Origin of the sequence: Pseudomonas sp. FP215, from assembly GCF_030687795.1 — a bacterium.
Classification (GTDB): Bacteria; Pseudomonadota; Gammaproteobacteria; order Pseudomonadales; family Pseudomonadaceae; genus Aquipseudomonas; species Aquipseudomonas salmasensis.
In genome coordinates this window covers 749,730-807,400 of sequence record NZ_CP117447.1, presented here as the reverse complement: position 1 = coordinate 807,400, position 57,671 = coordinate 749,730, and the positions used below count along the sequence as shown (strand labels likewise).

Sequence of the window (57,671 nt, the reverse complement as noted above, 5' to 3'; positions counted from 1 at the left end):
CGCTTCGGGCGGCTGGGGCAGGGCGACAAAACTCTTTTGCGGGCCGGCGTTTTTTGCGGCCGGCTGCACTTCGATGTATTGGCCGGTGACCAGGGTCTCCAGGTTAGCTGTCTTCATCAGCCCCAGTTCCGGCTTGACCACCCAGAACTGACTGCCGGTGCGCGCAATGCGGTCCGCGACCTGAGTGATACGCGCCTTGAGCAGCACCGACTGCATGTCGGCACTGAGGTCGACACTCTCGATCTTGCCCACATCCAGCCCCTTGAAACGCACCGGTGTGCCGGCGCTCAGGCCGTCGGCGCGCTCGACTTTGATGGTCACCAGAGTGCCGTGCTGGTTGGCGGCATCACGGTCGGCATACAGGCGGAAACGCGGGATACGATGTTTCAATGGCACGTTCGGTTCCGGCGTTTCGAAGGCGATACCGCCCGCCATCAGGCTGGCCAGGGATTCGCTTTTGACCTGGATACCGCCCGTGAGGCCGCCCGTAAGGGTGACGCCGCTGGCATTCCAGAAGCGCGTCGAGCCGTTGACCAGGCTTTCGTATTCCTTCTCGATATGAACGCCGATCACCAGTTGTTTTTTCTTGCGCGAAAACTGGTAGCTCTGCACCGAACCGACTTTGACCTGCTTGTACAGAATCGGGCTGCCGACATCCAGCGAGCCCAGGCTGTCGGTGAGCAACACCATGTGCAGGCCCGGGGAACGCAGGTCCAACGGCGGCGCCTTGGCACGGGCTACATATTCGCGTTGTGGCGGGGTGCCTTTATCGCCTGGGCGAATCGCGATGTAGTTGCCCTTGACCAAGGCCTCCAGGCCAGTGATGCCTGCCAGGGAGATGGACGGTTTGACCACCCAGAACTGCGTATCCTCGACCAGGTAGTCCTCGGCCAATGGGTCGAGGGTCAGCTCGGCGCTGGCGCTGGACAGGTCCGGGTCGATCTTCAGGGTTTTCAGGCTGCCGACCTGGATGCCTTTGTACATGACCGGGGTACGCCCGGCCTGCAGGCCTTCAAAGTCGGTGAGTTTGACCTTGACCTTGATCCCCGCTGCGGCGGCATCGAAATCTTCGTATAGGCGGAAAGGCAGGCTCGGGTCGGTGGGTGGGCTGTCTTTGCGGTTTTCCGGCGTGGCGAAGGCGATACCACCGGCGACAATGCTGGAGAGGGATTCGCTGCGCACTTTCAAACCGGAAAGGTTGGCGTCGATACTAATGCCGCTGGCGTTCCAGAAACGTGTGTGTTTGCGCACCAGGTTGGCGTAGGTCGGTTCGATATAGACCTTGATCTCGACGGTGCTCTGGTCTTCAGACAGCAGGTAGCTTTTGACCTGGCCGACCTGAATCTGCTTGTAGAACACCGGACTGCCACGGTTCAACGAGCCCAGGCGATCGGCCTTGAGGGTCAGGTGCAAGCCGGGCTTGGCGTCGGATAACGGCGGCTCTTCGGAGAGCGCCTTGAACTTGCGCGTGGGCTCGCCATCACCCGGGCTGGCGGCAATGTAATTACCTGAGACCAGGGTTTCCAGGCCGGTGATACCGGCAAGGCTGACGCTGGGCTTGACCAACCAGAAGCGGGTGTTGGTCTTGAGGTACTGCTCAACGTCCTTGTTCATCTCGATGGTGGCGATCACCCCGCGATTGCTGCCCTCGTCATCCAGGGCCAGGGTTTTGACCTTGCCCACGGTCATGCCTTTGTAGACCACTTCGGTCTTGTTGACCTGAATGCCTTCGCCGCTTTCAAAGCGAACTTGGATCTCGATACCTTGCTGGGAATAGGCACGCCACCCCAGCCAGCCACCAATGATCAGGGCAATCAGGGGCAACACCCAAATGGCCGACCAGTTAGAAGCTGGGCGGGTTTTAGCTTTAGGCAAATCACTCATGGTCGTCGTCCGACTCCGTGTTATCCCAAATCAGTCGGGGATCGAAAGTTACTGCGGCAAGCATCGTCAAGATCACCACACTGGCGAACGCCGCAGCGCCGAGGTTGGCCTCGACGCTGGCGAGTCGCCCAAAGTTAACGACCGCCACCAGAATGGCGATCACGAAGATATCCAGCATGGACCAACGCCCAATGAACTCGATAAAGCGGTACATCACGATGCGTTGTTGCGCGGACAGCGGTTGGTGACGCTGCACCGAGAACAGCAGCAGGCCAATGCCGACCAACTTGAAGGTCGGTACCAGGATACTGGCGATGAACACCACGGCGGCGATCGGGAACATCCCGTGCTGCACCAGCTGGATGACACCCGACATGATGGTGCTGGGGTCACCTTGGCCGAGGGAGTTGACCGTCATGATGGGTAACAGGTTAGCGGGGATATACAGGATCGCCGCGGTGATCAACAGCGCCCAGGTGCGCGTGAGGCTATTGGGACGACGGGCATGGATCAATGCACCGCAACGGGTGCAGAGCTGCTCATCGGTATCCGCGTCCTGCTTGTTCAACTCATGGCATTCGGTACAAATCAGAATGCCTGCATCAATCGCCCGCATGGTCATCCTCTCCTGACAGCGCTTGCCAGATCTGATGGGGCGACATCACCACCTCAAGCAGAACTTGGACCATTAATAAACTGACGAAGCAGACCAGACCCAGGCCAATGGTGATGGAGGCCATGTCGGCGAGCTTTACGATCGCCACCAGCACACCCATCAAGTAGACCTCCAACATCCCCCAGTCCTTCATGTGGTGGTAGATGCGGTATAGCAGCAGCCCGTAGTTGCGACCGATGCTCCAGCGAATACTGAGCAGCACGGCCAATTGGCAGAGCAACTTGAGCAAGGGGATGCCCATACTGCACAGGAACACCACGGCGGCAACGCCTTGCATGCCGGTATCGAACAGGCCGACGACGCCGCTCCACACGGTGTCCTCCGAGGACTGCCCGAGTAGATTGAGCTGCATGATGGGCAAAAAGTTCGCGGGGATGTAAAGCAGCAGGGCTGCCAGTACCAAGGCGAGGCTGCGCTCGACCACATTGTGCCGGTGAGCGTATAGCTCGTAGCCACAACGCGGGCATTGGGCTTTTTCGCCGAGGGCGAGCGTTGGTTTGCGCATCAGCAAGTCGCACTCATGGCATGCCACCAGATCGTCCAGCGGTAAATCCGACACCTCGCGGGCGTCAACCGGATCGGGCATAGATAGGGCTCTGACTCTAAAAATGGTTAGGTGGCTATTCTAGTGGTGTCGCTCAGAAATAACTGTGCAAATTTGTCGGGGCAGTCAGGTTGGGGTTGGGGGGAACAAGTGTACGGGGACAAGGTGGACACTTTTCGAACGTCCAAAACAAAACCCCAACTGCTTTCGCAATTGGGGTTTCGGAATTTAATCTTGACGATGACCTACTCTCACATGGGGAAACCCCACACTACCATCGGCGATGCATCGTTTCACTGCTGAGTTCGGGATGGGATCAGGTGGTTCCAATGCTCTATGGTCGTCAAGAAATTCGGGTACTGAGTCGCGGCCAGTTGGCCTCGCTTCAGCAAATTGGGTAGGTGATAGATATCGGTGTTTTGTGAGCGTCGAACTTTCGGTTCATTTTCGTCTTCACACACCGCAATCTGATGCTCGTTAGAGTAGTCAAATTGCTTGGGTGTTATATGGTCAAGCCTCACGGGCAATTAGTATTGGTTAGCTCAACGCCTCACAGCGCTTACACACCCAACCTATCAACGTCGTAGTCTTCGACGGCCCTTCAGGGAACTCAAGGTTCCAGTGAGATCTCATCTTGAGGCTAGTTTCCCGCTTAGATGCTTTCAGCGGTTATCTATTCCGAACATAGCTACCCGGCAATGCCACTGGCGTGACAACCGGAACACCAGAGGTTCGTCCACTCCGGTCCTCTCGTACTAGGAGCAGCCCCTCTCAAATCTCAAACGTCCACGGCAGATAGGGACCGAACTGTCTCACGACGTTCTAAACCCAGCTCGCGTACCACTTTAAATGGCGAACAGCCATACCCTTGGGACCGGCTTCAGCCCCAGGATGTGATGAGCCGACCGAGGTGCCAAACACCGCCGTCGATATGAACTCTTGGGCGGTATCAGCCTGTTATCCCCGGAGTACCTTTTATCCGTTGAGCGATGGCCCTTCCATACAGAACCACCGGATCACTAAGACCTACTTTCGTACCTGCTCGACGTGTCTGTCTCGCAGTCAAGCGCGCTTTTGCCTTTATACTCTACGACCGATTTCCGACCGGTCTGAGCGCACCTTCGTACTCCTCCGTTACTCTTTAGGAGGAGACCGCCCCAGTCAAACTACCCACCATACACTGTCCTCGATCCGGATAACGGACCTGAGTTAGAACCTCAAAGTTGCCAGGGTGGTATTTCAAGGATGGCTCCACGCAGACTGGCGTCCACGCTTCAAAGCCTCCCACCTATCCTACACAAGCAAATTCAAAGTCCAGTGCAAAGCTATAGTAAAGGTTCACGGGGTCTTTCCGTCTAGCCGCGGATACACTGCATCTTCACAGCGATTTCAATTTCACTGAGTCTCGGGTGGAGACAGCGCCGCCATCGTTACGCCATTCGTGCAGGTCGGAACTTACCCGACAAGGAATTTCGCTACCTTAGGACCGTTATAGTTACGGCCGCCGTTTACCGGGGCTTCGATCAAGAGCTTCGCGTTAGCTAACCCCATCAATTAACCTTCCGGCACCGGGCAGGCGTCACACCCTATACGTCCACTTTCGTGTTTGCAGAGTGCTGTGTTTTTAATAAACAGTCGCAGCGGCCTGGTATCTTCGACCGGCATGAGCTTACGGAGCAAGTCCTTCACCCTCACCGGCGCACCTTCTCCCGAAGTTACGGTGCCATTTTGCCTAGTTCCTTCACCCGAGTTCTCTCAAGCGCCTTGGTATTCTCTACCCAACCACCTGTGTCGGTTTGGGGTACGGTTCCTGGTTACCTGAAGCTTAGAAGCTTTTCTTGGAAGCATGGCATCAACCACTTCGTTACTAAAAGTAACTCGTCATCAGCTCTCGGCCTTAGAATCCCGGATTTACCTAAGATTCCAGCCTACCACCTTAAACTTGGACAACCAACGCCAAGCTGGCCTAGCCTTCTCCGTCCCTCCATCGCAATAACCAGAAGTACAGGAATATTAACCTGTTTTCCATCGACTACGCTTTTCAGCCTCGCCTTAGGGACCGACTAACCCTGCGTCGATTAACGTTGCGCAGGAAACCTTGGTCTTTCGGCGTGGGTGTTTTTCACACCCATTATCGTTACTCATGTCAGCATTCGCACTTCTGATACCTCCAGCAAGCTTCTCAACTCACCTTCACAGGCTTACAGAACGCTCCTCTACCGCATCACTTACGTGATACCCGTAGCTTCGGTGTATGGTTTGAGCCCCGTTACATCTTCCGCGCAGGCCGACTCGACTAGTGAGCTATTACGCTTTCTTTAAAGGGTGGCTGCTTCTAAGCCAACCTCCTAGCTGTCTAAGCCTTCCCACATCGTTTCCCACTTAACCATAACTTTGGGACCTTAGCTGACGGTCTGGGTTGTTTCCCTTTTCACGACGGACGTTAGCACCCGCCGTGTGTCTCCCATGCTCGGCACTTGTAGGTATTCGGAGTTTGCATCGGTTTGGTAAGTCGGGATGACCCCCTAGCCGAAACAGTGCTCTACCCCCTACAGTGATACATGAGGCGCTACCTAAATAGCTTTCGAGGAGAACCAGCTATCTCCGAGCTTGATTAGCCTTTCACTCCGATCCACAGGTCATCCGCTAACTTTTCAACGGTAGTCGGTTCGGTCCTCCAGTTAGTGTTACCCAACCTTCAACCTGCCCATGGATAGATCGCCCGGTTTCGGGTCTATTCCCAGCGACTAGACGCCCTATTAAGACTCGCTTTCGCTACGCCTCCCCTATTCGGTTAAGCTCGCCACTGAAAATAAGTCGCTGACCCATTATACAAAAGGTACGCAGTCACCCAACAAAGTGGGCTCCCACTGCTTGTACGCATACGGTTTCAGGATCTATTTCACTCCCCTCTCCGGGGTTCTTTTCGCCTTTCCCTCACGGTACTAGTTCACTATCGGTCAGTCAGTAGTATTTAGCCTTGGAGGATGGTCCCCCCATATTCAGACAAAGTTTCTCGTGCTCCGTCCTACTCGATTTCATGACTAAGAGATTTTCGCGTACAGGGCTATCACCCACTATGGCCGCACTTTCCAGAGCGTTCCGCTAATCTCAAAGCCACTTAAGGGCTAGTCCCCGTTCGCTCGCCACTACTAAGGGAATCTCGGTTGATTTCTTTTCCTCAGGGTACTTAGATGTTTCAGTTCCCCTGGTTCGCTTCTTGCACCTATGTATTCAGTACAAGATAACCATCTTATGATGGCTGGGTTCCCCCATTCAGACATCTCCGGATCAAAGTCTGTTTGCCGACTCCCCGAAGCTTTTCGCAGGCTACCACGTCTTTCATCGCCTCTGACTGCCAAGGCATCCACCGTATGCGCTTCTTCACTTGACCATATAACCCCAAGCAATCTGGTTATACTGTGAAGACGACATTCGCCGAAAATTCGAATTTCTCAATTAAGAGAACTCACAAATTTTACCTTAGCCTGATCCGTTACCAGTGAAAGTAACGTTCAGTCTATCTTTCTATCACATACCCAAATTTTTAAAGAACGAACTAGTCAAAGACTAGAAATCAACATTCACCATCACAACGATGGAATGCTCATTTCTAAGCTTTATACAAACAGAAGCAGTAGTGGTGGAGCCAAACGGGATCGAACCGTTGACCTCCTGCGTGCAAGGCAGGCGCTCTCCCAGCTGAGCTATGGCCCCGTATTTCTACAGGCGTTTCCCACACAAAATTGGTGGGTCTGGGCAGATTCGAACTGCCGACCTCACCCTTATCAGGGGTGCGCTCTAACCAACTGAGCTACAGACCCAATTTCGGGCTGCTTCTTTTCGTCTTCTTCAATGAATCAAGCAATTCGTGTGGGAACTTATGGAGCAGCTGATGTCGTCGATTAAGGAGGTGATCCAGCCGCAGGTTCCCCTACGGCTACCTTGTTACGACTTCACCCCAGTCATGAATCACACCGTGGTAACCGTCCTCCCGAAGGTTAGACTAGCTACTTCTGGTGCAACCCACTCCCATGGTGTGACGGGCGGTGTGTACAAGGCCCGGGAACGTATTCACCGCGACATTCTGATTCGCGATTACTAGCGATTCCGACTTCACGCAGTCGAGTTGCAGACTGCGATCCGGACTACGATCGGTTTTATGGGATTAGCTCCACCTCGCGGCTTGGCAACCCTCTGTACCGACCATTGTAGCACGTGTGTAGCCCAGGCCGTAAGGGCCATGATGACTTGACGTCATCCCCACCTTCCTCCGGTTTGTCACCGGCAGTCTCCTTAGAGTGCCCACCATAACGTGCTGGTAACTAAGGACAAGGGTTGCGCTCGTTACGGGACTTAACCCAACATCTCACGACACGAGCTGACGACAGCCATGCAGCACCTGTCTCAATGCTCCCGAAGGCACCAATCTATCTCTAGAAAGTTCATTGGATGTCAAGGCCTGGTAAGGTTCTTCGCGTTGCTTCGAATTAAACCACATGCTCCACCGCTTGTGCGGGCCCCCGTCAATTCATTTGAGTTTTAACCTTGCGGCCGTACTCCCCAGGCGGTCAACTTAATGCGTTAGCTGCGCCACTAAAAGCTCAAGGCTTCCAACGGCTAGTTGACATCGTTTACGGCGTGGACTACCAGGGTATCTAATCCTGTTTGCTCCCCACGCTTTCGCACCTCAGTGTCAGTATTAGTCCAGGTGGTCGCCTTCGCCACTGGTGTTCCTTCCTATATCTACGCATTTCACCGCTACACAGGAAATTCCACCACCCTCTACCATACTCTAGTCAGTCAGTTTTGAATGCAGTTCCCAGGTTGAGCCCGGGGATTTCACATCCAACTTAACAAACCACCTACGCGCGCTTTACGCCCAGTAATTCCGATTAACGCTTGCACCCTCTGTATTACCGCGGCTGCTGGCACAGAGTTAGCCGGTGCTTATTCTGTCGGTAACGTCAAAATTGCAGAGTATTAATCTACAACCCTTCCTCCCAACTTAAAGTGCTTTACAATCCGAAGACCTTCTTCACACACGCGGCATGGCTGGATCAGGCTTTCGCCCATTGTCCAATATTCCCCACTGCTGCCTCCCGTAGGAGTCTGGACCGTGTCTCAGTTCCAGTGTGACTGATCATCCTCTCAGACCAGTTACGGATCGTCGCCTTGGTGAGCCATTACCTCACCAACTAGCTAATCCGACCTAGGCTCATCTGATAGCGCAAGGCCCGAAGGTCCCCTGCTTTCTCCCGTAGGACGTATGCGGTATTAGCGTCCGTTTCCGAACGTTATCCCCCACTACCAGGCAGATTCCTAGGCATTACTCACCCGTCCGCCGCTCTCAAGAGAAGCAAGCTTCTCTCTACCGCTCGACTTGCATGTGTTAGGCCTGCCGCCAGCGTTCAATCTGAGCCATGATCAAACTCTTCAGTTCAAACATCTTTGGGTTTTTAAGAAACCCTAAACTTGGCTCAGCAATCGTTGGTTACATCTTTGATTTCTCGCGGAGTAACTTGTGATGCTGATAATCTTGTTGACTATCAGTCTGACCCCACAAGCACCCACACGAATTGCTTGATTCAGTTGTTAAAGAGCGGCTGGTTAAGATCTTTCGTCTCAACCGAGGCGCACATTCTACAGCAGCCTCATTTACTGTCAAGTGGTTATTTTCAGAAGTTTTCGAAGAATTCTTCAACAACTTCAACCACTTGCGCTTGCGCTTGCGATCTCTCGTAAGCGGGAGGCGAATTCTACAGCGTTACACGCTGCTGTCAACACCTCTTTTTCAACTTCCTTTTGGCTTCGATGAACTGAAGCAACTTGCTGTCGAGAACCTCGTAACTCTTTGTTTACCAAGGAGTTTCCGTTTCGACTGCGCCGGAAGTGGGGCGAATTATAGGCTTCCAGAATCTGCCGTCAACCTTCTTTTTCACATTTCTGTCATATAAGTCAAAAACGCCCCAATAACGCAAAGGCCGGCCCCAAGGGGCCGGCCTTATACCTACGCAGCCTTACAGGCTAGGGAAGGCGAATTGCGACGCTTCATGGCTGGCTCGTTGCGGCCAACGCTGGGTGATTGCCTTGCGACGGGTATAGAACCGCACCCCGTCCGGCCCATAGGCATGCAAGTCGCCAAACAGCGAACGTTTCCAGCCGCCAAAGCTGTGATACGCAACCGGCACTGGCAGCGGCACGTTAACCCCCACCATGCCGACTTCAATCTCATCACAGAACAGGCGCGCCGCTTCACCGTCACGGGTGAAGATGCACGTACCGTTGCCGTATTCATGATCGTTGATCAACTGCATCGCCGCTTCCAGGCTATCCACCCGCACTACGCACAGTACCGGCCCAAAGATCTCTTCTTTATAGATACGCATCTCAGGCGTGACGCGGTCAAACAGGCTACCGCCGAGGAAAAAACCTTGCTCATGCCCGGCAACACTCAAGCCACGGCCATCAACGACCAGTTCTGCACCCGCCGACACACCGTCTTCTATATAGCCACTGACTTTATCCCGCGCCTGTCCCGTCACCAGCGGGCCCATGTCCAGGCCGCAAGAAGTGCCCGCACCAATCTTCAACGCCTTGACCTGCGGCACCAGCTTGGCGATCAACGCATCCGCTACCTGGTCGCCCACGCACACCGCCACCGAGATCGCCATGCAACGCTCACCGCAGGAACCATAAGCTGCGCCCATCAGGGCACTCACCGCGTTATCCAGATCGGCATCCGGCATCAGCACCGCGTGGTTCTTCGCCCCGCCCAGTGCCTGCACACGCTTGCCGCGTTTGGTCGCTTCGGAGTAGATGTACTCGGCAATCGGCGTCGAGCCTACAAAACTCAAGGCTTTGACTTCCGGCGCTTCGATCAGCGCATCCACCGCGCCCTTGTCGCCATGCACCACACTGAGCACGCCTTTAGGCAGCCCGGCTTCCTGCAACAACTGCGCGATCAACAGCGTCGAGCTCGGGTCACGCTCTGACGGTTTAAGGATGAAACAGTTACCGCAGACAATCGCTAGCGGGTACATCCACAGCGGCACCATCGCCGGGAAGTTGAACGGGGTGATACCCGCCACCACGCCCAACGGCTGGAAGTCCGACCACGCATCGATGTTCGGCCCTACGTTGCGGCTGTATTCACCCTTGAGAATCTCCGGCGCCGAGCACGCGTACTCCACGTTCTCGATCCCACGCTTGAGCTCACCCGCTGCGTCTTCCAAGGTCTTGCCATGTTCTTCGCTGATCAACTGCGAGATCCGTGCTTCGTTCTGCTCCAGCAGTTGCTTGAAACGGAACATCACCTGGGCACGCTTGGCTGGCGGCGTATTGCGCCAGGCTGGAAACGCCGCCTTGGCCGAATCAATCGCCTGTTGAATGGTTTCACGGCTGGCCAACGGCACCTGGTGAATCACCTGGCCGGTAGACGGGTTATAGACGTCGGCACTACGACCGCTGTCGTTGACCAGCTCACCGTTGATCAAATGCTGGATAAGGCTCATGCAGGGCTCCTGAAAAATTGTTCTATATAGAAGGAGAAATCAGTCGATCTTGTTCAGCACTTCGCCGACCGCGTCAAACAGACGGTCCAGGTCCTGCGGCTTGCTGTTGAAGGTTGGCCCGAACTGCAGGGTGTCGCCGCCAAAACGCACATAGAAACCGGCCTTCCACAGCGCCATGCCGGCTTCGAATGGGCGCACGATGGCATCCCCATCACGTGGGGCAATCTGGATCGCACCGGCCAGGCCGTAGTTGCGAATGTCGATCACATTCTTGCTGCCCTTCAAACCGTGCAGCGCATTCTCAAAGTGCGGCGCGACTTCGGCTACGCTCTGCACCAGGTTTTCTTTCTGCAACAGGTCCAATGCCGCCAGGCCCGCCGCGCAAGCCACCGGGTGCGCCGAGTAGGTGTAGCCGTGGGGGAATTCCACGGCGTATTCCGGCGTCGCCTGGTTCATGAAGGTCTGGTAGATCTCGCTGCTGGCAATCACCGCGCCCATCGGGATAGCGCCGTTGGTGACTTGCTTGGCGATGCACATCAGGTCCGGGGTCACGCCGAAGCTGTCAGCACCGAACATCGAGCCGGTGCGGCCAAAGCCTGTGATCACTTCGTCGAACACCAACAGGATATTGTGCTGGTCGCAAATTTCGCGCAGGCGCTTGAGATAACCCTGCGGTGGCACCAATACGCCAGCGGAACCGGCCATCGGCTCGACAAACACGGCGGCAATGTTCGACGCGTCATGCAGCTCGATCAGCTTGAGCAACTCATCGGCCAAGGCAATACCGCCCTGCTCCGGCATGCCCCGAGAGAAGGCGTTGCTGGCCAGCAAGGTGTGAGGCAGGTGGTCAACATCCATCATCGCCTGGCCAAACAGCTTACGGTTACCGTTCACACCGCCCAGGCTGGTACCGGCGATGTTTACGCCGTGGTAACCCCGGGCGCGACCAATCATCTTGGTCTTGGTGGCCTGGCCTTTCAGGCGCCAGTAGGCCCGTACCATTTTCACCGCTGTATCGGCGCATTCAGAGCCCGAGTCGGTAAAGAACACATGATTGAGGTTGCCTGGGGTCAGGTCGGTGATCTTTTCCGCCAACTGGAAGGACAACGGATGACCGTACTGAAAGCCTGGGGAGTAGTCCAAGGTGCCCAATTGCTTGGCGACCGCTTCCTGGATTTCCTTGCGCGTATGCCCGGCGCCGCAGGTCCACAGGCCCGACAACGAATCATAGACCTTGCGCCCCTTGTCATCGGTCAACCAGCTACCTTCGGCGGCCACGATCAGGCGTGGATCGCGCTGGAAGTTACGGTTGGCGGTGTAAGGCATCCAGTGCGCATCCAGCTTTAATTGGCTGGCCAGGGACGATTGGGCGTTTTCGGGCATGTTCATCAGCAAAACCTCGCAGGGCAAAAGGCAGCGTCGGGATTGAAAAAGCGTTGTTGCAGCTAAATTGCCACGGGGATAAAGTCGGTGAAATCCAACTCTTCTAACCTTCAGTCAGGACTTCACTAAACTATGAGCAGCCGTCGTCCCGACCCTTTGGCGCAAGTCAGTGACTTCGATATTCGCCTGCTGCGCATCTTTCGCAGCGTGGTGGAGTGCGGCGGCTTCTCGGCGGCAGAGACCGTGCTCGGCATCGGCCGCTCGGCAATAAGCCAGCAGATGAGCGACTTGGAGCAGCGACTCGGCCTCAGACTTTGCCAACGCGGCCGCGCCGGTTTTTCCCTGACGGAAGAAGGCCGCGAGGTTTATCAGTCTGCCCTGCAACTGTTGAGCGCTTTGGAAAGCTTTCGCACCGAGGTCAACGGCCTGCACCAGCATTTGCGCGGCGAATTGATCATCGGCCTCACCGACAACCTCGTCACCCTGCCGCACATGCGGATCACCCACGCCCTGGCGCAATTGAAGGAGCGGGGCCCGGACGTGCAGATCCAGATCCGCATGATCGCCCCCAATGAAGTGGAGCAAGGCGTACTCGACGGTCGCCTGCACGTCGGTGTGGTGCCCCAGGCCAGCGCACTGTCGGGCCTGGAATACCAGCCGCTGTACAGCGAACGCTCCTTGCTCTATTGCGCTGTAGGCCACCCGTTGTTTTATGCCGATAACAAGCAACTCGACGACGAACGCATCGACAGCCAGGACGCCATCGCCCCCACCTTCCGCTTGCCCGCGGAGATCCAGGCCCATTACCAGGCGCTCAACTGCACCGCCAGCGCCTCAGACCGTGAAGGCATGGCGTTCCTGATTCTCACCGGCCGCTATATCGGCTACTTGCCCGACCACTACGCCAGTCTATGGGTGCAACAAGGCCGGCTGCGCGCGCTGAAACCGGCTACACGTTTTTACGATTTGAGCCTGGCATCGGTCACGCGCAAAGGCCGGCGCCCTCATTTGGTGCTGGAAAGCTTCCTGGAAAGCCTGGCCGCGACGCGCTAACTCGGGCCTCACGCAAAAAGCTGAGCACATGGACAGCTTTTTGCAAGGCACAAGGACCTTGAACCGTCCGCCTCGAGTTTACCCGCCATGCCACCAGAATCTGCCAGCTCCAGCGACCTGATCTACGGCCTCAACGACCGCCCCAAACCACTGCCCGCTCTATTGGCAGCACTGCAACATGTGCTGGCGGCGTTCGTCGGCATCATTACGCCGCCGCTGATCATCGGCTCCACGCTCGGCCTTACGGCCCATCTGCCCTACCTGATCAGCATGGCGCTGATGGTGTCCGGCGCAGGCACGTTCATCCAGGCACGCAGACCGTATGGTATCGGCGCCGGCATGATCTGCCTGCAAGGCACCAGCTTTGCGTTTCTCGGCGCCGTGTTGGCGGCAGGCTTTCTCGTGAAGCAACGCGGCGGCAGCCCGGAAGATATTTTGGCGATGATCTTCGGCGTGTGCTTCTTCGGTGCGGCGGTGCAGATTGTATTGAGCCGCTTTATCGGCCAACTGCGCCGCGTGATCACACCACTGGTGACCGGCATTGTGATTACGCTGATCGGCATCAGCCTGATCAAAGTGGGCATCACCGACCTCGGCGGCGGTTTCAATGCACCGGACTTCGGCGCCCCCGCCAACCTGGCGCTGGGCCTGTTCGTGGTTTTGACGATCATCCTGCTCAACCGCTCGAATACGCCCTGGGTACGTTTGTCGGCCATCATCATCGGCCTGGCCCTGGGCAGCCTGGCGGCATGGTTCAGCGGCAAACTTGTTCCCCAGGCTTTGCCTGACCTGCCACTGGTCAGCCTGCCTACGCCCTTCCGCTTTGGTTTCAACTTCGACTGGAGCGCCTTCCTGCCGATTGCGCTGATTTATCTGATCAGCAGCATCGAAACCGTCGGCGACCTCACCGCCAATTGCATGATTGCCCGCCAGCCCATCAGCGGCCCTTCTTATATAAGCCGGCTCAAGGGCGGCGTGCTCGGCGATGGGGTGAGCTGCATGATCGCCGCCACCTTCAGCGCCTTCCCCAACACCACGTTTGCCCAGAACAATGGCGTGATCCAACTCACCGGCGTGGCCAGCCGTTACGTCGGTTTATACATCGGCGTGTTGCTGTTCTGTCTGGGCCTGTTTCCGCTGATCGGCGCTGTGCTGCAGCAAATCCCCAAGCCGGTATTGGGCGGTGCCACCCTAGTGATGTTCGGCAGCGTGGCTGCGGCCGGCGTGCGCATCCTTGCCCAGGCACCGCTGGACCGACGCAGCATGCTGATCATCGCCACCTCGTTCGGCGTTGGCCTGGGTATCGCCGCGCAACCCAACCTGCTGCACCTGATGCCGACTCTGGTGCAGAACCTGTTCGACTCCGCCATCACCAGCGGCGGCATCACCGCCATTGTGTTGTGCCTGTTACTGCCGGAGGCCAAGGCAAGTACCGCCGCCGCAAACCACAACCCGGAACGCGACAGCCTGGAACCGCTTTGACGGTTTTATTGCATCAGGACTTGTCTGAGGCTTGAGGGTGGGTTATCTGTGCACACGTCGTCTCTCTCGATCAGCACGGAAACCTCCATGAGCCTCGAAGTTCCTGCCCACAGCAACCACGCCGGTAAACCCGCCAGCCGCATTCGGCAAAAGAACGAACAAGCGATTCTCCAGGCTGCTGAAGATGAATTCGCGCGCCATGGCTACAAAGGCACCAGCATGAACACCATCGCTGCCAGTGCCGGGCTGCCCAAAGCCAACTTGCACTACTATTTCACCAACAAGCTGGGCCTGTATGTCGCAGTGCTGAGCAATATCCTCGAACTGTGGGACAGCACCTTCAACGCGCTGACCGCCGAAGATGACCCGGCCGTGGCGCTCGCTCGCTACATCCGCACCAAGATGGAATTCTCGCGCCGCCAGCCCCAAGCCTCGCGGATCTTCGCCATGGAGATCATCAGCGGTGGCGAATGCCTCACTGAATATTTCGGCCAGGACTATCGAGCCTGGTTCAGTGGCCGAGCCGCGGTGTTCCAGGCCTGGATCGACGCCGGAAAAATGGACCCCGTCGACCCCGTGCACCTGATTTTCCTGCTGTGGGGCAGCACTCAGCACTACGCCGACTTCGCCACCCAGATCTGCCGTGTTACCGGGCGCACCAAGCTGACCAAGCAGGACATGGAAGATGCTGGCACCAACCTGATCCATATCATTCTCAAAGGCTGCGGCATCAAGCCAGCCCTATAAACGAAGCGATTTATGTCTTTTACGCTCACCGGCTTTTGCGAGTTTCGTGAAGAAATACGCAAAAGCCGCTTTATCACCTTGGCGGCGCCGATTACCAGCCCGCAGGACGCCCAGGCGTTTTTCGAGCAGCACAGCGACCTCAACGCCACGCACAACTGCTGGGCCTGGAAGCTGGGCGATCAATACCGCAGCAGCGATGACGGCGAACCCGGCGGCACCGCCGGGCGCCCGATTCTTGCGGCCATCGAGGCCCAGGGCTTTGATCAGGTGGCCGTCTTGGTAATCCGCTGGTACGGCGGCATTCAACTGGGCACGGGTGGATTGGCCCGCGCCTATGGCGGCGGGGCCAATAAATGCCTGCAGAATGCCGAGCGCATCGAGCTGATCAGCCGCGTCCCCCTGAGTTGCGCCTGTGGCTTCTCCGAACTGAACCTGGTAAAGCTGCGTGTCGCTGAACTCGGCGGGCTTGTGGTGGAAGAAACCTTCACCGCCAACGGCGTTGAGCTGCAGCTCGCACTGGGAGAGGCACACATCGACACCCTGCAAACCCAGCTCGCCGACCTGAGCCGTGGGCGCATCCTGCTCGAACGCTGAAACTGCTACTGTTATGCGCTGAACTCCCTGAACCGCGATTTCAAAGGAAGCCTTTCATGTCTACGCCAAAAACCGCACTGATCATCGGCGCCTCGCGCGGGCTGGGCCTTGGCCTGGTCAAGCAACTGCTCCAGGACGGCTGGGACGTGACCGCCACCGTGCGCGATCCGAACAAGGCCGATGCCCTGAAAGCCGTGGGGCCGGTGCAGATCGAGAAGTTGGATATGGACGATCAGCAAGCCGTGATCGCCCTGGCCCAACGCCTGAAAGATCGCACCTTTGACCTGCTGTTCGTCAACGCCGGCGTCAAGGGCCCGGCCAACCAGGAGCCCGGCCACGCGACCCTGGCGGAAGTCGGCCAACTGTTTTTCACCAACGCCGTGGCGCCGATCAACCTGGCCCAGCGTTTTGTCGGGCAGATCCGCAAAGACACCGGCGTGCTGGCCTTCATGAGTTCGGTACTGGGCAGCGTGACCATTCCCGACGGCTCGGACCTGGCGCTGTACAAAGCCAGCAAGGCCGCCCTCAATTCGATGACCAACAGCTTTATCACGCAACTGGGCGAGCCCAAACCGACGGTGCTGTCGCTGCATCCAGGTTGGGTGAAGACCGACATGGGCGGCGAAAACGCCCACATCGACGTCGAGACCAGCGTGCGCGGCCTGGTGGACCAGGTAAATGCCTACACCGGCAAAGGCGGCCATCACTTCGTCGACTACAAGGGCGACACCATCACCTGGTAACCCCCAAACTGTAGGAGCGAGCTTGCTCGCGAAAAACGCCCAGGCACCGCGTCAAACCAGACTGCCCGCGTCATCCCTGACGATTTTTCGCGAGCAAGCTCGCTCCCACAGAGGTAGACTGCCCACCTCGCCCTCCCCGGCGACCCTGGATCAGCAGACAGGGCAACACTGAGCTGGCAAACCTGAACCCATCATTCAGAGGAGCCGGCCAATGCCTGCGACCCGTATCTGGTTAAAAACCCCCCTCGCGATTTTCACTGCCAATGGCCTCGATGCCCGTGGCGGCCTTGTGCTGCAAGACGGTGTCATCACCGAAGTGCTGGCCCAAGGGCAAGCGCCTGCACAACCCTGCGCCCAGGTGTTCGATGCCCGCGAGCATGTGGTGCTGCCTGGGCTGATCAATACCCACCACCACTTCTATCAAACCCTGACCCGCGCCTGGGGCCCGGTGGTCAACCAGCCGCTGTTTCCCTGGCTGAAAACCCTGTACCCGGTATGGGCGCGGCTCACCCCGGAAAAACTCGCCCTGGCCAGCAAAGTCGCCCTGGCCGAGTTGCTGCTCTCGGGCTGCACCACGGCGGCCGATCACCACTACCTGTTCCCCGATGGCCTGGAAAACGCCATTGATGTGCAGGTCGAGACCGTGCGCGAACTGGGGATGCGCGCCATGCTCACCCGCGGTTCCATGAGCCTGGGCGAAGCCGATGGCGGCCTGCCGCCGCAGCAAACCGTGCAGCAAGGCCAGGTGATCCTCGACGACAGCCAGCGCCTGATCCGCGAATATCACCAGCGCGGTGACGGCGCGGAGATCCAGATCGCCCTGGCACCGTGCTCGCCGTTTTCGGTCACCCCCGAAATCATGCAAGCCAGCGCCGAACTGGCCAACCAGTTGGACGTGCGCCTGCACACCCACCTGGCGGAAACCCTCGATGAGGAAGATTTCTGCCTGCAACGCTTCGGGCTGCGTACCGTGGATTACCTCGACAGCGTCGGCTGGCTCGGCCCACGCACCTGGCTGGCCCATGGCATTCACTTCAACCCGGACGAAATCGAGCGCCTGGGCGCCGCCGGCACCGGCATTTGCCATTGCCCAAGCTCGAATATGCGCCTGGCCTCCGGCATCTGCCCCACCTTGGATCTGCTTGCCGCCGGCGCCCCCATCGGCTTGGGCGTGGACGGCTCGGCATCCAACGATGCCTCGAACATGATCCTTGAAGCGCGTCAGGCCCTGTACATCCAGCGCCTGCGTTATGGCGCGGAAAAGATCACCCCCGAAGGCGTATTGGGTTGGGCCACCAAGGGCTCGGCGCAGTTGCTGGGGCGCACGGACATTGGCGAGTTGGCCGTCGGCAAACAGGCGGACCTGGCACTGTTCAAGCTCGATGAACTGCGCTTCTCCGGTAGCCACGACCCCATTTCCGCACTGCTGCTGTGCGGTGCGGACCGGGCAGACCGGGTGATGATCGCGGGTCAATGGCGGGTGATCGACGGCCAAGTCGAAGGCCTTGACCTCAAGGGCTTGATCGCCGATCACAGCCAGGCAGCGCGCCAGTTGATCGCCGGCACCTAAGCCAGGCGCCAATCAAAAATGTGGGAGCGGGCTTGCTCGCGAATGCGCTGTGTCAGTCAGTACATCTGTGACTTAACCACCGCATTCGCGAGCAAGCCCGCTCCCACATTGGGTCTGCGACACCTTTCAAATCGGGTTACAACCCCAACAGCGACAACATGATAAAAGTCGCAAACAACACAAAATGCGTCATCCCTTCTATCGCATTGGTTTCACCATCGTTGAGGTTGATCGCGCTGACGATCAGCGTGATAAACACCATCACCGTTTGCACCGGCGTCATCGCCATCTGGAACGGCTGCCCGGTATACAGCGCCATGGCTTCCATCACCGGCACCGTCAGAATCACCGTAGACAACGAAGCCCCCAGCGCGATGTTGACCACCGACTGCATGCGGTTGGCCAACGCGGCGCGCAGTGCCGTGAGGATTTCCGGCGCGGCCGAGATAGCCGCCACCACAATCGCGGTAATCACCGGCGGTGCGCCTGTGCCTTCCAGGCCCAGATCGAGGGTCTTGGACATCACCTCGGCCAACGCGCCAATCACGATCACCCCAAATACCAGGGTCGCAATGGAAAACGTCAGGCTGACAGACGGCGCGTGCTCGTCTTCGGGCTGTTTCTTGCGGCGTTTTTCCGGGTAGCTGTAGCTGAAGAAATAACTGTGCGGCCCCACCTGCATGCGCAGGAACAAGGTGTAAAGCACCACCATCGCGCCAATGGTGAAGGCCGAGTAAATTTTCCAGTCGGCTTCGGGGATAAATTCCGGCACCACCATCGACACACCCATGGCGGTAAGGATCATCACACTGTAGGTGCGCGCCGAGTCATCGTTGTAGGACTGTTCGCCATGCTTAATACCGCCCATCAGCGCAGCCAGGCCGAGGATGCCGTTGATATCCAGCATCACCGCCGAGTAAATGGTGTCGCGCACCAGGGTCGGTGATGGCTCGTTGCTCATCATGATCGCCAGGATCACCACTTCCACCAATACTGCGGCGAGGGTCAGGATCATGGTGCCGTAGGGGTCGCCGACTTTTTCCGCCAACTGCTCGGCATGATGAGCCACGCGCATCGATGCCATCACGATAAACGCGATTAGCGCGAAGCCGGCCAGCAGCGCAACCAGTTGGCCGCTGTGGAGCATCCAGTGTTCCAGCGGGTAGGCGACGATGGCGGCAATCAGCGCCAGCAGCATGAATTTTTCTTGCTTGAGGGATGTGAGCATTCCGGGCCTTTTCGTACAGCGAATCAGTCATTGATGGGGTACAGACTGCGCCGAGCCGCTAACGTTTCGTTACACCTTAGTTCAGGTCACCCTTGCATGAGTGACAGAAATACTCTCCTGCTGGTCAGGTTTTGCCGATTATTTCAGCCATGGCCTGTAGAATGCCGCCATTGCACCTGATGAGATTTTAAAAATGTACGATTGGCTCAACGCCCTGCCCAAGGCTGAATTGCACCTGCACCTGGAAGGCTCGCTGGAGCCTGAGCTGCTGTTCGCCCTGGCCGAGCGCAACAAGATTGCGCTGCCATGGAACGACGTCGAAACCCTGCGCAAGGCCTACGCCTTCAACAACCTGCAAGAGTTTCTCGACCTGTATTACAAGGGTGCCGATGTGCTGCGCACGTCCCAGGATTTCTACGACCTGACCTGGGCCTACCTGCTGCGCTGCAAAGCCCAGAACGTGATTCACACCGAACCCTTCTTCGACCCGCAAACCCACACCGACCGTGGCGTGCCGTTCGAAGTGGTGCTCAACGGCATCGCCGCCGCACTCAAAGACGGCGAGCAGCAACTGGGCATCACCAGCGGTTTGATCCTCAGCTTCCTGCGCCACCTGAGCGAAGACGAAGCGCAGAAAACCCTCGACCAAGCGCTGCCGTTCCGTGACGCGTTCGTGGCCGTGGGCCTGGACAGCTCGGAAATGGGCCACCCACCGAGCAAGTTCCAGCGCGTGTTCGACCGTGCCCGTCACGAAGGCTTTTTGACCGTGGCCCACGCCGGTGAAGAAGGCCCGCCCGAGTACATCTGGGAAGCCATCGACCTGCTGAAGATCCAGCGCATCGACCATGGCGTGCGCGCCATCGAAGACGAGCGCTTGATGCAGCGCATCATCGACGAGCAGATCCCGTTGACTGTGTGCCCGCTGTCCAACACCAAGCTCTGCGTGTTCGACGACATGGCCCAGCACAACATCCTCGACATGCTCGAGCGTGGCGTGAAGGTCACGGTGAACTCGGATGACCCGGCGTACTTCGGCGGCTATGTCACCGAGAACTTCCATGCGCTGTACACCAGCCTGGGCATGACCCAGGACCAGGCCAAACGCCTGGCGCAGAACAGCCTGGATGCGCGGCTCGTGAAGCCGTAACTGAATAGACCTGGACTCAACCTGTGGGAGCTGGCTTGCCTGCGATAGCGGTGCATCAGCCAGCCTCTTACTGCCTGACCTACCGCTATCGCGGGCAAGCCCGGCTCCCACATTGACCCCATCAGCTTCAAGCCTGGGTGAGTTCTTCCAGGGTCTTGCCCTTGGTCTCCATCCCAAACAACCACACCACCAGTGCCGCCACCGCAAAGCACAGCGCGCCCAAGGCAAATACCCCGCCCTGCCCGGTTATCGGGAACACCAGCCCGGTCACCAACGGCCCGAGCAACGAGCCAACCCGCCCAATCGCCGACGCAAACCCCGAGCCGGTCGCACGTGCCGAGGTGGGATACAACTCCGGCGTGTAGGTGTACAGCACCGCCCACATGCCAAACAGGAAGAACTGCATCAACAACCCCGAGGTGATCAGCAGGCCCACGTTGCCGCCAAACACTGCGCTCTGCCCATACAGGAATGCCATCACCCCGCCGCCCAATAAGGTCACCACGCACACGGGCTTGCGCCCCCAGCGCTCGACCAACCACGCGGCCATCAAAAAGCCTGGGATCCCGCCCAGGGAAATGATCACCGTGTAATACACCGACTGGGTCACGGCAAAACCCGATTGCTGCAACAACGCACTCAACCACGACGTCAACCCGTAGAACCCGAGCAGGGCAAAGAACCACACACTCCAGATCATCATCGTGCGTTGGCGGTACTGCGCCGACCACAACTGCTGGAACGCGGAGAAAAACGTCCCCGGTGCACTCTCGATGCGTGGCAGGGCAATCGGCTCCGGCAAGTCGGCGCGGCCCAGGGAATCGCGCACTTTCTGCTCGATGCCCAGCAACACCTTGTCCGCCGCCTCATGGCGCCCCGCCTGTTCCAGCCAACGCGGTGACTCTGGGATAAAGAAACGGATAGCCAACACAAACACCGCCGGTATCGCCAACACCAGAAAGATGTCGCGCCAGCCAATTACCGGCAACAAGAAGTAAGACAACACACCCGCGGCCACAAAACCCAACGGCCAGAAACCATCCATCAAGGCGATGTAACGCCCGCGCCGTTTGGCCGGAATCAGCTCCGACAGCATCGACTGGGCAATGGGAAACTCCATGCCCATGCCAATGCCCAGCAAGATCCGGAACAACGTCAGCGTCTCCACCGTCTGCGCCGTGGAACACAGGTAGCTCGCCAGGCCCCAAAGTACGATGCTCCACTGGAACACCGGCTTGCGCCCGAAGCGATCAGCAAGCATCCCGGACAGCGAGGCGCCCACCACCATGCCGAAAAAACTCGAACTGGCCAGCAACCCGGCCTGGGCCGTGCTCAGGCCAAACTCGGTTTTGATAGAGCCCAACAGGAAGGTCATCATCGCCAGGTCCATGGAGTCGAAAAAAAACGCCAGGGCGATGATGATGAAAATGACTCGGTGGTAACCGCTGATGGGCAACCGTTCCAGGCGTTCCGCCGCGCTATAACCCTGCCTACCCATGCCGCACCCCTCGTATGAAAAATCCCCCTTACGAGTGTGCGGCATCATTTATGCCGGCTATTGCTGGATGCGACCTGACAACACCTGAGAACGACGCCAGCACCTGTAGGAGCGAGCTCGCTCGCGAAGATCGTCAACGTTAACGCGGGGCTTCTGGATAAAACGCGGCGCACTCACGTTTTTCGCGAGCAAGCTCGCTCCTACAGTTTGGCGATGCGGGCTATGTGCTCAAGCCCCACATCAGTGACAGACAAGGCCCGAGATTCATTGATCACGCCGATCCAGTTCGCCTGCAGAAACAGCTGCATCAAGCCCGCCCCCAACGCACCGCCCAGGTGGGGTTGTTGCTGGCTCCAGTCGAAACAGTCGCAGGCCAGCGGCGTTGCCAGTGCCTGGGTGAAAATGCCCAGTTCCGCCAACGCCTGCACACCCTTGGGCGTCACTTCGGTACGCGGTTCATGGCGCTCGATCCATCCGGCCTCCAGCATCCGTTGATACAACTGCGCCGCCAGCTCGCCGCCGAGGTGGCCGTGGCACCAGCGGGCGCGGCGCAGCAACGGCGGTGCCCGCAGCGCCGGCGGCAACACATCCGGGGTGCTGCGGGCCGCGCTGGCCATGGTGGTGCTGGCCAACGCATCGATGGCGGCACTGACATCGGCGGCTGCTACCCGAAACAGGCGCTGGCCCCGCCGCGCCTCGATCCGCAACAGGCCGCTGCCGGTCAGCCGCGCCAAATGGGCATTGGCTGACGCCGGCGACAACTCGGCCAGAGCCGCCAGTTCTTCTGAAGACTTCGCCGAACCGTCCATCAAGGCCCAGAGCATGGCCGTGCGTTTAGGCTCGGCGAGCAAGCTGGCGATCTGACTGATGCAAGGTGCTGCTCCCATGTATTCACTCCCTGTTAAACCATTTTTTCTGCTGCGGTTGACGCCCAAGTATAGGTGCGCAGGCCATAGGTTCCGCGGCGTCTGACAGTGCAGATCAGGACAGGATATGAGTGAAACTTCCGAGCGTGGCGCAGGCTATTGCCGAGAACCCATTCACCCCGGTCGCTGCGCGGTCAATGTCGCACAACGGGACACGAGCATGTCCCGCAGCAGATTGATGGGTTTACTCAATTGCGCACGGTGGGCGCACAGCAAGTTGAGCGGTGTGCGCTCGCCCTGCAGTTCCGGCAAGATCAAACGCAAGCGCCCGGCCAGTACATCGGTGCTCACATCCAGCCACGACTTGTAGGCAATGCCCATGCCCGCTACCGCCCAGCGGCGCACCACATCAGCGTCATCGCTGAAGCGATCACCGCTGACCGTCAGGCTTACATGACGCTTGCCATCGTAAAAACCCCAATGGTCGTGGACGCGGCTGCCGAGCATGTACAGCAGGCAATTGTGCTGGGCCAGTTGCTCCAGATGGCGCGGCTCGCCATGCCGGGAGAGGTAACTGGGCGCGGCGCAGAGTACGCGAATATTGTCCGGGGCGATGGGCAGTGCAATCAGGCTGGAGTCTTCGGGTTCGCCGTAGCGCAGGGCAATGTCCACGGGCTGGCGGAACAGGTCGGCGATGCGATCACCGAGCAACAGGCGCACGTTCAGTTGCGGGTGCTCCTGCTGGAAGGCGTCCAGCCACGGCAGCAGCTGGTTGCGGCCGAAATCCGAAGGTGCCGACAATTGCAACACACCGCTGACGTGATCCTGGCCACTGGCCAATAGGCGCCGCCCTTCATCCAGCGCACTCAATGACGCCCGCGCGTACTCCAGGAAGCCCTCGCCTTCGGCCGTCAGGCGCAGGCTGCGGGTTGAGCGCGCCAGCAAGCGCGTGCCCAGTTGCTGTTCGATACGCTTGAGCGCGGCGCTGGCCACCGCCGGCGACAAATCCATAACCCGCGCCGCAGCCGACAGGCTACCCAAGTCTGCGGCGCGCACAAACAACTGCAAATCATCAAAACGCAGCATGCATTCCCGCTCATTATCAATATTTGGTTGAAACAGCCTGCTGTTTTAGCCGCTTTTATCGGCGTGGGAAATAGCCAATCATCTGCCCATCCCGTTAGCCCGTGCCAGGAGTCGACTATGTCCACCGCTTTTAATGTCATCGCCACGCTGATCGCCAAACCCGGCCAGCACGCCATCCTGGAAACGTTACTGCGCGGCCTGCTGGAACCGACCCGCCTGGAAGCCGGTTGCGAGCAGTACGACCTGCACCAGGACCTGCAACACCCCGAGACCTTCTACATGCTTGAGCGCTGGAGCGATGACGCGGCGCTGGCCGACCACGACCAGAGCGCGCATATCCAGAGCTTTCGCGCCCAGGCCGCCGATGTGATCGAGCACTTCGAACTCAAGCGCCTGAAATTCCTCGCCTGATCCCGCCTTTTTTCTGTAGGAGCGAGCTTGCTCGCGAAACCCCCAAAGACGACGCGTTAAACCAGAAACACCGCGTCATCGTTAACGCTTTTCGCGAGCAAGCTCGCTCCTCCCTTGACCGTATTCACTTGGAGCCATCATGAAAGCCATCGCCTACTACACCTCACTGCCGATCAACGATCCAGAATCCCTGCAAGACATCGAACTACCAGCCCCCGTGGCCGGCCCCCGTGACCTGTTGGTTGAAGTCAAAGCCATCTCGGTCAACCCGGTGGATACCAAGGTGCGCCACAACGTCGCCCCGGAAAATGACGCCGCCAAGGTGCTGGGTTGGGACGTGGCCGGGGTGGTCAAGGCGGTCGGCAGTGACGTGACGTTGTTCAAGGCCGGCGACAAGGTGTACTACGCCGGTTCCCTGGTACGCCCAGGCGGCAACAGCGAACTGCACACCGTGGATGAACGCATCGTCGGCCATATGCCCAAGAGCCTGGGGTTTGCCGAAGCAGCCGCACTGCCACTGACCGCCATCACCGCGTGGGAGCTGTTGTTCGAACGTTTGCAGGTGCCTGAAGGCAAAGACGATCAAGGCCAGAGCCTGCTGATCGTCGGCGCGGCCGGTGGCGTGGGGTCGATCCTCACTCAACTGGCCAACCAGCTCACGGCGCTGAAGGTCATCGGCACCGCCTCGCGCCCCGAAACCCAGGCATGGGCCAAGGCCCTGGGCGCACACGTGGTGATCGACCACAGCCAGCCACTGAGCGAAGCGTTAAAGCAGGTCGGTCACGGGCAAGTCACCCACGTTGCCAGCCTGACCCAGACCGAGCATCACCTGGACCAACTGGTCGAAGCGCTGCAACCCCAAGGCAAGCTGGCGTTGATCGACGATCCCAAGGCCCTGGATGTGAGCAAGCTCAAGCGCAAGAGCCTGTCGCTGCATTGGGAGTTCATGTACACCCGTTCGATGTTCGAGACCCCAGACATGATCGAGCAGCACAACCTGCTCAACCGCGTGGCCGAGCTGATCGACGCCGGCACCCTGAAAACCACGGTAGGCGAGCACTTCGGTGTGATCAATGCGGCGAACCTGCGCCGCGCCCACGCCCTGCTGGAAAGCGGCAAGGCCAAGGGCAAGATCGTGCTGGAAGGGTTCTGAAAAAACGGCTGTCAGTGTCGTCCGTTATCTACGTAGGTAATGGACGACACCATTAGTCCGAGAGTTGATCCTTGTCATATCTATGCGCCCGTTCAGGTTTATATTGGCCGCCTTTGCCACGATTCTTTTACGTGAGGAAGTCAGCAATGAAAATCCTGATAAAAGCGTTAGCAAAATCTCCCGGCAGCCAATGGCAAGTTCGTCTCGACGGCGAGGCCATCAACTTTCGCAGTGAGGCCGAGGCCCGCGCTTTTGCCGACACGCTACAAGCCCGGATCCAGGCGCCCCATCGCTTCCCTCTCAACCAGCAACGTTCCGCTGGCTGAGCCCAACTTCAGACCTGCGCTTGTACGGCCCTTGCCCGTTGCAGGCGCTGGGTCGCCATGGCAATGGTCACCGCCAGCACACCGCAGAGGCTGATGACCATGGCCATCGGCATCGCCGTGCCGTCGTGCAACACGCCAACCAACGACGCCGCGCCTGCCGCCACACCGAACTGGATGCAACCGAGCAACGCCGACGCGCTGCCGGCCCGAGCGCCCTGCCCGCTCATGGCACAGGCCGAGGTATTCGGCAAAATGCAGCCCAGGCTGGCGATACAGATAAACAGCGGCACCAACAACGGCCATAGCGCCTCGGTACGCAACGCGGCAATTGCCAACAGCGTCAACGCCGCCGCCACGTACACCCACACGGTGCGCGACAGCAAAAACGCCGGGCCGCGCTTGGCCAGCAAGCGTGCGTTCAGTTGCGCCACCAGGATAAAGCCCGCGGCGTTGGAGCCGAACAACCAGCCGTAATGCTCGGCCGGCACGCCAAAGAGCTTGATAAACACGAAGGGGGAGCCGGCGATGTAGGCAAACATCCCGGCAATCGAGATACCGCCGGTCAAGGCATAGCCCAGATACACCCGGTCTGACAGTAGCGAGCCGTAGCGGCGCAACGAGCCCGACAACGGCTGGCGCGGCTGATCGGCCGGGAAGGTTTCCGGTAACCCGACCGCCACGGCGATGGCTGCCATCACGCTGAACAACGACAACGCCAGGAAAATCGACTGCCAGCCCCACACGCCGACCATCAGGCCACCGGCCAATGGCGCCAGGATCGGGGCCAGGCCGGTCACCAGCATCAGTTGCGAATACACCTTGGCCGACCCCACGGCATCGCATTTGTCGCTGACCACCGCCCGGGAAATCACCATGCCCGCACACCCGCCAAGGGCCTGCACGAAGCGTGCACCAATCAGCCATTCCAGGGACGGCGCATACGCACAAGCGAAAGAGGCGAGGGTAAACAGGGTGACACCGCTGAGCAGCGGCACACGCCGGCCAAAACGGTCGGCCAGCGGCCCGTAGATGAGTTGACCAATGGCCAGGCCAGCGAAATACACAGCCAGGGTCAGTTGGATATGTTTTTCGTCAGTGGCAAAAGCTGTAGCCATTGCCGGAAAGCCCGGCAGGTAAAAATCGATCGCCAACGGCGCGAAGGCGCTCAAGGCGCCCAGAATCAGGATTATGCGAAGGTTCATCAGACACCCAAGTGAGTCGGCAGCTCAACAGTCTAGCCGCGCTTGGGTGCCATGAACATTACGTTAGGTGGCTAACGATCAGAAAAATCACGCCAGCTTGGCGCTGTAGCCTTCCTCGGTGATCAGACCGATCACTTGGTCCGAGGACAGACCGCTTGCCACCCGCACTTCTTTGGCCTTCAAATCGACTTCCACACTCGCCGCCGGATCCTGGCTCTGTACCGCCTGGGTCACCGCTTTAACGCAATGGCCACAGGTCATTCCTTCAACGCTGAATATTTGCATGACATGACTCCTTTGATGAGGTTGAGCCCAGTGTCGAGCTTGCCATGATGGCAAGGTCAAGTTCTCAATATTTCTGCCGGGCTGGTATTCGGCGGCGACGTCGGCCAAGCTTCAACCTTCCTAGCTGTGAACCACGGAGCATTCGCCATGCGCTGGTTGTTTTTTGCCCTTGCCGGCCTGATGAGCTTGCCTGCCGCTGCGCCCCAGGCCCTCGCTGCTGAAGATTATGCGGTGCTGATTATTTCCCGCGAACGCCTGGAAGTGCCGACCTACTGCGAGATCGGCCTGTATATCCAGGACCAACTCGCCGGGCGTCTGTTCCAGGAACAGGCCACTTCATTCAATCTTCCCTCCGGCGATATGTCGCTGCGCCTGAAACTGTTGCCGGGCCAAGCGCCAGGCTGTCAGCCGGGCATGCTCGCACCTGCCGCGCAGAACATCACTTTGAAAGCCGGTGATGTACGCAAATTACGCATTGCCCTTGGCCCGGACGGCATGTACCTCAAAGCTGCGGCATTGGAATACTGAGTAACCCCCACGATCGTTCCCACGCTCTGCGTGGGAACGCCTCATCGGACGCTCCGCGTCCCGGGTACAAGGCACTACTTCAACGCCAGGGTGACGCGGAGCGTCACGGGCTGCATTCCCACGCAGAGCGTGGGGACGATCGCAGAGCGTGGGAACGATCGGGCTTGACCTTCCCCACAGGTTAAGGTTGATCCTAGTGGCAACTTCTCCTGGAGGACTGCCCCAATGAATGGATCCACCACCTTTGACCTGCCCATCGGCGGCATGACCTGTGCCAGCTGTGCCGGGCGGGTCGAACGCGCGCTGGGCAAGGTGCCGGGCGTGCAACGTGTCAGCGTCAACCTGGCCAATGAACGCGCGCACATCGAAGTACAGGGCCAGATGGACCCCAGCGTACTGATCGCCGCCGTCGACAAGGCCGGCTACACCGCCACCCTGCCCCAAAGCGAAACCGCCACCGACGCCGATCAAGCCCGGCGCCTGCGCCGCGAGCGCTGGTCGCTGATGGCGGGCATTCTGCTGGCGTTACCTTTGGTGCTACCAATGCTGGTAGAACCTTTTGGCCTGCACTGGATGCTCCCCGCCTGGATACAGTTTGCCCTGGCCACGCCGGTGCAATTCATCTTGGGTGCGCGCTTCTATGTCGCCGCCTGGAAAGCCGTGCGCGCAGGTGCCGGCAATATGGACCTGCTGGTGGCGATCGGCACCAGTGCCGGCTACGGCCTGAGTATCTATGAATGGCTCACCGCCGCCCCAGGCGTGACGCCGCACCTGTACTTCGAAGCCTCTGCGGTGGTGATCGCCCTGGTGCTGCTGGGCAAATACCTGGAAAGCCGCGCCAAGCGCCAGACCGCCAGCGCCATCCGCGCCCTTGAAGCCTTGCGTCCGGAACGGGCGATCCGCGTGCAGGACGGCCGCGAAGAAGACGTCGCCATCAGCGCGTTGAAGCACGGTGACCTGGTGCTGGTCAAACCCGGCGAACGCTTCCCGGTGGACGGTGAGGTGGTGGAAAGCCAGAGCCATGCCGATGAAGCGCTGATCAGCGGCGAAAGCCTGCCGGTGCCCAAACAACCCGGCGACGCGGTCACCGGTGGCGCCATCAACGGTGAAGGCCGTTTGCTGGTGCGCACCCTGGCCCTGGGCGCGGAAAGCGTGCTGGCGCGCATCATCCGCCTGGTCGAAGACGCCCAGGCCGCCAAGGCGCCGATTCAGAAACTGGTGGATAAAGTCAGCCAGGTGTTCGTGCCGGCCGTGCTGGTATTGGCGCTGATCACCGTAGTGGGCTGGTGGCTGTACGGCGCCTCCCTGGAAACCGCCATCATCAATGCGGTGGCCGTGCTGGTGATTGCCTGCCCTTGTGCCTTGGGCCTGGCCACGCCGACCGCGATCATGGCCGGCACCGGCGTCGCCGCACGCCACGGCATTCTGATCAAGGACGCCGAAGCCTTGGAGCGCGCTCACGCCGTGAGCGCCGTGGTGTTCGACAAGACCGGCACCCTCACCTCCGGCGCACCCAACATCGCGCATTTGGCGGCCGTGGATGGCAACGAAACCCTGCTGTTGCAACAGGCCGGCGCCTTGCAGCGCGGCAGTGAGCACCCACTGGCCAAGGCCGTGCTGGATGCTTGCCGCGAAAGAGGTTTGGACGTGGCCGATGTGAGCTCCAGCCAATCTCTCACCGGGCGCGGCATTGCCGGTACGCTCGACGGTCGGCCGCTGGCACTGGGCAATCGCCGCTTGCTGGAAGAAACCGGCCTGGACGCAGGCGATTTAGGCCCGCGTGCCAAGGAATGGGAGGCCGAAGGCCGCACCTTGTCCTGGCTGATCGAACAAGGCGCGCAACCCCGCGTGCTGGGGCTGTTTGCCTTTGGCGATACGCTCAAGCCCGGCGCGTTGCAGGCCGTGCAACAACTCAAGGCGCAGCACATCAGCAGCCACCTGATCACTGGCGACAACCACGGCAGTGCGCGGGTGGTGGCCGAGGCCTTGGGCATCGACGATGTGCATGCCGAAGTACTGCCCGCCTATAAAGCCGCTGCCGTGGCCGAGCTGAAAAAAACCGGCGTGGTGGCCATGGTCGGCGACGGTATCAACGATGCACCCGCCCTGGCCGCTGCCGATATCGGCATCGCCATGGGCGGCGGCACCGACGTGGCCATGCACGCCGCCGGTATCACCTTGATGCGTGGCGACCCGCGCCTGGTGCCGGCCGCCCTGGAGATCAGCCGCAAGACCTACGCGAAAATTCGACAGAATCTGTTCTGGGCCTTTGTGTATAACTTGATCGGCATTCCCCTGGCCGCCTTCGGCCTGCTCAACCCGGTACTGGCTGGCGCCGCCATGGCCTTGTCCAGTGTCAGCGTGGTGAGTAATGCGCTGTTGTTGAAAACCTGGAAACCCAAGGACTTGGAGGATCAACGCCCATGAACATCGGCCAAGCCGCCCGCACCAGCGGGCTAAGCGCGAAGATGATTCGCTACTACGAATCCATTGGCCTACTGAAAACCGCCCACCGCACCGACAGCGGCTACCGGGTGTACGGCCATGATGACCTGCACACCCTGACGTTCATCAAGCGCTCGCGGGACCTGGGGTTTTCACTGGAAGAAGTCGGCAAGTTGCTGACGCTGTGGGAGGACCGGCAGCGCGCTAGCGCCGATGTAAAAGCCCTGGCGCGTCAGCACATCGACGAGCTCAATCACAAGATTCGCGAGTTGGGGCAACTGCGCGATACCTTGCAGGACCTGATGGAGCACTGCCAGGGCGATCATCGGCCCGATTGCCCGATACTCAAGGAGTTGGCGGCGGGCAACTGCTGCGCCTGACAGACAGCACGCATGATCGTTCCCACGCTCCGCGTGGGAATGCATCCCTGGACGCTCTGCGTCCCAAAGCGTGACGCGGAGCGTCGAAAACGGCATTCCCACGCAAAGCGTGGGAACGATCAGATCACTGCATCCAAGGCGGCGGCGGTGGCTCGTCCGGTACTTTGCTCGGTGGCGCATCATCCGCTGCGCGAATCGCCTGGCGACGCTCTTCATCCAGCCGCGCCGCTTCGATTTCACGGATCACACCGCCCACATCCGCCAGTTCTTCCGGTTCGTCGAACTCACCGGTCAACACACTGGCCGGGTGCAAGGTGCCGGCTTCGTACAGCGCCCACATTTCCTTGGCGTACTTGGTCTTCTTCAACTCCGGGGCAAAACGCCCGAAGTAGGAAGCCATGTTGCCGACGTCGCGCTCCAGCATGTTGAAGGCGTGGTTGTTGCCCGCGGCATCCACCGCCTGGGGCAGGTCGATGATCACCGGGCCCGTAGGCGTGAGCAGCACGTTGAACTCGGACAGGTCACCGTGCACCAGGCCGGTGCACAGCATCAGCACGATCTGGGAGATCAGGAAGGCGTGGTATTCGCGCGCCTGGTCCGGGTCCAGCACTACGTCGTTCAGACGCGGGGCCGCATCGCCGTACTCGTCGGCCACCAGTTCCATCAACAGCACGCCTTCAAGAAAGTCGTACGGCTTGGGCACGCGAACGCCCGCACCGGCCAGGCGGAACAGCGCCGCCACTTCAGCGTTCTGCCAGGCATCTTCAGTTTCTTTCTTGCCGAACTTGGAGCCCTTGGCCATGGCTCGCGCCTGGCGGCTGTTACGGACCTTACGGCCTTCCTGGTATTCGGACGCCTGACGAAAACTTCGTTTATTCGCCTCCTTGTAAACCTTGGCGCAACGCAATTCATTGCCGCAGCGCACCACATAAACAGCTGCTTCTTTACCACTCATCAGAGGGCGCAGCACTTCGTCGACCAGACCGTCTTCGATCAGGGGTTCAATGCGTTTAGGAGTCTTCATCAGCTTTTATTGTGGGTCCTGTATTACCAAACACGCGTGTGGCACTCGTTATACGGCAATCGGCTCGCCGGGGGGAGAGGCTACTGACCTCTGACCCCTTCAGAATGCATTCAATGGGCCAATTTTATCGGCAGTCAGCGTTCGATTATCGCCGTCACGCCTTGACCACCGGCGGCACAAATGGAAATCAGCCCACGGCCCTTGCCCGCCGCATCCAACAATTTAGCCAAGTTGGCGACGATCCGCCCACCGGTGGCGGCAAACGGATGGCCCGCCGCCAGAGAACTGCCCTTGACGTTGAGCCGGCTGCGGTCGATCGACCCCAGCGGTGCGTCCAGGCCCAGGCGGGTCTTGCAATAGTCGGCGTCTTCCCAGGCCTTGAGCGTGCACAGCACTTGGGCGGCGAAGGCTTCGTGGATTTCGTAGTAATCAAAGTCCTGCAAGGTGAGGCCGTTGCGCGCCAGCAAGCGCGGTACCGCATACACCGGCGCCATGAGCAGGCCCTCGGCGCCGTGGACGAAATCCACCGCCGCCGCTTCGCCATCACGCAGGTAAGCCAGGATCGGCAAGCCGCGCTCCTTGGCCCACGCCTCACTGCCCAACAGCACCAGAGAGGCGCCATCGGTCAGCGGTGTGGAGTTGCCGGCGGTGAGCGTGCCCTTTTCGCTGCGCTCGAAGGCCGGCTTGAGGCTGGCGAGTTTTTCCAGGGTCAGGTCGGGGCGCAAGTTGTTGTCGCGGGTGAGGCCGAGGAAGGGCGTGAGCAAATCGTTGTGCCAGCCTTCGGCGTAGGCCGCCGCCATCTTCTGGTGGCTCTCCAGCGCCAGCTGGTCCTGCTCGGCGCGGGGGATCTGCCAGGCCTGGGCCATCAGCTCGCAGTGCTGACCCATGGACAAACCCGTGCGCGGTTCGCCGTTGCGCGGCAGTTCCGGCTTGAGGTGCTGGGGACGAAGTTGTAACAGAACTTTTAATTTGTCCGCCATGGATTTACTGCGGTTGGCTTTGAGCAGCAACTTGCGTAGCCCTTCATTCACACCAATCGGCGCATCCGAGGTGGTGTCCACCCCGCCGGCAATGCCGCATTCGATCTGGCCCAGGGCAATTTTATTGGCCACCAGCAGCGCCGCCTCAAGCCCCGTGCCGCAGGCTTGCTGGATGTCGTACGCAGGGGTTTGCGGTGACAGGCGCGAGCCGAGCACGCATTCACGCGTCAGGTTGAAATCACGGGAATGCTTGAGCACCGCACCGGCGGCCACCTCGCCCATGCGCAGGCCGTGCAGGTTGTAGCGCTCGATCAGGCCTTCCAATGCGGCGGTCAGCATCGCCTGGTTACTCGCCGTGGCGTAAGGGCCATTGGAACGGGCGAAAGGAATGCGGTTACCGCCAATGATCGCTACACGGCGCAATTGAGTCATGGAAAGCTCCCTTGTGGTGGTGGGTGGAATCATCAAGCCTAGCCTAGGCTCAATCGAACGACTGCCACCCCAGGGTGGTCAACCTTTGAACCCCAGCCTTCGGAGAGCGTTCCATGTCTGACCGTTATATCGACTTCGCCAACTCAAGCCTCGGCCATCGCCTGGTCGCCGCCATTGGCCTGCCGTCACCGGTACGCCTGGAACGCTGGCAAGCCGGACGCCTGCGCCCGGTCGAAGGTGCGTTGCTGCTGGGCGGTGGCGCATTGGCAACCCAGGTGCTGGCGTTTGCCAACCGACTCACCGACGCCGTCTACAGTTACGGCGCCGAAGCCTCGACAGCGCCCGCGTGGATTCCAGGGCACGGCCCCAAGCTCAAGGCGGTGGTGTTCGACGCCAGCGGTTTGCAGCACACCGACCAGCTCAAGCAACTGCGTGAATTCTTCCAGCCGCTGCTGAAAAACCTCGACCACAGTGCCCACCTGGTGATCCTTGGCCGTGCGCCGGAAAGCCTTAGCGACCCCTTCGCCGCCAGCGCCCAGCGCGCCCTGGAAGGTTTCAGCCGCTCCCTGGCCAAGGAGTTGCGCAGCGGTGGCGTGCTGCAGTTGCTGTACGTGGGCGACGGTGCCGAAGACCAGTTGGAAGGCGCGTTGCGGTTTTTCCTCTCGCCCAAAAGCGCGTACATCTCCGGGCAGGTGATTCGTTTGACGGCTTGCGATACCCCGGTGCAAGACTGGACGCGCCCGCTGGCCGGGCGCAAGGCGTTGGTGACCGGCGCCGCCCGAGGTATCGGTGCCTCCATCGCCGAAACCCTGGCCCGCGACGGCGCCGACGTCATTCTGCTCGATGTGCCCCAGGCCAAGGCCGACCTCGAAGCCCTGGCCGCACGCCTGAATGCGCGCACGGTGGTGCTGGATATCTGCGCCGAAGATGCCGCCCGCCAACTGGCTGAACACCTGCCAGACGGGCTCGACATCCTGGTGCACAACGCCGGTATCACCCGCGACAAAACCCTGGCCAACATGACCCCGGAATACTGGGACGCGGTGCTGGCGGTCAACCTCAACGCGCCGCAGGTGCTGACCAAGGCCCTGCTCGACAGCGGTACTCTGCAAGACAATGCACGGGTGGTATTGCTGGCCTCCATCAGTGGCATCGCCGGCAACCGTGGGCAAACCAACTATGCAGCGAGCAAGGCCGGATTGATCGGCCTGGCTCAAGCCTGGGCGCCGCTGTTAAAGGAGCGTGGGATCAGCATCAACGCCGTCGCGCCCGGGTTTATCGAAACCCAGATGACCGCGCATATTCCCTTCGCCCTGCGCGAGGCCGGGCGCCGCATGAGCTCCCTGGGCCAAGGTGGCTTGCCCCAGGATGTGGCCGAAGCCGTCGCCTGGCTGAGCCAGCCGGGTTCCGGTGCGGTCAGCGGCCAGGCGCTGCGGGTGTGTGGGCAAAGCCTGCTGGGAGCGTGAGCATGCAATGGCAAACGTTGGACAGCACCCCGTCTCTACTGCCGCTGTACTGGCGTGCGGCGCTCAAGCGCAAGATCACCGGCAGCACATTGCCCGAACGCGGGTTGCGCTGCCGGATGAGTATCAATCCCAGCGCCGTTGCGGCGTACCGCAAGGTGTGCGGTTTTGCTGACAGCCCGATGCTGCCGGCGACTTATCCGCATATCCTCGCGTTCGGCCTGCAACTGCAATTGCTGACGGACAAGACGTTTCCGTTTCCGCTGCTGGGGTTGATCCACCTGCGCAATCGCATCCGTATTCATCGGCCGTTGGGCGCAGTGGGTGACGTGAGTGTCGGCGTTTACGCACGCAATCTCAGCCCCCATCCCAAGGGGGCCACCTTTGACATCGTAACGGTTGTAGAGGATGCCCTTGGACTCTTGTGGGAAGCCGAAAGCCAGATGTTATGTCGGGGCGTGAAGCTTGAAGGCAAAGCCGTGGAGAGCGGATTGCAAACCCCAGACACGCTCACCGAACTGACGCGCTGGAACGCGCCCACTGACATAGGCCGCCGCTACGCCCGCGTGTCCGGCGACTACAACCCTATCCACCTCAGTGCGCCTACCGCCAAGCTGTTCGGTTTCCCCCAGGCCATCGCTCACGGATTGTGGAACAAGGCGCACACCCTCGCAGCACTGGTAGAACACTTGCCGGCCGCCAATATTGAAATCGACGTCGAGTTCATGAAGCCGGTGCGCCTGCCCAGCGAAGTGATATTGATGAGCAGCACGGCCGGTTCCAGCGGAGCGTTGGAACTCAAAGGCGCTGGGGATATTCAACATATGCGGGGGAAGTGGCAGCCGATTGCCTGAAACCCCCTGATTAATTGTATATATACACCCTAAGTTATAGCGGACCTTACGAGGTCCGCCTTTATTTACAACGCTTTGATTTTGCTCATATAAACATCCTGAAACATCCCTCCATTACACCTTTGGTATTAGTCATTAAGCCGACGATGGCCGGATGTATATAAATCGTTAATACCAAGTTGAGCGTTGCGTGAAAGAGTGCCCTGGCCTGAGATAGCCACACGGACAAACCTATCGTTATCCAAAGAAATAACGAGGGTTTGAAACAACCAAGGTTGTACCAGGTGCAAGGAACTCAATCATGAAAACTCAAGTAGTGTTTTGGAAAGCAAGTACCGCGCTGGCCCTCGTTCTGGCAATGAGCCTGGGCGGCTGCAGCAGCGGTGGTGGCGGGCATAAATCCAGCGTGGCGGCGTCCTCGCCGGATGCGGGTGCAGGTGCAGGTGCAGGTGCTGGTGGCGGTACTGGTGGCGGTACTGGTGGCGGTGACGGCGGCACTGGCGGTGGTACCGGTGGTGGCACGGGCGGTGGTGACGGCGGCACGGGCGGTGGTACCGGTGGTGGCACGGGCGGCGGTGACGGCGGCACTGGCGGTGGTACCGGTGGCGGCACGGGCGGTGGCACTGGTGGCGGCACTGGCGGCGGCACTGGCGGTGGCACTGGCGGTGGCACTGGTGGCGGCACTGGCGGCGGCACTGGTGGCGGCACTGGTGGCGGCACTGGCGGCGGCACCGGTGGTGGCACTGGCGGTGGCACTGGCGGCGGCACTGGTGGCGGCACTGGCGGCGGCACCGGTGGTGGCACTGGTGGCGGCACTGGTTCAACAACCACCCCACTGGTCACCGGCCAGATCGCCGGCACCCTTGGCACCACTGTGGGCAATGTCGGTACCGCTGTCGGTAACCTGGGTTCGACGTTGAACGGCGTACCTATCGTCGGCGCAACCGCAGGCGGCCTGGTCTCCTCGGCAGGCACCGCTGTTAACAGCATAGGCACTGGTGTGACCACCGGCTTGGGCTCACTGGGCACCAACAGCAACTCCCTGGGCACGACAGTGGCAGGCGTAGGTAATGGCGTGGCGGACCTGGGCGGCGGCCTCTCGACCACAGGCCAATCACTGTCAACCACTCTGGGCGGCATACCTGTGGTCGGCGGCGTGACAGGCGGCGTGGGCACAGCGGTAGGTGGCGTCGTGGATAAAGTCGGCACCACCGTTACGATGCTCGGCGATACCCTGAGCACGGCCAGCACCACCGGCCCGCTGGGTTCGTTGACCAACACCTTGGGCAGCAAAGTCGTGGTGCCTGTGGTGTCGCTGGTGGAAAACACCACCGGCAACCTGGGCAACGCAACCGGCCTGGGCGCTCCCCTCAATGGCGTACTGGATAAAGTCGGTTCGGCTGTCACTGGCCTGGGTACTCAAGTCGCCAGCACGGGCGGCACGGGCAACCCGGTCACCAGCGTTGTCGGCACCGTGCTCACTGGCGTCGGTGGCACACTGGATAAATCGGGTGGTTATGTGGCCCCAACCGGTGGCACCTCGGCTCCCGGCATTCTAGAGCAGGTAGGTGGCCTGGTCGCTAACGTAGGCACCGGCCTGAACGTGGGCAACACCAACGGCACCGTCAGTGCAGCGGGTGTGACCGGTGGTGCAGTCGGCGGCACCGTTGCCTCGCTGGGCACTGTGCTAGGTGGCACAGGTGTAGCAAACACCGCAGCTACCGCACCGGTCGCCACCGTGGCCGCCAATGTCGGCGCAGCGCTCAACCCTGTGACCAGCGGCGTCACCAACCTGACGCAAACCATCGGCACGACTACCGGTGTGGGTGCCCCGGTGAATGGCCTGGTGACTCAAGTCGGCGGCGCAGTCAGCAGCGTGGGCACCAACCTGACAGCAGCCAATGCCAACCCGATCACCAATGCCGTAGGCACCACCGTCACAGCAGTCGGCGGCACCGTCGCCTCGGTGGGTGGCCTGGTAACCGGCGGCACCACTGGCGGCACCAGCGGTGGTTTGCTCGGTGGCTTGAACATCGGCACCACCACCACAGCAACCGGCACGGCCACAACCACAGGCGGCACTACCGCAACAGGCGGTCTGGGCGGTTTGTTGAACGGCCTGACCGGCAAATAGAAATGCACCTGGCCGATTAGACGGCCTCCCCTACAGCGCCTACGCTTGGTTGAGACGAGAGACCTTTAATAAGTCTCTCGTCTTTTTTATGGGCGGCGACACGTTTTATCAATCGCCGCCCTCCCGAACCGAGTCCCAGAACCCGGCGGGCCCGAAGCGCTGCTGCAGTTGACCATGGAGTGTCCTATGCGCGTGTTGACGCCGTTGTTATTGCTCACCCTCAGTGCCTACGCTCAGGCCGAGACCCTTCCCAGCTTTCTTAACAGCAACGACACTGTCCGCACCCTGCCGGTGCCCAACCTGCCCGCCGACGCCTATCGACCACCCACGTCGAAAACTCAGGTACCTGAAGCGCCGCCGACTGCCGGCCAGCCGCTGTTGATGGACACCAAGGTCACTATTCGCAAGTTGCAGATCGAAGGCGGAACGGTCTACCCGCTCGCCGAGACGGCACAGGTGTATGCGCCGTTGATTGGACGGGAAACCAACCTTGCGCAACTGATCGAAGCGACCCGTGGCGTCACCCGCCGTTATCAGGAGGATGGCTACCTGCTGTCCTACGCGTTCCTGCCGCAACAGAACTTCGAAAACGGCCTGGTTCGCGTGGTACTGGTGGAGGGCTATATCAAGGACTATCAACAAACCGGCGACATCGGTTCGGTGTCGGCCTATGTCGATAAGCTCGCGCAGAAGCTCCTGGCTGAGCGCCCACTGACCCGCAAGACCTTCGAGCGCTACACCACGCTGATGAGCCGCATCCCTGGCCTCAGCGTACAGGCGCAAGTGCCGCCACCGGGCACCACCGATGGCGCCACGCACATGCAGATCCAGGCCAGCCGCAAACCTTTCACCACCAGCATGAGCCTGGTGCAAAAAAGCCGTGGCGGCACGCAAGCGTTGCTGAGCGCTACCAGCAATTCCCAGACGTCCATGGGTGAACAACTCAGCGTCAGCGGCCTGTTCCCGCCCGGCGAGGACAAAGAGCATTACTACCGCGTGGACTACAACCAGTTCATCAACGCCGAGGGCACCCAACTGGCGCTCGCCGCCGAACGCTATCGCGCCGACCCCAACAGCAGCGTGCAACTGGACGGCGGTTTCGAACTCAAGCCGCACCAGTCCATCGACCGCTACTCCATTGGCCTGAGCCACCCGTTCATTGCCTCCCCCACCGAGTCACTCACCTTGGGTACGCGCCTGTACGCGGTCGACCAGACCACGCGCTACAAACTGGTGGGTTTCCCGCTGAGTTTCGACATCGAATCCAACCTGCGTGCCCTGGCCTTCGAAGGCGATTGGCGCAAGGCCGACGCGCAACGCCTGCGCATCATCAGTGGTGGCCTGTACCAGGGCATAGACGGCTTGGGCGCCAAGGCCCGCAGTGACCTGGGCGTGGCCAAACCCGACCTCGACTTCTTCCGCCTGCGCCTTTCCGGCGTGCAAAGCGACAAGTTCTTCGACAACTGGCAAGGCGTGTTGTCCGGTGCGCTGTACTGGAGCGACAACACCCTGCCCGACAGCGAACGCGTGACCTTCGGCGGGCAGAGTTTCGGCCGTGGCTACCCGGACGACCAAGGCTCGGGCGACAAGGGCTGGGGGGTGGCGTACGAGGTCAACTACAGCTTCAACCGCACCGGCAACTGGGTGAAGATCCTGCAACCCTACGTAGTGGTCGACCGCGCCAAATCCTGGTTCAACGACCTGCCGGTCAAGGCCAACGACCTGTCCTCGGCGGCGGTGGGTCTGCGCTTTGGCGACAAGAAGTACTACAACATCGCGCTGGAGGCGGCCAAGCCAATGTCGGATATCGCGCTGGACAGCTTTAACCGCAGGCCGCGGTATACGCTGAGTTTCAGTTATCAGCTGTGATGAGTCTTTAACTGAACCACCGCTATCGCAGGCAAGCCAGCTCCCACAAGGGTCTGTGTTGCTCACAGAATCAGTGCCCGACACAGACCCCTGCGGCCTGACAGCCGAAACCTTTCTACCTGAGCCCCCGCAATCAAACTGTGGGAGCTGGCTTGCCTGCGATGACGGCCGGACAGTCGACGACTAAGTGCCTGGCACCCCACGAGCCAAATGTGGGAGCGGGCTTGCTCGCGAAGGCGGTGTGTCAGTCAATGAACTTTAACTGAACCACTGCTATCGCAGGCAAGCCAGCTCCCACATTTAATAAGCGGTGCCGGTCCGTTACCGACCAGGTGTAGAGAGGGGAAACAGGTTGTTGAGAGTATCGAGCAAGCGCACCAGGTAGATAGGCTTGCGAAACAGGTCCAGCACCTGCAAGCGCAGCATATCGCTGACATCATCCATTTCTGCATGACCCGACATCACGATCACAGGCAACTGCGAGCGTGAGGTGTGTTCGCGCAGGCGCTTGATCAAGGAGATACCGCTTTCCTCGGGCATGCGCAGATCGGTGATGACCAGGGCGATATCAGGGTGAAGTGTCAATTCTTGCAAGGCAAAGGTGACGGAGTTCGCGGTGAAACAGACGAATCCCTCGTTTTCGAGGGATTCGGCCAACTCGACCAGCGCATCCTCCTCGTCATCCACCAATAGGATTTTTTGGCGGGATGACGAAGGGTAGGTCATGGGCGGTACCTGACAAAGAAGATCACTAGCAGAGCAAACAAAAACGTTAGCAGCTAAGTTGTCAGCGCCTCGGAAACCTTTTCAAAGACACCTTCGATTTTCTCGCCAAGCCCAGTGCCAACACCCACTATCACCAACGCAACTATCGCCACAATAATCACATATTCAATGGCCGACGCCCCGTCTCTACGGCGCAGGAATAACTGAGCGTGAATGTAAAATTTCAAGAACAGGTCAAGGATCATATTGAGGTCTCCTTCATGCGCCAAAAAGCGCCGATACAGCTGGCCCGCACAATGATTGCCGTGTGCCACTAGAGCATTGTCAACAAATTTAACACTCACAACTGTAAGAACGAATTAATCACAAAGTATTAGTCGCCGCGCCAGCCCCACAAATCCGTCATTTACAGCCCCCGCTTTAACCGCGCAGATAAATTTTTCATTCAGTAATGGCAATTTGTCCTAGCTGGGCTACCTTCAAATAGCCAAATCGTTAGTTGTTCATCACAGCCCAGTTGCGAATTTAACTCGTTTGGATAAACGGGAATAAAAGCAGTGCAACAGGATAGGGAGCGCCGTCATGAACAGTCGTATCAGCATGGTCCTGGCTGGCTTGCTGCTTATCGGAGCCCTGGTTGCAGGGTATTGGGGCCTGGTGCTGAGTCGTCCACCGGCACCCTCCGTAGCGCCCTCGCCAGCACCTGTCATTTCCGTTGAAAAAACCGTTGCCGTCGTGGAAGACCAGACCCGCCAGCCGGTCGTGGTGCTGGTGCATGCGGTTGCGCCTTTTGTGCCCCTCACGGCTGCCGATGTCGCCGTGGAAAAACTGCGCACCGTGCCGGCTGGCAGCCTGACCAGCGTTGACCAGGCCATCGGCCGCACGCCCTTGCGGGCCCTGGGTGCCGGCACCTGGCTTAATGATGAAAGCTTCACCGCCGGCGGCCCGCTGGCCCGCATGATTCGTACAAACGAACGGGCGCTGGCCGTCGCCGTCGATGAGGTCATCGGTGCCGGTGGCCAGTTGAGCCCAGGCGATTACGTGGACGTCTTGCTGTTCTTGCGCCAGGACAATGCCAATGCCGAGCAGTCGGCGCAGGTGGTCATCCCGGCGATTCGCCTGCTCAGCGTCGGCGACCAACTGGGCTTGGCCAACGACGGCACCCCGGCCGTGCCGCCACCCGCCACCGCCGAAGAACGCGCTCAGGCGGCGCAACGCCGCACCGCCGCGCGCAGTGTGGTGCTGGCGGTGCCCGAACCCTTGCTGAGCCGGCTGATGCTCGCCTCCCAAGCCGGTACGCTGCGCTTGGCCGTGCGCAGTGCCGACGAACAACTGCTCAGCCGCTACTGGGCCGGCGAAAGCGACACCCCGGACAAGGTGCAAAGCGCCAACCGCGACCTCTACCAGTTCACCCAATTGGCCCTCAGCGGCCCGCCGAAAAAAATCACCCCCGCGGTGGCCGACACCGGCCAACGTCGGGGCGTTGAAGTGATTCGCGGCGCAGCGGCGGCACAACCTACCCCCTGATTGAACAAGGATGCCTTGAATGAGCCAACGCTACGCTCAATTGGCCTTGGCCTTGATGCTGCCGTGCCTGCCCTTGGGCATGGCGATGGGCGCATCGGGCAGCTGCAACGCCCTGGGCCAATTGCCCGCCGTGATCGAGGTGGGCGAAGGCTTGCAAACCGAGTTGCAATCGCCGGTAGCGATTACGCGCCTGGCCATCGGCGACCCGAAAATCGCCGACGTGCGGGTCAACGGCGACCGCCACTTCCTGCTCACCGGTGTCGGCAGCGGCGCTACCAGCCTGATGGTGTGGACCGGCTGCTCGACCACCCCGCGCCAGAGCATGGTGTTCGTCAAAGGCAAGGCCACCTCGGCGCTGACCAGCCAATCGCTGTCGCCCTCCGAAGACCCGACGCTGCCCAGCCAGGTGCAGACCGATATCCGCTTCGTCGAAGTCAGCCGCACCAAGCTCAAGGAGGCCAGCACCAAGATCCTCGGCATGGGCAACAACTTCTTCCTCGGCAGCCCAAGCTTGCTGTCCCCTTCAGAGGGCATCTTCAAATTGCCGGTGAGCGCTGACAGCTTCAACATCGGTTTTGGCGGTGGCCGGGTCAAGGCGCTGATCAACGCCCTGGAAAGCAGCGGCTTTGCCTACACCCTGGCACGCCCGAGCCTCGTGGCCATGAGCGGCCAGAGCGCGACCTTCCTGGCCGGCGGCGAAGTGCCGATTCCGGTGCCCAGTGCCGGCAGCGATACCATCACCATCGAGTATAAGGAATTCGGCATTCGCCTGACCCTCACGCCCACGGTCATCGACCACAACCGCATCGCCTTGAAAGTCGCCCCGGAAGTCAGCGAGCTGGATTACAACAACGCGATCCGGATCCAGGGCATCCAGGTACCCGCCCTGACCGTCCGGCGCACCGACACCAGCGTGTCGCTAGCCGACGGTGAAAGCTTCGTGATCAGCGGCCTGATCAGCAGCACCAACCGCTCCACCATCGCCAAGCTGCCGGGCCTGGGCGACATTCCGATCATTGGCGCCTTCTTCCGCGACTCTAATATCAACAGCGAGGAGAAAGAGCTGTTGATGATTGTCACGCCGCATCTGGTGCAGCCACTGGCCGCCAATGCGCAGTTGCCGTCGCTGCCCGGCGAGAAACTGCGCACCTATGACCCGAATTGGTTCCGCCTGTTCTTCCTGGAAAACGGCAACTTCGACCGTCGCAGTGGACTTTCCCAATGAGCGATAGCCTGAGCCAGACCTTCCTGGCAATCACCCGCAACAGCACCGACCTGGAATGGCTCCAAGGTGCACTGGCTCCCCTTGGCCAAGTGATCAGCGTGGGCGGCGGCAGCCTGGATGAATTGCTGGCGCTGGTGGACGTGACCTTCGCCAATCTGGTGTTCGTGGGCCTGGACCGTGAACACCTGGTGGCCCAGAGCGCCTTGATCGAAGGCGCCCTGGAAGCCAAGCCGATGTTGGCGGTGGTGGCCTTGGGCGACGGCATGGACAACCAGTTGGTGCTCAACGCCATGCGTGCCGGCGCGCGGGATTTTGTCGCCTATGGCTCGCGCTCCAGCGAAGTGGCCGGGCTGGTGCGGCGCTTGAGCAAGCGCTTGCCGCCCACGGCGCCAAACGCCCATCTCGGCGGCCTCACCGTACTCTACGGTGCCCAGGGCAATACCGATGGCGCCCTGCTGGCGAGCCACCTGGCAATGGTGGTGCAAAAGAGTGGCCAGCAGACGCTGATGCTCGATCTCGGCTTGCCCAGGGGCGACAGCCTGGCGCTGCTGGGCCTGGACAGCACCTTCAATTTCGGCGACGCCTTGCGCCACCTGCGCCGCCTGGACGCCACCCTGATCAACAGCGCGTTCACCAGCACCGACGACGGCCTGCGCATCCTCGCCTATGCCGCCAGCGATGAACCCTTGGAAATGACCAGCGCCGCCGAGCTGTACATGTTGCTCAGCGCCTTGCGCCAGCACTTCCAGCACATCGTGGTCAACCTCACCGGGCAAGCCGACAGCGAAGCCCTGCGTACGTTTGTCAGCCACTGCGACAAGCTGCTGTGGTGCACCGACCAGGGCGTGCTCGACTGTCGGCGTAACCTGGCGGTGCTGAACCTGTGGCGCGAAAAAGGCATGAAGCTCGACCATGCCAAGCTGCTCGTCGATCGCTACATAAAAGGTTGTGCCCCCGGCACCGAAGCCCTGGAAAAAAGCTTCGGCCTGGAGTGCATCGCCGTGCTGCCCCTGAGCCCAGAAGTGCGCCTGAACGCCAAGAACCAGGGGCAAAGCCTGTTCACCCTGGCCCCACGTGAAGCCTTGACCCAAGCCCTGCGCCACCTGGGCGAGCGCCTGGCCAAACGCACCGAAGGCTTGGATAAACCTTCGACACGCTGGTTCGAACGCCTGCTGGGGACGAGTCGATGAACAGCGAAAAACTCTTCGGCGCCCCGGCCCGTGGGGCTGCCGCGCACAACGACCACGATGGCCTGAAACTGGTGCTGCATCGCTACATCATCGATGCCATCGAAGAGTCGGGCCAGAACCTGCTGGAAGGCTCGCGCCAATCCCTGGCGCAATTTGTCATCGACAAAGTGGCCGAATACATCACGCGCATGCACCTGGCGATCTCGCGCTATGAGATGGAGCGCCTGGCCGAGGAAATCGTCGATGAGCTGACCGGCTTCGGCCCGCTGGAGGTGCTCCTGCGCGATGTGTCGATCACCGAGATTCTGGTCAACGGCCCGCACCGGGTGTTTATCGAGCGTGACGGGGTGCTCCACCAGAGCGATCTGCGTTTTATCGATGCGCACCATGTAGAACGCGTGATGCAGCGCATCCTCGCGCCCCTCGGAAGGCGCCTGGATGAGTCGTCGCCGATGGTCGATGCGCGCTTGCCCGATGGCAGCCGGGTCAATGCGATCATCCCGCCAATTGCCCTAGACGGCCCGTGCCTGTCGATCCGTAAGTTTCGCAAGGACATGCTCAAGAGCAGCGACCTGGTGGCGATGCAAACCATCGACCACAACATCTTCGAGTTCTTCCAGGAGGCGGTGGGTAAGCGCTGCAATATCCTCATCAGTGGCGGCACCGGGACCGGCAAGACCACGCTGCTCAATATCCTCAGCCAATTGATCAACCCCCACGAACGCCTGGTCACCATCGAAGACGTGGCCGAGCTGCAACTGGGCCACCCCCACGTAGTGCGCCTGGAAACCCGCCCGCCCAATGCCGAAGGGCATGGCGAGGTCAAGGCCAGCGACCTGATCCGCAACGCCCTGCGGATGCGCCCGGACCGCATCATCCTTGGCGAGATCCGTGGCGTCGAAGTGCTCGATGTGATGACGGCCATGAACACCGGCCATGACGGATCCATGAGCACCGTGCACGCCAACAATGCCCAGGACGCGCTGTTGCGCCTGGAAACCCTGGTAGGCCTGACCGGCCGTGTGGTGGCGGAGAAAACCCTGCGGCAGATGATCTGCGCTGCACTGGATGTGGTGATTCAACTGACGCGCCTTCCCGATGGGCGCCGTTGCGTCAGCGAGGTGGTGGAAGTGGTGGGCGTGCGCGACGACGTGTATGTCACCAACACCCTGTTCCGCCTCGACCGCCGTACCGGTTTCGGCTTCCTGCGCGAAGCGCTCAACCCGGCCGGCGACAAGCTGCGGCGCGAATCGGCATTGCCGTTGTAGAGAGGGCTCATGACCGGACTTGTCTTGCTGCTCATTTGCGTCCTGCTGATCAGCCTGTCCGTCTGGCTGTTCCAGCGCGGGCTGCGCCAGGCCGGCACCGACCGGGTGCTGGAGCGGCTCTCCGATGGCCAGCCAGTAGCCCAGGAGCCGAACGGCAGCTGGATCGCGCTGGAGCGCATGTTCCAGCGCGCCGGCCTGGGCAAGCCCACCGACCGCCTGGGGTTGTGGTTGAGTGGCTGGGCGGTGGGCATGTTGCTGGGTTACCTGCTGGCTGGCGGGCTGGGCCTGCTGGTGATGCTGACCACGCCACCGCTGCTGTTGCGGGTGTATATCGCCTGGCGCTACCAACGGCGGGTGCAGCGCATGATCGAACAATTGCCGCAACTGCTGGACCACAGCGTGCGCAGCCTCAAGTCCGGGCGCACCCTGGCGGACGCGGTGCTGGGCGCGATCGACAGCACCGAAGCGCCGCTCAAAGAGGCCATGAGCCGCATCCAGCGTAACGTGCAAATGGGCGTGAGCCTGCCGGAGTCGGTCAGCGACTTTGCCGAGTTTTACGAGCGCGATGAGTTCCGCCTGTTTGCCCTGGGCCTGAAGGTCAACCACCGCTACGGCGGCAACGCCAGCGAGCTGCTGGAAAACCTGATCAAGATGATCCGCGAGCGCGAACAGGGGGCGCGCCAACTCAAGGCCATGACCGGCGAAACGCGCATGACCGCCTATGTGCTGGCGGGCTTGCCCATCGCCATGGTCGGCTACTTTTTGATGGTCAACCCGGGCTACCTGATGAGCATGTGGAACGACGGTACCGGGCGCTACCTGCTGCTGGCCGCGGCGGCGCTCGACATCACGGGCACCTTCGTCATGTGGCGCATGTTGCGGAGTATCTGAGATGGCCATCCTGATCTGCATCCTGTTGTCGCTCGCCGCCGTCGCCTTGATCGTCGGCAACCTGCTGGAGCAACGGCGCCGTCAACGCCTGGTCAGCCAACGCCTGCAAGGCCAACTGACCCGCGAGGACAAACTCGGCAGCCTGATGCGCCAATTGGGCGCCAGCGCCGTGGCCCAGCGCTCGGTCAGCCTGGACAACGAAACCCAGACCCTGCTCAACCGCGTCGGCTGGCGCAAAGCCAACCAGCGTTCCATGTTTGCCGCCTTCCAGATCGGCGTGCCCATCGTGCTGCTGGGCTTGACCCTGCTCGGCCAGCAACTGCTGTTTCCTCACGGCGGCTCACCCTGGATTGCCCCGGCGATTGCCCTGGGCATCGGTTACTTGCTGCCCAAGCGCATTCTGGCCCTCAGCGCGAAATACCGTCAGGAGCGCATCGCGCGGGAAATTTCCACGTTCATTCCGCTGCTGCGCATCCTGTTCGAATCCGGCATGGCGGTTGAGCAATCGCTGCGGGTGTTGAGCACCGAAGCCCAGCGCTTGCTGCCGGACCTGACCCATGAACTGCGCCTGATCCTGGTAAGGGTCGACTCGGGCCTGGATCTGTCCGAAGAGTTGGGCAAAACCGCGCGCCTGCTGGCCGTGGATGAGTTCACCGACACCTGCATCATTCTTCAGCAACTGATCCACCAAGGCGGCGGCGCGATGAAATCCTTGCTGGCCCTCAAGCAGTTGCTCGACGACCGCCGCCTGACCCGCCTGCAGGAATACATCTCGAAGATGTCCGCGAAGATGTCCGTGGTGATGATGGTGTTTCTGTTTCCCGCCTTGCTGATCGTGCTCGGGGGGCCGGCGATGATCGCCATTTCCCGAGCCTTGAATAACTTTTGAGGAGCCTGCCATGAAACCACTGATCGTCGCCTTGAGCCTGCTGATGCTGGGTGGCTGTGCCAGCAATGGCCAGGCTCCGTGGGCCGGGTTGCTGGCGCCGGGCAGTTGCCCCAAGCCCAGCGCCGACCAGGAGCTGTCGCTGAACCTGGCCGATGACATGGCCAACGAAGGCAAGCTGCACGCCAGCCTCGCCAACCTGCAAAACCTGCCCAGCGCCCTGCCCCAGGTTCGTCAACGCCAGGCCCGTGCCTATCGCTTGCTGGGCCGCCCTGACGCCGAGCCGTTGTACCGCAGCCTGCTGGGCACCTGCCTGGCCGCCGATGGTGAGCACGGCCTGGGGCAACTGGCGTCGGCCAAGGGCGACAACGGCCAGGCCATGGCCCACCTGCAACGTGCGGCACGGCTGGCGCCCACCGACGAAAAGATCCGCAATGACCTGGGCGTGGTGTACCTCGACCAACGGCGCCTGGAAGACGCACGCTTTGAATTCATGACCGCCATCGAGCTCAAGCAGAGCGATCAACTGGCGGCGGTCAACCTGGTGACGTTGCTGATCTACCAGGACAACTGGGAGCAAGCCGCAAAAGTGGTCGGCCAACTCGGTTTGAGCCCCGAGCAAGTGACCCGAGCCCAGGCACGGGCGCAACACCTCAAGGAGGCTGGCACGGCACCGCAGCGTCCAGTCAAAGATCAGGTAGCGGCGGTCAGCGACACGCTGCCGGCCTCTGTGAAATAAGGAGTCGATGATGAAATTCCATTACCTCGCCGGCCTTGCCTGCCTGGCCCTGCCACTCCTTGCTTCGGCCATCGAAGCAGGGCCGTCTTCACCCCGGCAGGCAGAAACGGAAAACTGGATGGCACTGCAACTGAGCGGTCGCGCAGCCTCGGCCAACCCGCAAAAAACCACGCCGGCAGAACGCGAGCAGGCGCTCAAGCGCTGGCTGGACAGCAACAAGCACCCGATCCCGGAGTTTTTTGATCAGAAAGCAGGCGGCACTGCGCAGGGCAGCAAATAAAACTCAACCCACCCTGTAGGAGCGAGCTTGCTCGCGAAGAACGTCAACGATAACGCGTGCATCCTGGGTAACCGCGTTGTCTTGGCGTTCTTCGCGAGCAAGCTCGCTCCTACAGTAGGGCGGTACTAGTGCGCCGTGACCCGCTGGCGCATCGCCGAGTTGTTCGGTGACAACGCCAGCGCCAACTGCGTGCGGTTGTGCATATGGGTCAAGCGCAGCACTTGGGACACGTACAGCTTGACCGTGTTCTCGGTAATCCCCAGCTCACAGGCAATCTGATAGTTGGTCTGGCCCTTGCCCACCAGGCGTGCCACGTCCAATTGGCGCGGTGACAGTTGATTGAAGATCGCCGGGATCTCCACCGGCCCGGCGTCATCGGCCGATGAGTCCCCGTCCTGGTCCTGGGGCGTCGGGTTGCGGCGCACCTTGTCCAAGTCCATATACAAGTCGTTGATGGATTCGGACAGGTACTGCAACTTCTGGTTGAGCGTGCCCAGTTGCAGGTCTTTTTGCCGTTCCTCCAATGCCGCTTCCTGGCGCTTGAGGCCTTCGAGCAATTCATCGAGGTTGATCGGCTTCTGGTAGTAATCGGCGATACCTGCACGCAGGGCCTTGATCACATCCTGCTTGTCGGCGCGACCGGTGAGCATGATCGCTTCGAACGCACGATGTTTACCGGCGATCCGTTGCAGCGCCTGCACCAGCTCGATGCCGTCCATGTCCGGCATATGCAGGTCACACAGCACTAAACCGATCTGAAGGTCTTCCTTGAAACGCTGGACAGCTTGCTCACTGGACTCGCACGGGACACAACGGTACCCGCTGCTTTCAAGAAATTCACAGAGCTCCTCCACGATTAAGGGTTGATCGTCGACAACGAGCACTTTTACTGCAGACGTAAGCTTGTTCACGCGCTACTCCATGCCTGGCAAGCCAAATGATGACCTATCCTTTCTGACGAAAAGTCCTACACCGCTACTCATTAAACGTAGACGTACTTTCCGACTATGTACATAGCATTAATCAACTCGTGCGACTGATGGATCCAAAACCAGCTGCCGGCAAAACCTGTCAAAACGAAGGGTGCAAAAGGCTGTTTTGTTGACGCTGGCCCTGCCCGTTCAACGCGGTTTGAGCTAAGCCCTTGATGCATAAGTGTCCAGGCCACCATGGCGATGCCCGCACCGATCAGCGCCCCGAGCAGGTACTCGATATTGGAGGCCAGCCCCAGGGCGGCGAGCAACTTCACATCCCCTGCGCCAAAGCGGCCCAACGCATAGCCCGGCAAGGTCAGCACCAGCGCCAAAGCCAGGGCCAGGCCGCCCTCGCTACGGGACGCGCCCAGCCACGTCGACCCCGCCCACAGCAGGTAAATCAACGCCAGCAGCCCGACGCCCAGGGTCAACGTATTGGCAATCTGGCGCTGGCGAATATCCTGCACGGCACATACGCCCAACCACAGCACAATCACTAGCGTCTGGATCACGTAAAAAACATCCCTTTTGGCTGAATGATTCTATGCTGATATCAAGTACTCGCCTCAGGGTAGACGCAGTCATGAAATCGAGCCTCCCGAGAAAGCAAAAAGGTGCTGCGGCGATCGAGTTTGCCTTGGTCTTCGTGATTTTCTTTGCGGTGTTCTACGGCATGCTCAGCTACAGCTTGCCGCTGCTGTTGATGCAGTCATTTCACCAGGCGGCCGCCGAAGGGGTACGCCGCAGTGTGTCCCTGGACCCCAGCACCGCCGGCTATTCGGCCCTGGTTGTGCAACGCGCCAAGGATGCAGCCCAGGCCCAGTTGAACTGGATCCCCGGCTCATTGAAATTCTTGCCCGGCTATATCACCGCCACCTACACCAATAATTTGCTGACGGTGAAGATCACCTACCCCTCGGCCAATATCAAAGCGGTCTTGCCGGCCCTGGTGTTGCCTGGGGTGGGCACCGTACCCAACCTGCCCACCAACCTCACCGCCACCTCGAGCCTTCAGTTTTGACGACAGGGGATAAATTGTTCGCACGCCTGCGCGGGCTTACCAGCGCCCTGGCTCTGGACGCGCCAACGACGCCCGCGCCGGGCCTGCAAGTGCAACTGGACAACCTGGGCCGGGTGCTGAGCATCACGGGCGCCTTGAGGCCTTTGCTTGCCCAGCATCTTGCCAATGCGCCCAACCCACCCTTGCAGACCTTGCTGTGTGCCGACAGCGCGCTGAGTGTCGAGGGCACGCCGCAGGAGTGGCAACGACACGGCCTGGATCTGGACTTCCAGGGCGCCGCCGGCCAGGTCCTGCATACCCGTGGCTGGATCGAGCCGGAGGGCGAGGGCTGGGCCCTGCACCTGCTGAACATCACTGACCTGCTTGCCGACCGGGCACGGGTGCAGCAACGCGAGCAGAACCACCAACTCGCCGCCCTGATGAGCGAACAGCTGCGCGTGTGCAGTTTCAGCCGCCTGCATCACGTGTTCAGCGAACACCTGCGCAGCGTGGCCCAGCGCTGGAGCATCCCCTGCGTCGCCATGGCACTGCTCGATGAGGATGACCAGGGCTGGCGCATCTACAGCCAATACGCCGCCCACGACGCCCCAGCCTTGTGGCAAACCGGGCAGCATCTGGGCACCAGCCTGGACAGCATCAACGGCAACACGCCATTGAGCCTGGACATTGCCCAGGGCCGCAGCGACAACCCGCGCCTGCGCAGTGTGTTTGGCAATGCCGACGGTTTCCTGGTGCCGTACCGCGACAGCCATGGCGCCGCCGCGTGGCTGCTGTGTGGTTTCTATAACGGCCAGGCACACCACACCGGCGAGCGTGACTGGCTGAACCTGTGCGCAGCACTCGCCGCGCCGCTGCTGGGCCGCCTGCGCGAACAGCGTCACCACCAGCAACTGGAACGCGTGGAAGCCCTGCAAGGCCTGCTCGTCACGGGCTGGTGGGAACTGTTGCCCGTCACCCAGGAAATCCAACTGGCGCCACAACTATTGCGCAACCTGAGCCTGGACGACGGCCCCACCCGCCAGCCCCTCGGCACCTGGCTCGAACTCATCCACCCCGCCGACCGCCAGGCCCTCAACAGCCGCCTGCAAGACCTGCAAGCCCTGGGCAAGCCGTTGCTGACCAGCGTGCGCTTGCAACGCACCGACGCTGAACAGTCGCCCCTGTGGTACCGCATACAAGGCCAAGTACTGGGCGCCGGCAATGAACGGCGCTGGATCGGCTTCATGCTCGACATCAGCGACATCCAGAACCAGCAACTGCAAGCCGCCGCCGCCCATGCGCGCCTGGACAACCTGATCGCCAGCTCACCGGCCGTTATCTACGTGCAGCGCTACGTCAACGGCGCGCTGCACCCGGCGTTCTTCAGCGCCAGCCTGTTGCCGTTGCTGGGCTGGACCTTGGCCGATTGCAACCACGACACCCTGGCAGCGCTGATCCACCCCGACGACCGCGAGTGCTACTTCGAACGCACCCGCCAACTGCTGCGCGAAGGCAACGTGCGCAGCCGCTATCGCCTGCGCGACAAACAGGGCCACTACCACTGGCTGCTCGACGAAGCCAAGCTGTTGCGCGACGACCTCGGCCTGCCGGTGGAAGCCGTGGGCCTGTGGCTGGACGTCACCGAAGCGACCCTGGCCGCCGAGCAGGTGCGCCAAAGTGAAGAACGCTACCGCATCCTGGTGGAAGACTCGCCCGCGATGATCTGCCGCTACCGCCCCGACCTGACCCTCACCTTCGGCAACACGCCGCTGGCCAATTACCTGGAATGCAGGCCCGAGCACCTGCCAGGCATCGACCTGGGCCAATGGCTATCGGATGAACAGCGCACCGCCTTTGTACAGCGCATCCAACAACTGACCCCGGAATTCCCGGTGAGCACCGCGGAAATCAGCCTGCAACTGCCCGGGCGCGAACATGCCTGGTGGGTGTGGTCGGACCGCGGCGTCTTCGATGAACAAGGCGCCCTGATCGAAGTGCAAGCCGTGGGCCGCGACAACACCGAAGTGCGCCGCTCCCAGCAACAACTGACCCAAAGCGCAAAAATGGCCACCCTCGGCGAAATGGCCACCGGCCTGGCCCATGAGATCAACCAGCCGCTGAACGTGATGCGCATGGCCATCGCCAATGTGCTCAAGCGCCTGGGCAATGGCGACGCGCAAATCGACTACCTCACGGAAAAACTGCAACGCATCGACGCCCAGGTACAACGCGCCGCACGAGTGGTCGACCACATGCGCGTCTTCGGCCGCCGCTCGGAAATCGAGCAACAACCCTTCGACCCGGCGCAGGCACTGGAGGGCACCCTCTCCCTGCTCAGCGAAGGCCTGCGCGGCAAAGGTGTAGACGTGCGCATCAGCCCTACCGACTTCTCGGTACAGGTCAAAGGCTATGTCGACCAGTTGGAACAGGTGCTGATCAACCTGATGGTCAACGCCCGCGACGCATTACTCAGCCAGCGAGAAAAAGACCCTGCCCTGCGCCCCTGGATTGCCCTGCACAGCGAGCACGACAGCCGCCATGTGCGTATCTGGGTCGAAGACAACGCCGGCGGGATAGACCCGCGCCTGCTGGAGCGGATTTTCGAGCCGTTCTTTACCACCAAGCCGATAGGCGTGGGTACCGGGCTGGGCCTCTCGGTGAGCTATGGGATTGTGGAAAACATGGGCGGACGCCTGAGCGTTACCAACGGCGAGGCCGGCGCGAAATTCTGCATCGAACTCCCCATCGCGCAGAACTAATTCAACGCTAACCACGATGCGAAGCGAGCCGCTCTTGCTCTTGATCTGCTTTTGATCTGCTTTTGATCTTGATCTTAAGCGCCCCGTCAAACCACGCTGGCCGGAATTCGACAGGGATTTGGGGGGTAAACCGGCAGGGATGCCGGTTTAGCCGCCCCGCGCCATGGATGGCGCGTGGCGGCGGCCCCCCAAATCACTGGCGGATTACGGGCACACCGAGCCTAAGCGAGGTGCCGAGTGGTGGGGCAAGAGCCCTTTTGGTTACTTTTGGGGCTCTTTTCCAAAAGTGACCCGCTGTCAGAGCGGAACCCTAAGTGGCCGTTACCGCAGGAATGGATATGTACACGGTCCAACAGTGTTGACTGTCAGGCCGTCTTCGCAGGCAAGCCAGCTCCCACATTTGGAACTCGAAAGGTCTGCTATATCACCAGATAAGCCCGGCCCATATGGCAGGTAAGGTTGGCACCGACTTCGGCATTGCCCAGGTTAATACCCAAGGCACCCAGCAAAGTATTAACGATGGGGTCGAGAATCGGCGACAGCACATTCTGGATCAGCCCCACCACCGCCGTCGTGATAGTCGCCAACAACCCGGCGACCCCAGCCAACGCACCATTGGAGACACTGCCGCTAGGCGGTGCGTAAGTCACCTGCAAGCCATTAAGCGTCGACACCAGGCTGCCGACAATATTGGCCGTGCCTGGCGCAAACTTGTAGGTGGGCGGCGCATTCATCTCGGCCACCGGCGCAAACACCATCGTGCTGGTTTGCGCGGCAATGGTGGAGTTGGCTTTCAACAGCAAACCGCCTCCCACATTCGGCGTACGGTTGGGGCTGCACAGCAGCGTCAGGACGACACAATAGCGCTCGCCAAAATCAATCAGCCTGACCGGCTGCACATTGACTGCAGCCGAGGAAGAAAAAGCCGCCACCGGATCCACCGTACCGACCGCCAGAGTTGCCAGGGATGTAGTGGTTTTCACCGTCAAGGATTTAGAGGCCGGCGAGTCGCAATTGAAATCCGTGACATTGGTTTGCGCACTGCCGGCTTCAATGTAAATGGCCAGCGACGTCGTGACATCGACGTCAGCCACATTGCAGGCCACCAGGCACAACACCCCGCCAACCACCGCCGGCAGGTTGAGGTTCAACAACCCTTTGACCACCTGGGACACCGGCGTGCCCAGGCCCGTCAATATGGAAGCCACGCCAGAGACCGCCTTGATGATCGGCGCCTGCACGGTCACCAACGTACGCACTTGCGCAGTGCGTACAAAAATCTGATCGGTCGGCGGGGTATTCTGCAAGCCCTTCTTGGCCAATACAGGATTGCCAATCGCCGACAGCTGCGGCGGTTCGATGACCTTGGTCTGGATCGACACATTGCCCACCAACGGAATCGCGACCTGCGCCGCCGCACTCACCGCATTCTTGCTACTGGACAACTGCGCCACCGCTTCCAGCAGCTGAAACAACTGCACGTTACTGTTCAGCGCCGCTGTCGGCGTGCCGGTGGCGATGTCGACCAGGTCTCCCACCGTCAACAGCTTGCTGTTCGGCGCAATCGCTTGAATCGAAATCACATCATTGATGACCGCCGTGGCCGCCGCACCGTTTTTCTGCAAGACCTTCACCGCAGCGTCGATCAACTGAGTAGCCGAGACCGCGGTACTGAGCAAGGCGTCATAGTCACCGGCCTTCACGTTCAGGTTGATCGCCAGTTGGTCCAGGTAACTGAGCAGGTTGACGTTGGTCTGCAGCAAGCCGTTCCAACCGGCTGCTGTGAGCGACAGGTTACCGCCGAGCAGGTTGCCGATCACCAGGTTAAGCAGCGGGGATTTGCCTGAATCGACGCTGGCCAAGCTGCTGCGGATCGACAACTGCGCCACGGGCGGCGGTGTCGCGGCGACGGCGGTGGCGCTCAAGTTGATTTGCGGGGTGATCGGCGCGCCGCTGAACAGGTTCCACAGGCCATTGGCAATGCTGGTCGGGACGGTGCGCGAGGCCACCACGCGGATGGCGTCGCTCTTGGTGGCATCGGCGGTAAATACGCGGGTGTTGAGGGCATTGGTCGCCAGGGTGCCGCACGTCACCGCCAGGGTGCTGCCATTACCGACCACAAAACCGTTACGCGCGGCATTTTGCGTGGCATAGGCGTTGGCCGTGGTGTTGGTACCGCACTGGCCACCCAGACCTGCCGCCTCCAACGCCGAGGTGTCGGCGACGGACTGCAACTTGCGCTTTTCCAAATACAAGCGCCCGCTATCGACCGCCAGCAACGTGAACACCAGGGCCAAGGCCAAGGTGCCTGCCGCCATCAAGCCAATTGCACCACGCTGCCTGGAGCCGAATCGGGGAGACATCGAAGCACTCCTGCGCTAACTCTCCGTTGCACTGGAGTGTAGACAAGGCTTGGGCAGGTTGCTGGCAACTCGCCACATTGGCGACTGGCGGAGATGCCCTGATACGCCCTGATACCGTAGGAGCGAGCTTGCTCGCGAAAAACTCACAGGCGCCGCGTTTACTCAGGAAGCACGCGTTATCGTTGACGTTTTTCGCGAGCAAGCTCGCTCCTACAGTGAGTGATCAGCGCGGCGGGTAGTTGGAGAGGATCTTGGTCACGGTGCTGCGGATGGCCTTGTTGCGGTCCTCGGGGTTCGGCGTGCTGGCCATCATTTGCTCGTCGCTGCCGCGCCACACCAGCTTGCCGTCCTTGCCGTCGAGCAGGTCGATCTGGAGGGTCGCCACTTTGTAGGTGATGTTGCGCGTTTCGTTGTACATCGGCGCGCCCCAGTACCCATTCCACGGGCCGCCCCAGGCACCGCCATAGTTGGTGGTGACTTGCTGCTGGCGGTCTTCGACGATCAGGTAGGCCTGTACATTCAGGTCAGCCTTGGTGCCCGCCGCCGCAGGACGCAAACCGCGCTGGTCCAGCTGTTCGCCCACGGCCTGGCGGATGCGTTGCTCGGTGAGGTCGCTCTTGATTCGCGGGTCATCGGGGCGATACTGCAACGCCGGGTCTTTCCAGGCCCAATTGCGGTAGGCGCCGAAGTCTCGGCTGGCGTCGAAATCGTGGTTGACCTGGTTGCTCTGGCAACCGCCCAGCAACATGACAACAGCAAGTGCAGCGATGCGACGAAGCATGGTGTTCTCCAAAAACAACGTGGGCCTGTAATGAGAATAGCTGCTAACTGGGCGGATAGGCAGCCATTGCCTTTTGCATCGCCTTGCGCAAACTATCGGCGCGCTCGCTCAGGCTGCCCTGGCTGGTGGTTTCGGCGCTGGTGCTCCACACCGGCTGGCGGGTGCGCGCATCGAACAGGCTGATACGCGCCACGGCCACGGTCACTTCATAGGTGCGCACCACCGGCACGCTGTTGTACATACCGTAACCGTTGCCATAGCGGTTATAGCCGCCGTAGCCGTAACCATAATCGTCCTGGACCTGGCGCAGGCGTTTTTCCAGGCGTACATCGGCGCTCACCAGCAGGTCGGGCGCACGCTTGTCATGCAAGGGGCGCAAGCCTCGCTGGTCGAGAGCGCCGCTGACCGCCTCGGCAATCTGCGCCGAATCGGCCCAGGCCGTGCCCGCCGGCAACTGGCCGTTGAGCCAGCCCCAGCTGCGGTAGGCGCCATAGTCGCGCACCGGCGCGGGGTAGGCGCTGGCATCAAAGGTAGTGGCCGCCTGGGCGGGCGCCGGCGGCATCGGTGCCGAACTGGCCACGTAAGGGTTGGGGCTCGAGCACGCCCCAAGGCCTAGAGACAACAGGATTAAACCGAGACGACGCATGTCGACCTCCCACGCTGGGCCGCTTAAACCGGGCGGCAGATCCAGTGCAAATATCGCCCAAGCCCGGCAAAGCTTGGGTGACGACGGTGAGCGAGCTCCATCTCCAACAAGTCCTGCAGGTTGGCGCGAGCCTGGAATTCCACCGGCATATAGTCGTGGAACACCCGTACGCCACTTTGGCTTTCGACCTGCCACAACCCTTCGAGTTGCGCCGCCAACTCCCGTGGGTCCAGGGGTTGTTGCGGCGTCAGGCTCTGCTTTTCGCCGGCCATGTCGTTCTTGCGCATTTTGCGGAAGTGGCCTTTGAGCAAGTTGCGGTAGATCAACGCATCACGGTTGTAGAACGCCAGGGACAACCAGCCACCCGGCAGCGTCAGTTGGTGCAGCACCGGCAGGATGGCGTGGGGCTCGGCCAACCACTCCAGCACAGCATGGCACAGCACCAGATCGTAAGGCTCGGTGAGCTGGCCGAGCAAGTCCTGCCACGGTGCATGAATAAAGGTCGCGCTTTGGCCAGCGTCAGCGAAGCGCTGGCGCGCACCTTCAAGCATCGGCGCGGCGGGTTCGGCCAATGTCACCTCATGGCCCTGCTCCGCCAGCCACAACGACATATGCCCCAGGCCTGCGCCAATATCCAGCACGCGCAACGGCCGCTGCGGCAAGGCTTCCACCAGATCGGCCTGGAGCACCGCCAAGCGAATCGCACCCTTGGCACCGCCGTAGATCTTCTCGGCAAAGCGCGTGGCCAACTGATCGAAATGACGATCACTCATGGGCAAACCGCCGTTCGCTGTCGGCCAGCTTGGCGCGCACCACTTCGTTCATATCCAGGCCCAGTTCACTGCACAGCAGCAACAGATACAAGACGATATCGCCAACCTCCTGGCCCGCATGCGCGAGTTTATCGGCGGGCAG

At 60.5% G+C, this 57,671-nt stretch carries 49 protein-coding genes, 2 tRNA genes and 3 rRNA genes (2 of these 54 cut by a window edge); 27 read left to right on the top strand and 27 right to left on the bottom strand.

Features of this window, described 5'->3' with window-relative positions; translation table 11 throughout:
* The 10 genes from PSH76_RS03440 to PSH76_RS03395 form a co-directional block, all read right to left on the bottom strand.
* Positions 1-1,884, bottom strand: partial view of a PqiB family protein gene (locus PSH76_RS03440; protein WP_305493605.1) — the 5' portion only. The gene continues 420 nt to the left of window position 1, outside the view; 1,884 of the gene's 2,304 nt are visible here — the first part of the coding sequence; it begins with the start codon at positions 1,882-1,884; the stop codon falls past the left edge of the window.
* Complete coding sequence (locus tag PSH76_RS03435; protein WP_032893717.1) at positions 1,877-2,500, bottom strand: paraquat-inducible protein A; 624 nt, start codon at positions 2,498-2,500, stop codon at positions 1,877-1,879. Before PSH76_RS03435 ends, PSH76_RS03440 begins: the two co-directional genes overlap by 8 nt.
* Complete coding sequence (locus PSH76_RS03430) at positions 2,487-3,146, bottom strand: paraquat-inducible protein A (RefSeq protein ID WP_305493604.1); 660 nt, start codon at positions 3,144-3,146, stop codon at positions 2,487-2,489. Before PSH76_RS03430 ends, PSH76_RS03435 begins: the two co-directional genes overlap by 14 nt.
* A gap of 190 nt (positions 3,147-3,336) precedes the next feature.
* Positions 3,337-3,452, bottom strand: a 5S ribosomal RNA gene (gene rrf / locus PSH76_RS03425).
* Between the two features lie 158 nt (positions 3,453-3,610).
* A 23S ribosomal RNA gene (locus tag PSH76_RS03420) occupies positions 3,611-6,498 on the bottom strand.
* Between the two features lie 247 nt (positions 6,499-6,745).
* Positions 6,746-6,821 (bottom strand) — tRNA-Ala (locus PSH76_RS03415).
* Positions 6,822-6,851: 30 nt separating this feature from the next.
* Positions 6,852-6,928 (bottom strand) — tRNA-Ile (locus tag PSH76_RS03410).
* Between the two features lie 82 nt (positions 6,929-7,010).
* Positions 7,011-8,547, bottom strand: a 16S ribosomal RNA gene (locus tag PSH76_RS03405).
* Together the 16S, 23S and 5S rRNA genes with 2 tRNA genes alongside form the textbook arrangement of a ribosomal RNA operon.
* Positions 8,548-9,124: 577 nt before the next feature.
* Positions 9,125-10,618: a CoA-acylating methylmalonate-semialdehyde dehydrogenase gene (locus PSH76_RS03400; RefSeq protein ID WP_014716778.1), complete on the bottom strand. Its 1,494-nt coding sequence runs from the start codon at positions 10,616-10,618 to the stop codon at positions 9,125-9,127.
* A gap of 39 nt (positions 10,619-10,657) precedes the next feature.
* Positions 10,658-12,007 carry an aspartate aminotransferase family protein gene (locus tag PSH76_RS03395; RefSeq protein WP_305493603.1) on the bottom strand — a complete coding sequence of 450 codons (1,350 nt, stop codon included), beginning with the start codon at positions 12,005-12,007 and terminating at the stop codon, positions 10,658-10,660.
* A 126-nt stretch (positions 12,008-12,133) separates the two neighbouring features.
* On the opposite strand from PSH76_RS03395, the gene PSH76_RS03390 reads away from it, so the two are divergent.
* The 6 genes from PSH76_RS03390 (at position 12,134) to PSH76_RS03365 (ending at position 18,190) form a co-directional block, all read left to right on the top strand.
* Entirely contained in the window at positions 12,134-13,054 is a 921-nt protein-coding gene (locus PSH76_RS03390) for a LysR family transcriptional regulator (RefSeq protein WP_003188270.1), read from the top strand.
* Positions 13,055-13,141: 87 nt separating this feature from the next.
* Complete coding sequence (locus tag PSH76_RS03385) at positions 13,142-14,536, top strand: uracil-xanthine permease family protein (RefSeq protein WP_305493602.1); 1,395 nt, start codon at positions 13,142-13,144, stop codon at positions 14,534-14,536.
* A gap of 87 nt (positions 14,537-14,623) precedes the next feature.
* Positions 14,624-15,283, top strand: coding sequence for a TetR/AcrR family transcriptional regulator (locus PSH76_RS03380; RefSeq protein WP_014716776.1), 660 nt, complete (start codon positions 14,624-14,626; stop codon positions 15,281-15,283).
* Positions 15,284-15,295: 12 nt separating this feature from the next.
* Complete coding sequence (locus tag PSH76_RS03375) at positions 15,296-15,877, top strand: YigZ family protein (RefSeq protein ID WP_044275476.1); 582 nt, start codon at positions 15,296-15,298, stop codon at positions 15,875-15,877.
* 56 nt (positions 15,878-15,933) lie between these two features.
* Positions 15,934-16,620 carry an SDR family oxidoreductase gene (locus PSH76_RS03370; RefSeq protein ID WP_047712496.1) on the top strand — a complete coding sequence of 229 codons (687 nt, stop codon included), beginning with the start codon at positions 15,934-15,936 and terminating at the stop codon, positions 16,618-16,620.
* Positions 16,621-16,831: 211 nt separating this feature from the next.
* On the top strand, positions 16,832-18,190 hold the full coding sequence (locus tag PSH76_RS03365) for an 8-oxoguanine deaminase (RefSeq protein ID WP_305493601.1): 1,359 nt from the start codon (positions 16,832-16,834) through the stop codon (positions 18,188-18,190).
* A gap of 136 nt (positions 18,191-18,326) precedes the next feature.
* On the opposite strand, the gene PSH76_RS03360 is transcribed toward PSH76_RS03365, so the two are convergent.
* Positions 18,327-19,418, bottom strand: a complete 1,092-nt coding sequence (locus PSH76_RS03360) for a calcium:proton antiporter (protein ID WP_305493600.1) — start codon at positions 19,416-19,418, stop codon at positions 18,327-18,329.
* Positions 19,419-19,611: 193 nt separating this feature from the next.
* Here PSH76_RS03360 and PSH76_RS03355 point away from each other — a divergent pair, with 193 nt between their 5' ends.
* Positions 19,612-20,565, top strand: a complete 954-nt coding sequence (locus PSH76_RS03355) for an adenosine deaminase (protein WP_003171521.1) — start codon at positions 19,612-19,614, stop codon at positions 20,563-20,565.
* A 127-nt stretch (positions 20,566-20,692) separates the two neighbouring features.
* On the opposite strand, the gene PSH76_RS03350 is transcribed toward PSH76_RS03355, so the two are convergent.
* The 3 genes from PSH76_RS03350 to PSH76_RS03340 all read right to left on the bottom strand — a co-directional run bounded on the left by PSH76_RS03350 (position 20,693) and on the right by PSH76_RS03340 (position 24,015).
* Positions 20,693-22,063, bottom strand: coding sequence for an MFS transporter (locus tag PSH76_RS03350; protein WP_305493599.1), 1,371 nt, complete (start codon positions 22,061-22,063; stop codon positions 20,693-20,695).
* Between the two features lie 200 nt (positions 22,064-22,263).
* Positions 22,264-22,950, bottom strand: coding sequence for a helix-turn-helix transcriptional regulator (locus PSH76_RS03345; protein WP_138763421.1), 687 nt, complete (start codon positions 22,948-22,950; stop codon positions 22,264-22,266).
* A 153-nt stretch (positions 22,951-23,103) separates the two neighbouring features.
* On the bottom strand, positions 23,104-24,015 hold the full coding sequence (locus tag PSH76_RS03340) for a LysR family transcriptional regulator (protein ID WP_138763422.1): 912 nt from the start codon (positions 24,013-24,015) through the stop codon (positions 23,104-23,106).
* Positions 24,016-24,132: 117 nt separating this feature from the next.
* Here PSH76_RS03340 and PSH76_RS03335 point away from each other — a divergent pair, with 117 nt between their 5' ends.
* The 3 genes from PSH76_RS03335 to PSH76_RS03325 all read left to right on the top strand — a co-directional run bounded on the left by PSH76_RS03335 (position 24,133) and on the right by PSH76_RS03325 (position 25,905).
* A complete protein-coding gene (locus PSH76_RS03335) occupies positions 24,133-24,426 on the top strand; it encodes a putative quinol monooxygenase (protein WP_138763423.1) in 294 nt (97 codons plus the stop codon).
* Positions 24,427-24,565: 139 nt separating this feature from the next.
* Entirely contained in the window at positions 24,566-25,579 is a 1,014-nt protein-coding gene (locus tag PSH76_RS03330; RefSeq protein ID WP_138763424.1) for a zinc-binding alcohol dehydrogenase family protein, read from the top strand.
* A gap of 146 nt (positions 25,580-25,725) precedes the next feature.
* On the top strand, positions 25,726-25,905 hold the full coding sequence (locus tag PSH76_RS03325) for a hypothetical protein (protein WP_003188250.1): 180 nt from the start codon (positions 25,726-25,728) through the stop codon (positions 25,903-25,905).
* Between the two features lie 8 nt (positions 25,906-25,913).
* On the opposite strand, the gene PSH76_RS03320 is transcribed toward PSH76_RS03325, so the two are convergent.
* Positions 25,914-27,107 carry a multidrug effflux MFS transporter gene (locus PSH76_RS03320; RefSeq protein WP_305493598.1) on the bottom strand — a complete coding sequence of 398 codons (1,194 nt, stop codon included), beginning with the start codon at positions 27,105-27,107 and terminating at the stop codon, positions 25,914-25,916.
* Between the two features lie 87 nt (positions 27,108-27,194).
* Positions 27,195-27,392 (bottom strand): heavy-metal-associated domain-containing protein, encoded by a 198-nt coding sequence (locus tag PSH76_RS03315; RefSeq protein ID WP_032893730.1) that lies wholly within the window; start codon positions 27,390-27,392, stop codon positions 27,195-27,197.
* A gap of 147 nt (positions 27,393-27,539) precedes the next feature.
* On the opposite strand from PSH76_RS03315, the gene PSH76_RS03310 reads away from it, so the two are divergent.
* The 3 genes from PSH76_RS03310 (at position 27,540) to cueR (ending at position 30,745) form a co-directional block, all read left to right on the top strand.
* Positions 27,540-27,920 carry a hypothetical protein gene (locus tag PSH76_RS03310; RefSeq protein WP_032893731.1) on the top strand — a complete coding sequence of 127 codons (381 nt, stop codon included), beginning with the start codon at positions 27,540-27,542 and terminating at the stop codon, positions 27,918-27,920.
* A gap of 225 nt (positions 27,921-28,145) precedes the next feature.
* Entirely contained in the window at positions 28,146-30,347 is a 2,202-nt protein-coding gene (locus PSH76_RS03305) for a cation-translocating P-type ATPase (RefSeq protein WP_305493597.1), read from the top strand.
* Positions 30,344-30,745 carry a Cu(I)-responsive transcriptional regulator gene (cueR, locus tag PSH76_RS03300; RefSeq protein ID WP_003188242.1) on the top strand — a complete coding sequence of 134 codons (402 nt, stop codon included), beginning with the start codon at positions 30,344-30,346 and terminating at the stop codon, positions 30,743-30,745. Before PSH76_RS03305 ends, cueR begins: the two co-directional genes overlap by 4 nt.
* Before the next feature lie 124 nt (positions 30,746-30,869).
* Here the strand turns inward: cueR and PSH76_RS03295 are convergent, their stop codons facing one another.
* A complete protein-coding gene (locus PSH76_RS03295; RefSeq protein WP_003188241.1) occupies positions 30,870-31,769 on the bottom strand; it encodes a PA4780 family RIO1-like protein kinase in 900 nt (299 codons plus the stop codon).
* A gap of 134 nt (positions 31,770-31,903) precedes the next feature.
* The gene (locus tag PSH76_RS03290; protein WP_278917742.1) at positions 31,904-33,181 is read right to left on the bottom strand and encodes an acetyl-CoA C-acetyltransferase; all 1,278 of its coding nucleotides are present in this window, start codon (positions 33,179-33,181) and stop codon (positions 31,904-31,906) included.
* Positions 33,182-33,294: 113 nt separating this feature from the next.
* Here PSH76_RS03290 and PSH76_RS03285 point away from each other — a divergent pair, with 113 nt between their 5' ends.
* From PSH76_RS03285 to PSH76_RS03270, 4 genes are all read left to right on the top strand, one after another.
* Positions 33,295-34,647 (top strand): 3-oxoacyl-ACP reductase, encoded by a 1,353-nt coding sequence (locus PSH76_RS03285; protein ID WP_032893734.1) that lies wholly within the window; start codon positions 33,295-33,297, stop codon positions 34,645-34,647.
* 2 nt (positions 34,648-34,649) lie between these two features.
* Positions 34,650-35,498: a MaoC/PaaZ C-terminal domain-containing protein gene (locus PSH76_RS03280; protein WP_305493596.1), complete on the top strand. Its 849-nt coding sequence runs from the start codon at positions 34,650-34,652 to the stop codon at positions 35,496-35,498.
* Between the two features lie 301 nt (positions 35,499-35,799).
* Positions 35,800-37,632, top strand: a complete 1,833-nt coding sequence (locus tag PSH76_RS03275) for a collagen-like triple helix repeat-containing protein (protein ID WP_305493595.1) — start codon at positions 35,800-35,802, stop codon at positions 37,630-37,632.
* 186 nt (positions 37,633-37,818) lie between these two features.
* The gene (locus tag PSH76_RS03270) at positions 37,819-39,501 is read left to right on the top strand and encodes a ShlB/FhaC/HecB family hemolysin secretion/activation protein (RefSeq protein WP_305493594.1); all 1,683 of its coding nucleotides are present in this window, start codon (positions 37,819-37,821) and stop codon (positions 39,499-39,501) included.
* Between the two features lie 321 nt (positions 39,502-39,822).
* On the opposite strand, the gene PSH76_RS03265 is transcribed toward PSH76_RS03270, so the two are convergent.
* Together PSH76_RS03265 and PSH76_RS03260 are read right to left on the bottom strand one after the other, a co-directional pair.
* Positions 39,823-40,227 (bottom strand): response regulator, encoded by a 405-nt coding sequence (locus PSH76_RS03265; RefSeq protein WP_044271154.1) that lies wholly within the window; start codon positions 40,225-40,227, stop codon positions 39,823-39,825.
* A gap of 53 nt (positions 40,228-40,280) precedes the next feature.
* Complete coding sequence (locus tag PSH76_RS03260) at positions 40,281-40,472, bottom strand: Flp family type IVb pilin (RefSeq protein ID WP_044271152.1); 192 nt, start codon at positions 40,470-40,472, stop codon at positions 40,281-40,283.
* A 337-nt stretch (positions 40,473-40,809) separates the two neighbouring features.
* Between PSH76_RS03260 and cpaB the strand changes: the two genes are divergently transcribed.
* From cpaB to PSH76_RS03220, 8 genes are read left to right on the top strand one after another with little or no spacing between them, the layout of a single operon-like run.
* Positions 40,810-41,754: a Flp pilus assembly protein CpaB gene (gene cpaB, locus PSH76_RS03255; protein WP_044271150.1), complete on the top strand. Its 945-nt coding sequence runs from the start codon at positions 40,810-40,812 to the stop codon at positions 41,752-41,754.
* Positions 41,755-41,773: 19 nt separating this feature from the next.
* On the top strand, positions 41,774-42,979 hold the full coding sequence (locus tag PSH76_RS03250; protein ID WP_032893739.1) for a type II and III secretion system protein family protein: 1,206 nt from the start codon (positions 41,774-41,776) through the stop codon (positions 42,977-42,979).
* On the top strand, positions 42,976-44,169 hold the full coding sequence (locus PSH76_RS03245) for a pilus assembly protein (protein WP_305493593.1): 1,194 nt from the start codon (positions 42,976-42,978) through the stop codon (positions 44,167-44,169). The genes PSH76_RS03250 and PSH76_RS03245 overlap by 4 nt, the downstream gene beginning before the upstream one ends.
* Entirely contained in the window at positions 44,166-45,437 is a 1,272-nt protein-coding gene (locus PSH76_RS03240; RefSeq protein WP_003188227.1) for a CpaF family protein, read from the top strand. The genes PSH76_RS03245 and PSH76_RS03240 overlap by 4 nt, the downstream gene beginning before the upstream one ends.
* A gap of 9 nt (positions 45,438-45,446) precedes the next feature.
* The gene (locus PSH76_RS03235; RefSeq protein WP_305493592.1) at positions 45,447-46,328 is read left to right on the top strand and encodes a type II secretion system F family protein; all 882 of its coding nucleotides are present in this window, start codon (positions 45,447-45,449) and stop codon (positions 46,326-46,328) included.
* Position 46,329: 1 nt separating this feature from the next.
* Positions 46,330-47,217, top strand: a complete 888-nt coding sequence (locus PSH76_RS03230) for a type II secretion system F family protein (protein WP_305493591.1) — start codon at positions 46,330-46,332, stop codon at positions 47,215-47,217.
* Between the two features lie 10 nt (positions 47,218-47,227).
* Positions 47,228-47,953, top strand: coding sequence for a tetratricopeptide repeat protein (locus PSH76_RS03225; RefSeq protein ID WP_056782825.1), 726 nt, complete (start codon positions 47,228-47,230; stop codon positions 47,951-47,953).
* A gap of 10 nt (positions 47,954-47,963) precedes the next feature.
* On the top strand, positions 47,964-48,233 hold the full coding sequence (locus PSH76_RS03220) for a DUF3613 domain-containing protein (protein WP_098949677.1): 270 nt from the start codon (positions 47,964-47,966) through the stop codon (positions 48,231-48,233).
* A 125-nt stretch (positions 48,234-48,358) separates the two neighbouring features.
* Here the strand turns inward: PSH76_RS03220 and PSH76_RS03215 are convergent, their stop codons facing one another.
* Together PSH76_RS03215 and PSH76_RS03210 are read right to left on the bottom strand one after the other, a co-directional pair.
* Complete coding sequence (locus tag PSH76_RS03215; RefSeq protein ID WP_305493590.1) at positions 48,359-49,144, bottom strand: response regulator transcription factor; 786 nt, start codon at positions 49,142-49,144, stop codon at positions 48,359-48,361.
* 71 nt (positions 49,145-49,215) lie between these two features.
* Positions 49,216-49,719, bottom strand: coding sequence for a prepilin peptidase (locus PSH76_RS03210; RefSeq protein ID WP_305493589.1), 504 nt, complete (start codon positions 49,717-49,719; stop codon positions 49,216-49,218).
* Between the two features lie 71 nt (positions 49,720-49,790).
* On the opposite strand from PSH76_RS03210, the gene PSH76_RS03205 reads away from it, so the two are divergent.
* A complete protein-coding gene (locus PSH76_RS03205; RefSeq protein ID WP_003188217.1) occupies positions 49,791-50,228 on the top strand; it encodes a TadE/TadG family type IV pilus assembly protein in 438 nt (145 codons plus the stop codon).
* Entirely contained in the window at positions 50,225-52,966 is a 2,742-nt protein-coding gene (locus PSH76_RS03200; RefSeq protein ID WP_305493588.1) for a PAS domain-containing sensor histidine kinase, read from the top strand. Before PSH76_RS03205 ends, PSH76_RS03200 begins: the two co-directional genes overlap by 4 nt.
* A 419-nt stretch (positions 52,967-53,385) precedes the next feature.
* Here PSH76_RS03200 and PSH76_RS03195 read toward each other — a convergent pair whose 3' ends face one another.
* The 5 genes from PSH76_RS03195 to PSH76_RS03175 all read right to left on the bottom strand — a co-directional run.
* Positions 53,386-55,329, bottom strand: a complete 1,944-nt coding sequence (locus PSH76_RS03195) for a TadG family pilus assembly protein (RefSeq protein ID WP_305493587.1) — start codon at positions 55,327-55,329, stop codon at positions 53,386-53,388.
* Between the two features lie 223 nt (positions 55,330-55,552).
* Positions 55,553-56,110, bottom strand: coding sequence for a DUF4136 domain-containing protein (locus tag PSH76_RS03190; protein ID WP_020302184.1), 558 nt, complete (start codon positions 56,108-56,110; stop codon positions 55,553-55,555).
* Between the two features lie 43 nt (positions 56,111-56,153).
* On the bottom strand, positions 56,154-56,756 hold the full coding sequence (locus tag PSH76_RS03185) for a DUF4136 domain-containing protein (protein WP_003188213.1): 603 nt from the start codon (positions 56,754-56,756) through the stop codon (positions 56,154-56,156).
* Positions 56,757-56,779: 23 nt separating this feature from the next.
* The gene (locus PSH76_RS03180; protein ID WP_003188212.1) at positions 56,780-57,529 is read right to left on the bottom strand and encodes a methyltransferase; all 750 of its coding nucleotides are present in this window, start codon (positions 57,527-57,529) and stop codon (positions 56,780-56,782) included.
* A protein-coding gene (locus tag PSH76_RS03175; RefSeq protein ID WP_003188211.1) for a MazG-like family protein crosses the window boundary here: on the bottom strand, positions 57,522-57,671 show its end. 159 nt of this gene lie beyond the right edge of the window; only the last 150 of its 309 coding nucleotides appear in the window; the start codon falls outside the window, past its right edge — the gene reads right to left on this strand; its stop codon occupies positions 57,522-57,524. Before PSH76_RS03175 ends, PSH76_RS03180 begins: the two co-directional genes overlap by 8 nt.

Bases quoted from the DNA above. Each gene is read 5' to 3' on its own strand.
- PSH76_RS03435 (WP_032893717.1), bottom strand. From the start codon at position 2,500: ATGCGGGCGATTGATGCAGGCATTCTGATTTGTACCGAATGCCATGAG.
- PSH76_RS03430 (WP_305493604.1), bottom strand. From the start codon at position 3,146: ATGCCCGATCCGGTTGACGCCCGCGAGGTGTCGGATTTACCGCTGGAC.
- PSH76_RS03400 (WP_014716778.1), bottom strand. From the start codon at position 10,618: ATGAGCCTTATCCAGCATTTGATCAACGGTGAGCTGGTCAACGACAGC.
- PSH76_RS03395 (WP_305493603.1), bottom strand. From the start codon at position 12,007: ATGAACATGCCCGAAAACGCCCAATCGTCCCTGGCCAGCCAATTAAAG.
- PSH76_RS03390 (WP_003188270.1), top strand. From the start codon at position 12,134: ATGAGCAGCCGTCGTCCCGACCCTTTGGCGCAAGTCAGTGACTTCGAT.
- PSH76_RS03385 (WP_305493602.1), top strand. From the start codon at position 13,142: ATGCCACCAGAATCTGCCAGCTCCAGCGACCTGATCTACGGCCTCAAC.
- PSH76_RS03380 (WP_014716776.1), top strand. From the start codon at position 14,624: ATGAGCCTCGAAGTTCCTGCCCACAGCAACCACGCCGGTAAACCCGCC.
- PSH76_RS03375 (WP_044275476.1), top strand. From the start codon at position 15,296: ATGTCTTTTACGCTCACCGGCTTTTGCGAGTTTCGTGAAGAAATACGC.
- PSH76_RS03370 (WP_047712496.1), top strand. From the start codon at position 15,934: ATGTCTACGCCAAAAACCGCACTGATCATCGGCGCCTCGCGCGGGCTG.
- PSH76_RS03365 (WP_305493601.1), top strand. From the start codon at position 16,832: ATGCCTGCGACCCGTATCTGGTTAAAAACCCCCCTCGCGATTTTCACT.
- PSH76_RS03360 (WP_305493600.1), bottom strand. From the start codon at position 19,418: ATGCTCACATCCCTCAAGCAAGAAAAATTCATGCTGCTGGCGCTGATT.
- PSH76_RS03355 (WP_003171521.1), top strand. From the start codon at position 19,612: ATGTACGATTGGCTCAACGCCCTGCCCAAGGCTGAATTGCACCTGCAC.
- PSH76_RS03350 (WP_305493599.1), bottom strand. From the start codon at position 22,063: ATGGGTAGGCAGGGTTATAGCGCGGCGGAACGCCTGGAACGGTTGCCC.
- PSH76_RS03345 (WP_138763421.1), bottom strand. From the start codon at position 22,950: ATGGGAGCAGCACCTTGCATCAGTCAGATCGCCAGCTTGCTCGCCGAG.
- PSH76_RS03340 (WP_138763422.1), bottom strand. From the start codon at position 24,015: ATGCTGCGTTTTGATGATTTGCAGTTGTTTGTGCGCGCCGCAGACTTG.
- PSH76_RS03335 (WP_138763423.1), top strand. From the start codon at position 24,133: ATGTCCACCGCTTTTAATGTCATCGCCACGCTGATCGCCAAACCCGGC.
- PSH76_RS03330 (WP_138763424.1), top strand. From the start codon at position 24,566: ATGAAAGCCATCGCCTACTACACCTCACTGCCGATCAACGATCCAGAA.
- PSH76_RS03325 (WP_003188250.1), top strand. From the start codon at position 25,726: ATGAAAATCCTGATAAAAGCGTTAGCAAAATCTCCCGGCAGCCAATGG.
- PSH76_RS03320 (WP_305493598.1), bottom strand. From the start codon at position 27,107: ATGAACCTTCGCATAATCCTGATTCTGGGCGCCTTGAGCGCCTTCGCG.
- PSH76_RS03315 (WP_032893730.1), bottom strand. From the start codon at position 27,392: ATGCAAATATTCAGCGTTGAAGGAATGACCTGTGGCCATTGCGTTAAA.
- PSH76_RS03310 (WP_032893731.1), top strand. From the start codon at position 27,540: ATGCGCTGGTTGTTTTTTGCCCTTGCCGGCCTGATGAGCTTGCCTGCC.
- PSH76_RS03305 (WP_305493597.1), top strand. From the start codon at position 28,146: ATGAATGGATCCACCACCTTTGACCTGCCCATCGGCGGCATGACCTGT.
- cueR (WP_003188242.1), top strand. From the start codon at position 30,344: ATGAACATCGGCCAAGCCGCCCGCACCAGCGGGCTAAGCGCGAAGATG.
- PSH76_RS03295 (WP_003188241.1), bottom strand. From the start codon at position 31,769: ATGAAGACTCCTAAACGCATTGAACCCCTGATCGAAGACGGTCTGGTC.
- PSH76_RS03290 (WP_278917742.1), bottom strand. From the start codon at position 33,181: ATGACTCAATTGCGCCGTGTAGCGATCATTGGCGGTAACCGCATTCCT.
- PSH76_RS03285 (WP_032893734.1), top strand. From the start codon at position 33,295: ATGTCTGACCGTTATATCGACTTCGCCAACTCAAGCCTCGGCCATCGC.
- PSH76_RS03280 (WP_305493596.1), top strand. From the start codon at position 34,650: ATGCAATGGCAAACGTTGGACAGCACCCCGTCTCTACTGCCGCTGTAC.
- PSH76_RS03275 (WP_305493595.1), top strand. From the start codon at position 35,800: ATGAAAACTCAAGTAGTGTTTTGGAAAGCAAGTACCGCGCTGGCCCTC.
- PSH76_RS03270 (WP_305493594.1), top strand. From the start codon at position 37,819: ATGCGCGTGTTGACGCCGTTGTTATTGCTCACCCTCAGTGCCTACGCT.
- PSH76_RS03265 (WP_044271154.1), bottom strand. From the start codon at position 40,227: ATGACCTACCCTTCGTCATCCCGCCAAAAAATCCTATTGGTGGATGAC.
- PSH76_RS03260 (WP_044271152.1), bottom strand. From the start codon at position 40,472: ATGATCCTTGACCTGTTCTTGAAATTTTACATTCACGCTCAGTTATTC.
- cpaB (WP_044271150.1), top strand. From the start codon at position 40,810: ATGAACAGTCGTATCAGCATGGTCCTGGCTGGCTTGCTGCTTATCGGA.
- PSH76_RS03250 (WP_032893739.1), top strand. From the start codon at position 41,774: ATGAGCCAACGCTACGCTCAATTGGCCTTGGCCTTGATGCTGCCGTGC.
- PSH76_RS03245 (WP_305493593.1), top strand. From the start codon at position 42,976: ATGAGCGATAGCCTGAGCCAGACCTTCCTGGCAATCACCCGCAACAGC.
- PSH76_RS03240 (WP_003188227.1), top strand. From the start codon at position 44,166: ATGAACAGCGAAAAACTCTTCGGCGCCCCGGCCCGTGGGGCTGCCGCG.
- PSH76_RS03235 (WP_305493592.1), top strand. From the start codon at position 45,447: ATGACCGGACTTGTCTTGCTGCTCATTTGCGTCCTGCTGATCAGCCTG.
- PSH76_RS03230 (WP_305493591.1), top strand. From the start codon at position 46,330: ATGGCCATCCTGATCTGCATCCTGTTGTCGCTCGCCGCCGTCGCCTTG.
- PSH76_RS03225 (WP_056782825.1), top strand. From the start codon at position 47,228: ATGAAACCACTGATCGTCGCCTTGAGCCTGCTGATGCTGGGTGGCTGT.
- PSH76_RS03220 (WP_098949677.1), top strand. From the start codon at position 47,964: ATGAAATTCCATTACCTCGCCGGCCTTGCCTGCCTGGCCCTGCCACTC.
- PSH76_RS03205 (WP_003188217.1), top strand. From the start codon at position 49,791: ATGAAATCGAGCCTCCCGAGAAAGCAAAAAGGTGCTGCGGCGATCGAG.
- PSH76_RS03195 (WP_305493587.1), bottom strand. From the start codon at position 55,329: ATGTCTCCCCGATTCGGCTCCAGGCAGCGTGGTGCAATTGGCTTGATG.
- PSH76_RS03190 (WP_020302184.1), bottom strand. From the start codon at position 56,110: ATGCTTCGTCGCATCGCTGCACTTGCTGTTGTCATGTTGCTGGGCGGT.
- PSH76_RS03185 (WP_003188213.1), bottom strand. From the start codon at position 56,756: ATGCGTCGTCTCGGTTTAATCCTGTTGTCTCTAGGCCTTGGGGCGTGC.
- PSH76_RS03180 (WP_003188212.1), bottom strand. From the start codon at position 57,529: ATGAGTGATCGTCATTTCGATCAGTTGGCCACGCGCTTTGCCGAGAAG.